The organism is Actinacidiphila sp. bgisy145 (genome assembly GCF_057708125.1).
Window position 1 is genome coordinate 57,383 of record NZ_JBYIRL010000033.1, and the last position, 52,536, is coordinate 109,918.

47 protein-coding genes (1 of these 47 running past the window's edge) are annotated in these 52,536 nt (G+C 72.6%); 18 read left to right on the plus strand and 29 right to left on the minus strand.

The window, feature by feature from the left end; all coding sequences use genetic code 11:
• Positions 1–201, plus strand: the 3' portion of a protein-coding gene (locus AC3ERT_RS26750) for a DUF3140 domain-containing protein (protein WP_435177241.1). It extends 141 nt beyond the left edge of the window; 201 of the gene's 342 nt are visible here — the last part of the coding sequence; its start codon lies beyond the left edge, outside the window; the stop codon is at positions 199–201.
• 156 nt (positions 202–357) lie between these two features.
• On the opposite strand, the gene glnA is transcribed toward AC3ERT_RS26750, so the two are convergent.
• Complete coding sequence (gene glnA, locus AC3ERT_RS26755) at positions 358–1,767, minus strand: type I glutamate--ammonia ligase (protein WP_335984118.1); 1,410 nt, start codon at positions 1,765–1,767, stop codon at positions 358–360.
• Between the two features lie 253 nt (positions 1,768–2,020).
• Between glnA and AC3ERT_RS26760 the strand changes: the two genes are divergently transcribed.
• Positions 2,021–2,488: an RDD family protein gene (locus tag AC3ERT_RS26760; RefSeq protein WP_435177243.1), complete on the plus strand. Its 468-nt coding sequence runs from the start codon at positions 2,021–2,023 to the stop codon at positions 2,486–2,488.
• Positions 2,489–2,607: 119 nt separating this feature from the next.
• Here AC3ERT_RS26760 and AC3ERT_RS26765 read toward each other — a convergent pair whose 3' ends face one another.
• From AC3ERT_RS26765 to lipB, 4 genes are all read right to left on the minus strand, one after another.
• Positions 2,608–3,288 carry a DUF4191 domain-containing protein gene (locus tag AC3ERT_RS26765; RefSeq protein WP_335984122.1) on the minus strand — a complete coding sequence of 227 codons (681 nt, stop codon included), beginning with the start codon at positions 3,286–3,288 and terminating at the stop codon, positions 2,608–2,610.
• Between the two features lie 33 nt (positions 3,289–3,321).
• Positions 3,322–3,483, minus strand: a complete 162-nt coding sequence (locus AC3ERT_RS26770) for a hypothetical protein (RefSeq protein WP_435138026.1) — start codon at positions 3,481–3,483, stop codon at positions 3,322–3,324.
• A gap of 403 nt (positions 3,484–3,886) precedes the next feature.
• Complete coding sequence (lipA, locus tag AC3ERT_RS26775; protein WP_435138023.1) at positions 3,887–4,870, minus strand: lipoyl synthase; 984 nt, start codon at positions 4,868–4,870, stop codon at positions 3,887–3,889.
• A 114-nt stretch (positions 4,871–4,984) separates the two neighbouring features.
• Positions 4,985–5,761 (minus strand): lipoyl(octanoyl) transferase LipB, encoded by a 777-nt coding sequence (gene lipB, locus AC3ERT_RS26780; RefSeq protein WP_335984125.1) that lies wholly within the window; start codon positions 5,759–5,761, stop codon positions 4,985–4,987.
• Positions 5,762–6,062: 301 nt separating this feature from the next.
• Here lipB and AC3ERT_RS26785 point away from each other — a divergent pair, with 301 nt between their 5' ends.
• Positions 6,063–7,697, plus strand: coding sequence for an NsdA family TPR-like regulatory protein (locus tag AC3ERT_RS26785; RefSeq protein WP_335984126.1), 1,635 nt, complete (start codon positions 6,063–6,065; stop codon positions 7,695–7,697).
• Between the two features lie 348 nt (positions 7,698–8,045).
• On the opposite strand, the gene AC3ERT_RS26790 is transcribed toward AC3ERT_RS26785, so the two are convergent.
• The 17 genes from AC3ERT_RS26790 to AC3ERT_RS26870 all read right to left on the minus strand — a co-directional run bounded on the left by AC3ERT_RS26790 (position 8,046) and on the right by AC3ERT_RS26870 (position 28,642).
• Entirely contained in the window at positions 8,046–9,320 is a 1,275-nt protein-coding gene (locus AC3ERT_RS26790; RefSeq protein ID WP_435177245.1) for an FAD-dependent oxidoreductase, read from the minus strand.
• A gap of 313 nt (positions 9,321–9,633) precedes the next feature.
• Positions 9,634–10,539 (minus strand): TIGR01777 family oxidoreductase, encoded by a 906-nt coding sequence (locus AC3ERT_RS26795; RefSeq protein WP_435177247.1) that lies wholly within the window; start codon positions 10,537–10,539, stop codon positions 9,634–9,636.
• Between the two features lie 31 nt (positions 10,540–10,570).
• The gene (locus AC3ERT_RS26800) at positions 10,571–11,083 is read right to left on the minus strand and encodes a DUF4240 domain-containing protein (RefSeq protein ID WP_435177273.1); all 513 of its coding nucleotides are present in this window, start codon (positions 11,081–11,083) and stop codon (positions 10,571–10,573) included.
• Between the two features lie 147 nt (positions 11,084–11,230).
• Positions 11,231–12,232, minus strand: a complete 1,002-nt coding sequence (locus AC3ERT_RS26805; protein ID WP_435137576.1) for a GNAT family N-acetyltransferase — start codon at positions 12,230–12,232, stop codon at positions 11,231–11,233.
• A gap of 236 nt (positions 12,233–12,468) precedes the next feature.
• Positions 12,469–15,153, minus strand: a complete 2,685-nt coding sequence (gene aceE, locus AC3ERT_RS26810) for a pyruvate dehydrogenase (acetyl-transferring), homodimeric type (RefSeq protein ID WP_435137573.1) — start codon at positions 15,151–15,153, stop codon at positions 12,469–12,471.
• Between the two features lie 278 nt (positions 15,154–15,431).
• The gene (locus tag AC3ERT_RS26815) at positions 15,432–16,070 is read right to left on the minus strand and encodes a GntR family transcriptional regulator (protein WP_435177249.1); all 639 of its coding nucleotides are present in this window, start codon (positions 16,068–16,070) and stop codon (positions 15,432–15,434) included.
• A gap of 185 nt (positions 16,071–16,255) precedes the next feature.
• Entirely contained in the window at positions 16,256–18,034 is a 1,779-nt protein-coding gene (gene sucB, locus AC3ERT_RS26820; RefSeq protein ID WP_435177251.1) for a 2-oxoglutarate dehydrogenase, E2 component, dihydrolipoamide succinyltransferase, read from the minus strand.
• A 50-nt stretch (positions 18,035–18,084) separates the two neighbouring features.
• On the minus strand, positions 18,085–19,473 hold the full coding sequence (gene lpdA / locus AC3ERT_RS26825; protein ID WP_335984135.1) for a dihydrolipoyl dehydrogenase: 1,389 nt from the start codon (positions 19,471–19,473) through the stop codon (positions 18,085–18,087).
• Between the two features lie 275 nt (positions 19,474–19,748).
• Positions 19,749–21,254, minus strand: a complete 1,506-nt coding sequence (locus AC3ERT_RS26830; RefSeq protein ID WP_335984136.1) for a leucyl aminopeptidase — start codon at positions 21,252–21,254, stop codon at positions 19,749–19,751.
• Positions 21,255–21,400: 146 nt separating this feature from the next.
• A complete protein-coding gene (locus AC3ERT_RS26835) occupies positions 21,401–22,174 on the minus strand; it encodes an adenosylcobinamide-GDP ribazoletransferase (RefSeq protein ID WP_435177253.1) in 774 nt (257 codons plus the stop codon).
• Between the two features lie 83 nt (positions 22,175–22,257).
• A complete protein-coding gene (locus tag AC3ERT_RS26840) occupies positions 22,258–22,515 on the minus strand; it encodes a hypothetical protein (RefSeq protein WP_435177255.1) in 258 nt (85 codons plus the stop codon).
• 120 nt (positions 22,516–22,635) lie between these two features.
• A complete protein-coding gene (locus AC3ERT_RS26845; RefSeq protein WP_435177257.1) occupies positions 22,636–23,532 on the minus strand; it encodes a hypothetical protein in 897 nt (298 codons plus the stop codon).
• Between the two features lie 101 nt (positions 23,533–23,633).
• Positions 23,634–25,124 carry an arabinofuranosidase catalytic domain-containing protein gene (locus AC3ERT_RS26850; protein ID WP_435137561.1) on the minus strand — a complete coding sequence of 497 codons (1,491 nt, stop codon included), beginning with the start codon at positions 25,122–25,124 and terminating at the stop codon, positions 23,634–23,636.
• A gap of 217 nt (positions 25,125–25,341) precedes the next feature.
• Positions 25,342–26,058, minus strand: coding sequence for a response regulator transcription factor (locus AC3ERT_RS26855; protein ID WP_435137558.1), 717 nt, complete (start codon positions 26,056–26,058; stop codon positions 25,342–25,344).
• A gap of 10 nt (positions 26,059–26,068) precedes the next feature.
• The gene (locus AC3ERT_RS26860; protein WP_435177259.1) at positions 26,069–27,472 is read right to left on the minus strand and encodes a sensor histidine kinase; all 1,404 of its coding nucleotides are present in this window, start codon (positions 27,470–27,472) and stop codon (positions 26,069–26,071) included.
• Between the two features lie 63 nt (positions 27,473–27,535).
• Positions 27,536–27,814, minus strand: a complete 279-nt coding sequence (pspAA, locus tag AC3ERT_RS26865; protein WP_435137552.1) for a PspA-associated protein PspAA — start codon at positions 27,812–27,814, stop codon at positions 27,536–27,538.
• Between the two features lie 33 nt (positions 27,815–27,847).
• Positions 27,848–28,642 (minus strand): PspA/IM30 family protein, encoded by a 795-nt coding sequence (locus AC3ERT_RS26870; RefSeq protein WP_435137549.1) that lies wholly within the window; start codon positions 28,640–28,642, stop codon positions 27,848–27,850.
• 195 nt (positions 28,643–28,837) lie between these two features.
• Here AC3ERT_RS26870 and AC3ERT_RS26875 point away from each other — a divergent pair, with 195 nt between their 5' ends.
• The 3 genes from AC3ERT_RS26875 (at position 28,838) to AC3ERT_RS26885 (ending at position 31,566) form a co-directional block, all read left to right on the plus strand.
• Entirely contained in the window at positions 28,838–29,428 is a 591-nt protein-coding gene (locus AC3ERT_RS26875; RefSeq protein WP_335984144.1) for a DUF3043 domain-containing protein, read from the plus strand.
• Positions 29,429–29,550: 122 nt separating this feature from the next.
• On the plus strand, positions 29,551–30,324 hold the full coding sequence (locus tag AC3ERT_RS26880) for a methyltransferase domain-containing protein (RefSeq protein ID WP_335984149.1): 774 nt from the start codon (positions 29,551–29,553) through the stop codon (positions 30,322–30,324).
• Between the two features lie 132 nt (positions 30,325–30,456).
• Positions 30,457–31,566 carry a S1C family serine protease gene (locus AC3ERT_RS26885; protein WP_335984145.1) on the plus strand — a complete coding sequence of 370 codons (1,110 nt, stop codon included), beginning with the start codon at positions 30,457–30,459 and terminating at the stop codon, positions 31,564–31,566.
• A gap of 52 nt (positions 31,567–31,618) precedes the next feature.
• On the opposite strand, the gene AC3ERT_RS26890 is transcribed toward AC3ERT_RS26885, so the two are convergent.
• Complete coding sequence (locus AC3ERT_RS26890; RefSeq protein ID WP_335984146.1) at positions 31,619–31,867, minus strand: hypothetical protein; 249 nt, start codon at positions 31,865–31,867, stop codon at positions 31,619–31,621.
• A gap of 235 nt (positions 31,868–32,102) precedes the next feature.
• On the opposite strand from AC3ERT_RS26890, the gene AC3ERT_RS26895 reads away from it, so the two are divergent.
• Positions 32,103–33,329 (plus strand): bifunctional adenosylcobinamide kinase/adenosylcobinamide-phosphate guanylyltransferase, encoded by a 1,227-nt coding sequence (locus AC3ERT_RS26895; protein ID WP_435177261.1) that lies wholly within the window; start codon positions 32,103–32,105, stop codon positions 33,327–33,329.
• An 814-nt stretch (positions 33,330–34,143) separates the two neighbouring features.
• Positions 34,144–35,235: a nicotinate-nucleotide--dimethylbenzimidazole phosphoribosyltransferase gene (locus AC3ERT_RS26900; protein WP_435177263.1), complete on the plus strand. Its 1,092-nt coding sequence runs from the start codon at positions 34,144–34,146 to the stop codon at positions 35,233–35,235.
• Between the two features lie 30 nt (positions 35,236–35,265).
• Here AC3ERT_RS26900 and AC3ERT_RS26905 read toward each other — a convergent pair whose 3' ends face one another.
• Together AC3ERT_RS26905 and nadA are read right to left on the minus strand one after the other, a co-directional pair.
• Positions 35,266–36,138: a GNAT family N-acetyltransferase gene (locus AC3ERT_RS26905; protein ID WP_435137538.1), complete on the minus strand. Its 873-nt coding sequence runs from the start codon at positions 36,136–36,138 to the stop codon at positions 35,266–35,268.
• A 72-nt stretch (positions 36,139–36,210) separates the two neighbouring features.
• Complete coding sequence (gene nadA, locus AC3ERT_RS26910) at positions 36,211–37,404, minus strand: quinolinate synthase NadA (RefSeq protein WP_435137535.1); 1,194 nt, start codon at positions 37,402–37,404, stop codon at positions 36,211–36,213.
• Between the two features lie 249 nt (positions 37,405–37,653).
• Between nadA and AC3ERT_RS26915 the strand changes: the two genes are divergently transcribed.
• Positions 37,654–38,007: a HesB/IscA family protein gene (locus AC3ERT_RS26915; RefSeq protein ID WP_202233220.1), complete on the plus strand. Its 354-nt coding sequence runs from the start codon at positions 37,654–37,656 to the stop codon at positions 38,005–38,007.
• 137 nt (positions 38,008–38,144) lie between these two features.
• On the opposite strand, the gene AC3ERT_RS26920 is transcribed toward AC3ERT_RS26915, so the two are convergent.
• The gene (locus AC3ERT_RS26920; protein WP_435177265.1) at positions 38,145–39,716 is read right to left on the minus strand and encodes a hypothetical protein; all 1,572 of its coding nucleotides are present in this window, start codon (positions 39,714–39,716) and stop codon (positions 38,145–38,147) included.
• 115 nt (positions 39,717–39,831) lie between these two features.
• Positions 39,832–40,032 carry a hypothetical protein gene (locus tag AC3ERT_RS26925; protein ID WP_335974082.1) on the minus strand — a complete coding sequence of 67 codons (201 nt, stop codon included), beginning with the start codon at positions 40,030–40,032 and terminating at the stop codon, positions 39,832–39,834.
• A gap of 171 nt (positions 40,033–40,203) precedes the next feature.
• Here AC3ERT_RS26925 and AC3ERT_RS26930 point away from each other — a divergent pair, with 171 nt between their 5' ends.
• Positions 40,204–41,181: a carbohydrate kinase family protein gene (locus tag AC3ERT_RS26930; RefSeq protein ID WP_435137528.1), complete on the plus strand. Its 978-nt coding sequence runs from the start codon at positions 40,204–40,206 to the stop codon at positions 41,179–41,181.
• Positions 41,182–41,239: 58 nt separating this feature from the next.
• On the opposite strand, the gene AC3ERT_RS26935 is transcribed toward AC3ERT_RS26930, so the two are convergent.
• Complete coding sequence (locus AC3ERT_RS26935) at positions 41,240–42,727, minus strand: cysteine desulfurase/sulfurtransferase TusA family protein (protein WP_435177267.1); 1,488 nt, start codon at positions 42,725–42,727, stop codon at positions 41,240–41,242.
• 314 nt (positions 42,728–43,041) lie between these two features.
• On the opposite strand from AC3ERT_RS26935, the gene ctaC reads away from it, so the two are divergent.
• The 4 genes from ctaC to AC3ERT_RS26955 all read left to right on the plus strand — a co-directional run bounded on the left by ctaC (position 43,042) and on the right by AC3ERT_RS26955 (position 47,636).
• Positions 43,042–44,034, plus strand: a complete 993-nt coding sequence (gene ctaC / locus AC3ERT_RS26940) for an aa3-type cytochrome oxidase subunit II (protein ID WP_335974069.1) — start codon at positions 43,042–43,044, stop codon at positions 44,032–44,034.
• Positions 44,031–45,773, plus strand: coding sequence for an aa3-type cytochrome oxidase subunit I (ctaD, locus tag AC3ERT_RS26945; RefSeq protein ID WP_435137521.1), 1,743 nt, complete (start codon positions 44,031–44,033; stop codon positions 45,771–45,773). Before ctaC ends, ctaD begins: the two co-directional genes overlap by 4 nt.
• Complete coding sequence (locus AC3ERT_RS26950) at positions 45,770–46,168, plus strand: cytochrome c oxidase subunit 4 (RefSeq protein ID WP_335974061.1); 399 nt, start codon at positions 45,770–45,772, stop codon at positions 46,166–46,168. Before ctaD ends, AC3ERT_RS26950 begins: the two co-directional genes overlap by 4 nt.
• Before the next feature lie 133 nt (positions 46,169–46,301).
• Positions 46,302–47,636 carry a L,D-transpeptidase gene (locus AC3ERT_RS26955; RefSeq protein WP_335974058.1) on the plus strand — a complete coding sequence of 445 codons (1,335 nt, stop codon included), beginning with the start codon at positions 46,302–46,304 and terminating at the stop codon, positions 47,634–47,636.
• A gap of 45 nt (positions 47,637–47,681) precedes the next feature.
• Here the strand turns inward: AC3ERT_RS26955 and AC3ERT_RS26960 are convergent, their stop codons facing one another.
• Positions 47,682–48,101, minus strand: coding sequence for a hypothetical protein (locus tag AC3ERT_RS26960; RefSeq protein ID WP_335974054.1), 420 nt, complete (start codon positions 48,099–48,101; stop codon positions 47,682–47,684).
• Between the two features lie 177 nt (positions 48,102–48,278).
• Here AC3ERT_RS26960 and ctaE point away from each other — a divergent pair, with 177 nt between their 5' ends.
• The 4 genes from ctaE (at position 48,279) to qcrB (ending at position 52,516) form a co-directional block, all read left to right on the plus strand.
• Entirely contained in the window at positions 48,279–48,899 is a 621-nt protein-coding gene (gene ctaE / locus AC3ERT_RS26965; protein WP_328463083.1) for an aa3-type cytochrome oxidase subunit III, read from the plus strand.
• Between the two features lie 109 nt (positions 48,900–49,008).
• Complete coding sequence (qcrC, locus tag AC3ERT_RS26970; protein ID WP_335974046.1) at positions 49,009–49,818, plus strand: cytochrome bc1 complex diheme cytochrome c subunit; 810 nt, start codon at positions 49,009–49,011, stop codon at positions 49,816–49,818.
• Positions 49,815–50,879 carry a cytochrome bc1 complex Rieske iron-sulfur subunit gene (gene qcrA, locus AC3ERT_RS26975; protein WP_435133276.1) on the plus strand — a complete coding sequence of 355 codons (1,065 nt, stop codon included), beginning with the start codon at positions 49,815–49,817 and terminating at the stop codon, positions 50,877–50,879. Before qcrC ends, qcrA begins: the two co-directional genes overlap by 4 nt.
• On the plus strand, positions 50,876–52,516 hold the full coding sequence (gene qcrB, locus AC3ERT_RS26980; protein ID WP_335974039.1) for a cytochrome bc1 complex cytochrome b subunit: 1,641 nt from the start codon (positions 50,876–50,878) through the stop codon (positions 52,514–52,516). The genes qcrA and qcrB overlap by 4 nt, the downstream gene beginning before the upstream one ends.
• The last annotated feature ends 20 nt before the right edge of the window (positions 52,517–52,536 follow it).

Here is a 52,536-nt window from a genome sequence, read left to right on the forward strand (position 1 = left end):
AGCACCGGCCACGCGTCCGGCCGCCGGATCGTGGAGCTGCTGCGCTCGCGCCAAGGCGACCTCGACGCCGACGACGAGCGCCACATGCGCAAGGTGTCCGGCTACGTCCGCCGACACCTCGCGCAGCGCCCCTCCGGTGACGTCACCGCGACCACGTGGCGGTACTCGCTGATGAACTGGGGCCACGACCCGCAGAAGTGACTACTGCCGGCCGCAAGAGGCGCGGACGGCCGGCGCGGACCCTGGTGATCCCGTCGTCCTCGATGGGGGAGGCGATGCTGCAGCGGTCCGAGCCGCCACCCTCCCGCCCGACCCGCTGAGGAGCAGGTCAGGCAGGGGGGCGACGGGATTCGCCTCTTAGATGTCGAAGTACAGCTCGAACTCGTGGGGGTGCGGGCGGAGCTGGAGGGGGGCGATCTCGTTGGTGCGCTTGTAGTCGATCCAGGTCTCGATCAGGTCCTCGGTGAAGACGCCGCCCGCCTGGAGGTACTCGTTGTCGGCCTCGAGGGCCTCGAGGACAGCCGGCAGCGAGGTCGGGACCTGGGGGACGCTCGCGTGCTCCTCCGGAGCCAGCTCGTAGAGGTCCTTGTCGATCGGCTCGGCCGGCTCGATCTTGTTCTTGACGCCGTCCAGGCCCGCCAGCAGCAGCGCGGAGAACGCCAGGTACGGGTTGGAGGACGGGTCCGGGGCGCGGAACTCGACGCGCTTGGCCTTCGGGTTCGACCCGGTGATCGGGATACGCATCGCCGCGGAGCGGTTGCGCTGCGAGTAGACCAGGTTCACCGGGGCCTCGAAGCCGGGCACCAGGCGGTGGTAGGAGTTCACCGTCGGGTTGGTGAAGGCCAGCAGCGACGGGGCGTGCTTGAGGATGCCGCCGATGTAGTAGCGGGCGATGTCCGACAGGCCCGCGTAGCCCTGCTCGTCGTAGAAGAGCGGGGAGCCGCCGGTCCACAGCGACTGGTGGACGTGCATGCCGGAGCCGTTGTCACCGAAGATCGGCTTGGGCATGAAGGTCGCGGTCTTGTTGTTGCGCCAGGCCACGTTCTTGACGATGTACTTGAAGAGCATCAGGTCGTCGGCCGCGGCGAGCAGCGTGTTGAACTTGTAGTTGATCTCGGCCTGGCCCGCGGTGCCGACCTCGTGGTGCTGGCGCTCGACCTGGAGGCCGGCCGCCTCCAGCTCCAGGGAGATCTCGGCGCGCAGGTCGGCGAAGTGGTCGACCGGCGGGGCGGGGAAGTAGCCGCCCTTGTAGCGGACCTTGTAGCCGCGGTTGTCCTCGGTGGCGCCGGTGTTCCAGGCGGCCGCCTCGGAGTCGATGTGGTAGAACGACTCGTTCGCCGAGGTCTCGAAGCGCGCGCTGTCGAAGACGTAGAACTCGGCCTCGGGGCCGAAGTACGCGGTGTCGGCGATACCGGTGGAGGCGAGGTACGCCTCGGCCTTCTTCGCGACGTTCCGCGGGTCGCGGCTGTACTGCTCACCGGTGATCGGGTCGTGGATGAAGAAGTTGATGTTCAGCGTCTTGTCCCGCCGGAACGGGTCGACACGCGCGGTCGACAGGTCCGCCCGGAGCGCCATGTCGGACTCGTGGATCGCCTGGAACCCGCGGATCGAAGAGCCGTCGAAGGCCAGTTCCTCGGTCGGGTCGAACGTCGAGACCGGAACCGTGAAGTGCTGCATCACGCCGGGCAGGTCGCAGAACCGGACGTCGACGAACTTGACGTCCTCGTCCTTGATGAACTTGTTGACGTCGTCGGCGTTCTGGAACATCCAACTCCTCCTAGGCCCGGCCCCGCGGGTCGGGGTCGGCGATCGAGACGTGCGGCCAGTGCGGTGGCGCACACTGCCCTGACCATAGGGATCAGGGATTTCTCCAGCATGACCCATTTGTTTCGCAGAGGTTAACCGCGACGCCGTGGATTTGCCCCCGAACGCCCGTCGCCCAGGAGCCGCAAGGGCGGCCGGCGGGTGCCCGCGGTGCCCGCCCGGTGGGCGCCGGGCGCCCGGGGTTACCGTGGATGCCGTGGACAACAGGGAAGTAGTGGGATCGTGGCTCTCCGGGCCCCGCGCGGCCGCGGAGCAGATGGGCGTCGAGTTCGGCTACCGCGGTGAGCGGCTGGGCCTGCCCGAGGACGGACCGGGTTCCATCGCGTCCGTCGGCCGCCGGATCGCGGCGATCTTCATCGACTGGGTGCTGTGCGTGCTGATCGCATACGGCCTGATCGCGCACCGTGACGTGCACTCCGCGAACAACTGGGCGCTCGCCGTCTTCGGCGCGGTCAGCCTGATCGGGCTGTCGCTGGTCGGCGGCACCCCGGGGAAGATGATCACCCGGTTGCGGGTGGTCGGCCTTGACGGACGCCGGCTCAGCCCGCTGGCGGCGGTGATCCGTACGGTGCTGCTGCTGCTCGTGATCCCCGCGCTGGTCTGGGACCGCGACACCCGCGGGCTGCACGACAAGGCGGCCAAGGCGGTCCAGATCCGGATCTGACCCGCGTTCCGAGGGGCGCGGCGGACGCGGGAAGACATGGGAAGACGCGGGAAGACATGAGAAGGGGTGCCGGGAGATCTCCCGGCACCCCTTCTCACGCGTCTTGACCCGCAGACGGTTCAGCGGCCCCGCGGCATCCGCATCCCCTTGGGCATCGGCCCCTTCGGAATCGGCATGTTGCTCATCAGGTCCCCGAGCGCCCGCAGCCGGTCGTTCACCTCGGTGGTCTTCGGGCCGCTCAGCGACCGCGGCAGCCGCAGCAGCGTCGTACGGATCTTCTTCAGCGGCAGCTGGCCCTCGTCCTCGCCGACGATGTAGTCGTGCACCGGCACGTCGTAGACGACCCGGGCGACCTTCTTCTTCTCGGCGGCCAGCAGGCCCTTCACCCGGTTCGGGTTGCCCTCGCCGACCAGCACGATGCCGGCCCGGCCGACCGCCCGGTGGACGACGTCCTGGCTCTTGTTCATCGCCACCGCGGGGGTCACGGTCCAGCCCCGTACGTTCTGCAGCACGGCGGCGGCAGCGCCCGGCTTGCCGTCCAGCTGTCCGAAGGCGGCCCGCTCGGCGCGGCGGCCGAAGACCACCGCGGTCGCCAGCAGGGCCACCAGCAAGCCCAGGATGCCCGCGTAGATCGGGTGGTTGATCAAGAAGCCGAGGGCGAGGATGACACCGAAGGTGACGATTCCCACAGCCGCAAGGACAAGACCGATCTTAGAGTCGGCCTGCCTGGTCATCTTGTATGTCTGGACGATCTGTGCGAGCCGTCCAGAACTGCTCTCGGATGTTTCCTTCCTCGCCATGTGGCAAAGGATACGTGGCCTGTCGGTACGCCGTCACCGCGGTCCGAGGGCCTCGCCCCGCTCGCTGCCCGCGAGCGCCGCGATCTCGCGCTCGGCCTCCCGCCGGTCCTTGGCGCGCTGCCGGTCCGCCACGACTGCCGCCCAGGCGTTCCTGCGGGCGGTCTGCTGGCCGCCGCCGAGCAGGAAGCTCTCCACGGCACGCAACGCACCCGCCACCGGACCCGTACCCGGGCCTGTCCCCGGAGCCGCGACCGCCCCCGGGGCGGACCCCCGGCGGTGGCCGGGAACCGCCGGAACCGGCTGGAGCCGGAAGCGCGGCTGGAGCCGCAGACGGGGTGGCAGCCCGGTCAGGAGGCGGCCGGGAACGTGCACCTGCTCGGACGGCGACGACGGCGACGACGGCATTGCGTCCCCTCGGGAGGAAGGCGGAACGAGGAAGGCTGCGGGTGGAGCGGGACGTGCCGTGCGAGGCCCGGAAGCCCCTGCCGGGACCGGCGGAGCCGGGGCCCCGGCGCCCGGAAGGACCCGGCACGGCAACGGTGTGGCAGGACCAAGCCTCGCCACACCGTGTTACCAGCCGGTGACCATCCGGTCAATCTCACATGAAAGCGGCACCGTCGGCGGCCACGGCCGGCTCCAGGCCCGCCCGCCGGTCGATGGCCTGCTGGAAGAGGCGTCCGGCCCGGTACGACGAACGGACGAGCGGCCCGGACATCACACCCGCATAGCCGATCTCCTCGGCCTCCTCCTTCAGCTCCACGAACTCCGCCGGCTTCACCCAGCGCGCCACCGGGTGGTGCCGGGCGGAGGGCCGCAGGTACTGGGTGATGGTGATCAGCTCGCAGCCCGCGTCATGCAGGTCCTGGAGCGCCTGGCTGATCTCCTCGCGCTCCTCGCCCATGCCCAGGATCAGGTTGGACTTGGTGACCAGCCCCGCCTCGCGGGCGCGGGTGATCACCTCGAGGGAGCGCTCGTAGCGGAAGCCGGGGCGGATGCGCTTGAAGATCCGCGGCACCGTCTCCACGTTGTGCGCGAGCACCTCGGGGCGGGCGCCGAAGACCTCGGCGAGCTGGGCGGGCTCGGCGTTGAAGTCGGGGATGAGCAGCTCGACCTTCGTACGGCCGCCGGGGCGCTCGGCGGTCATCGCGTGGATGCGGCGGACCGTTTCCGCGTAGAGCCAGGCGCCGCCGTCCTCGAGGTCGTCGCGCGCGACACCGGTGATCGTGGCGTAGTTCAGGTCCATGGTGAGCACGGACTCGCCGACCCGGCGCGGCTCGTCCCGGTCCAGGGCCAGCGGCTTGCCGGTGTCGATCTGGCAGAAGTCGCAGCGCCGGGTGCACTGGTCGCCGCCGATGAGGAAGGTCGCCTCGCGGTCCTCCCAGCATTCGTAGATGTTGGGACAGCCCGCCTCCTGGCACACGGTGTGCAGGCCCTCGCTCTTCACGAGTTTCTGCATCTGTGTGTACTCGGGACCCATCTTCGCCCGGGTTTTGATCCACTCGGGCTTGCGCTCGATGGGGGTCTGGCTGTTGCGGACCTCAAGGCGCAGCATCTTGCGTCCGTCGGGTGCGACTGCGGACACGACCGGCTCCCTCTAAAGCTTCGATTCTACGGCGAACACCAGCGTACGCCCGTGCTTCCCATGGCCTGTCCTCCGTGCAACCCGCGGCATGGAGAAGGCATTCCCTGCTTCCGCCTACACCGCGCGGGGCAGCAGCACCGCGCTGCCGAGCACCGCGGCCAGGTGCTTCTCGACCACCGGCAGCACCTCCGCCACGGTGACGTCCCGGCCCAGCTCGGCGGAGAGCGAGGTGACGCCCGCGTCGCGGATGCCGCACGGCACGATCCGGTCGAACCAGGTGTTGTCCGGGTCGCAGTTGAGCGCGAAGCCGTGCATGGTCACGCCCTTGGCGACGCGGATGCCGATCGCCGCGAGCTTGCGGTCCTCACGGCGCTGTCCGGCGTTCGACGGGGCGTACTCCGGGCCGCTCAGCCGCGGGTCGAACTCCTCGTCGGCCAGCCGCGGGTCGAAGTCCAGGGTCAGGCCGCCGGGCTGCTGCGGCACCGGGTCGCCCAGCACCCACACGCCGCTGCGCCCCTCCACGCGGGAGGTCGCCACGCCGAAGTCGGCGGCCACCGCGATCAGCGCGTCCTCCAGCCGGCGGACGTGGGCGACCACGTCGACCGGGCGGGGCAGCTTCATGATCGGATAGCCCACGAGCTGGCCCGGGCCGTGCCAGGTGATCTTGCCGCCGCGGTCCACGTCGATCACCGGGGTGCCGTCGAGCGGGCGTTCGCTGTCCGCGGTGCGGCGGCCGGCGGTGTAGACCGGCGGGTGTTCGAGCAGCAGGCAGGTGTCGGGCACCTCGTCGAGGAACCGGGCCGCGTGCACACGGCGCTGCTCCTGCCACGCCGATTCGTACTCGACGGCTTCGGCGCCGAACCCCAGGTGGACGAAGCGCAGTTCGCTCACGGCTACTCCTACTCCTCTGCGGTGCGCGACGGAGGCGCGCTGCGGGCCGCGGCTGGTGGTGCGGCCGTACGCACCTCAGCAACTGTACGGCGGCGCGCGGGGCGGGCGTGCCGCGGGCTCCGCGCGGCTGTGGACAACGCTGCGGGGCGGCGGAATCCAGCCGCGCCGGGTGTGTCCGGAATGCCGCTACTCGTAGCCCGTTCGGGCGAATATCCGGCTCTTACGGTGAGCTTCCCAGCACTGACCGTTACATTCGCGCCGATCCTGTCTCACCGCCCAGAGGAAGTGGACCGTACTGCCGATGACGGACCGCCCCACGCAGCGAACGCCGAACCTTCCGACCAGCGAGGCGCCCCGCCAGGCGCGTACCGAACGTACCGAACGTACTGCGCGTACCGAACGGCACCACCGGGCCAACACCAAACTCGCGGAGATCATCGCGGAGGCAGGCTTCTCGCACGCGGGACTCGCCCGCCGGGTCAACCAGCTCGGCGTCGAGCACGGGCTCGACCTCCGCTACGACAAGACGTCCATCACCCGCTGGCTGCGCGGCCAGCAGCCGCGCGGCACCACCCCCGCGCTGATCGCCGAGGTCTTCACGCAGCGCCTCGGCCGCCGGCTGGCCGCCCCCGACCTCGGGCTGGACGCGTGCGCGCCGGTCTACGCGGGCCTGGAGTACGCGGCCACGCCCGAGGAGGCGGTGGACATCGTCAGCGGGCTGTGGCGCAAGGACACCGGGAACCAGGCCGAGCTGCGGAAGATCGCGTTCACCCCGGCGGGACTGGTGGTGCCCAGCCGGGACTGGCTGATCGGGCGGGCCGACGAGCGGGTGGGGCAGGGGGCGCCGCCGGGGGGCCTGGCGGCGCCCTCGGGTGCGCCGCCGCCCGCCGAACCGGGCGGCGGAGCACCGGCCCCGGGGGCGTGGCCGGGGCGGGGCGCGCGGGTGCCGGTGCAGGGGCGCGGGCCGGGGGACGGCGAGCCGTTCGTCGTGCTCGGCGGTACCGGGCCCGCGTCCGGGGGCGGCGCGGCCGGGCGGGTCGGCGCGGGCGACATCGCGGCCGTACGGGCCGTGGGCGACCTCTTCCGCTCCCTCGACCACGCGTACGGCGGCGGGCACGCCCGGCAGGCCCTGGTCCGCTACCTGGAGCACGAGGCCGAGCCGCTGCTGCGCGGCTCCTACGGCGAGGCGCTCGGCCGCCGGCTGTTCGCCTCCGTCGCCGACCTCACCCGGCTCGCCGGGTGGACCTCCTACGACATCGGGGCACACGGCCTCGCGCAGCGGTACTTCGTGCAGGCGCTGCGGCTGGCGCAGGCGGCGGGGGACCGGGCCTACGGCAGCTACGTCCTGGTGACGATGAGCCGCCAGGCCGTCTACCTCGGGCACGGGCGGGAGGCGGTGCAGCTCGCCCGGGTCGCGCAGCAGGGGGTCGGGTCCGCGGCGCCCGCGGTCGTCCACGCGCTGCTGCACGCGGCCGAGGCGCGCGGGCACGGGCTGCTCGGGGAGGCGCGGGCCTGTGCGGCGGCGCTGGCGCGGGCCGAGCGGTCGCTGGCCGCCGCCCGCGGCGGGGACGAGGTGCCCGGGTGGGTGCGCTTCTTCGACGAGGCGCAGCTCGCGGACGAGTTCGCGCACTGCCATCGGGACCTGCGGCAGTACCGGGCGGCGGTGCAGTACGCCGAGCGGTCGCTCCAGCTGAGGGCGGCGGCGTACGCGCGCAGCCGGTTGTTCTGCCGCACGGTGCTGGCGTGTGCGCGGCTCGGGCTCGGCGAGGTGGAGGCGGCGTGTGCGCACGGGGTGGAGGTGGTGCGGGGGGCGAGCGAGATGAGGTCGGTGCGGGCCGCCGAGTATGTGCGGGACTTCCGGCAACGGCTCGAGCCCTTCCGCGACACGGTCGCCGTACGTGCCTTTCACGACCGCATTGCCGCGTTGCCCCGCTGAACGCCTTGCCGGCGGGGCTTGGCGGGTGGGCGGTTCGCCGTTCCCGCGGGACGGGGGCGCGGATGCGGGTCGAGGGCGCGGACGCGGGTCGAGGGCGGGAACGGGGGTGGGGGGCCATGTGGGTGGCCGGGCCGAGGCGCGTCGTGGCTGGTCACGCAGTTCCCGCGCCCCTGGGGGGTGCCCCTTGCGGTGGTGGGTTTGTGTGCGGGTGGGGTGTGGCTGGTCGCGCAGTTCCCCGCGCCCCTGCCCACCTGCGGCGCTTCCCGCCACAGCCGGCAGCCCCGCCGCGAGGCGCAACACCCGGGGGCGCTAGGCCGCGTCGGCCAGGCGGGATTTGTCAGACACGGCCTAGGCCGCGCGGGGTGGGGTGTGGGCGGTGAGGTCGCGCAGGGCCGCGGAGGCGGCGCGGCGGCCGGAGAAGAGGGCGCCCTGGAGGGTGGAGGTGTCGCGGTGGTCGCCGCAGACGTAGAGGCCGGCGAGGAGGCGGACGGGCCGGCGCAGGTCGTGGGGCGGGGGCATGGCGGGGACGCAGTGCGCGGTGGTGCGCAGGGAGAGCAGGTCCCAGTGGTCGGTGGAGGTGCCGTAGAGGTCCGCGAGGTGGGCTCGGATGGTCTTGTCGTCGGAGCCGTCCGGCGGGGGGCCGAGGAGGACGGAGGTGACGAGGGTGCGCCCCCGCGGAGCACGGGTCGGGTCGACGGCGGTGGCCGCGTAGGTGTGGGAGACCGGCCCGAGGCGGTCGGCGTCGAGGACGAGGACGGGCTCGCGCAGGGGCGCCGTGGGTGCGGTGGGCGCGGCGTGGTGGACCACGGTGACGGGGTGGAAGCCGGGCACGCGCAGCCCCGGCAGGAGCGCGGCGGCCGCGTGGGCGTCGGTGGCGACGACCACGCCGCGGCAGGGGAGTTCGGCGCCGTCGGTGGTGTGCACGGCGTTGGCGGCGACGTGGGCGGCGCGCACCCCGAACCGTATGGTGCCCGGCGGGAGGGCGGCGGCGAGCCGTTCGGGCAGACGGGCGGCGCCGCCCACCGGCAGGCAGGACCGGCCCCGGGCGAAGCCGCGCAGCACGATGTCGGCCACCCGGCTGGACGTGCCGAGTTCGGCGTCGCACAGCAGCGCGGCGAGCAGCGGCCGCAGGAAGTGCTCGACGGTGCGGGGCGCGAAGCCGCGCCCGGAAAGCGCGAGGGCGGCGGTGCTCTCGGGGCGGGCGGTGATGCGGTGGGTGGGGGTGGCGGCGAGCCGGTCGAGCGCGGTGCCGAGCCGGGCCCGGTCGCGGGCCGAGCCGAAGGACGCGCGGGTGCCGCGGGGCCCGCCGACCCGGAAGGCGCGGCCGGCGGAGTGGACGAGCGCGCCGGGCGCGAGCGGGGCCAGCGGCAGCCCGCGCAACCCGCGGGTGCGGGACAGCTCGGGGTAGGCGGTGTTGAGCAGTTGGGGCCCGCGGTCGAGCCGGAAGCCGTCCACGCTGTCGGTGGCCATCCGCCCGCCGACGCGTTCGGTGGCCTCCAGGACGGTGACGCGCATCCCCCCTTCGGTCAGGTGGTGCGCGGCAGCCAGGCCGGCCGGTCCGGCGCCGATGACGATCACGTCCGTGGCCGCGGCCGTGCTGTGCGGGCGTGCTGGTGCGAGCACGATGCCCCTCCCGAGGTCGGGTCCGATCCCCGCTCGCGCCCGCGCGGGGGGCGGGGGCGGGCGGGTGCGGCAGGCGGCCCTGCTCCGCCGACGCACCGTCAACTGCCCGCTTCCGCCCGGCGGCCGGCCGTCGGCACCGGCCCGCGCGAAACGCTGCTAAAGGTCATGCCCTCATCAAAGGCAAAGGATGCGGGGCGGACCGGCCCGATCCGGCCCTTTCCGGCGAGCTTTCCGGCCGTACGGCCCCGCGGACACGCCGCCGCTGGCATACGGCCGCAGGGCCCCCCACCGGACGGCCGCGGTGCCGCGCTCCTCAGACCTGGTTGCGCGGGGGCAGCGCCGCCTTGATCGCCCCGTCGATGTCCGGGTGCGCGAACGGGAACCCGGCGTCCAGCAGCCGCTTGGGCCGCACCCGCTGACTGCCCGTCACGTCGCCGGCGAACTCCCCGAGCACCGCGCGCAGCGCGAACGACGGCACCGGCAGCACCGTCGGCCGGTGCAGTACCCGCCCCATCGCCGCGGTGATCTCGCTGTTGGTGCGCGGGTCCGGAGCGGTCAGGTTCACCGGCCCGGACAGCTCCTCGTGGTCGATGGCGAACCGCAGCGCGGCGATCTCGTCGGCGAGCGAGATGAAGCTCCAGTACTGCCGCCCGCTGCCCAGCCGCCCGCCCAGCCCGGCCCGGAAGAACGGGAACAGCGCGCCCCACGCCCCGCCCTGCGGCGAGACCACCAGGCCGGTGCGCGCGTGCACCGTGCGGATGCCGGCCGCGCGCGCCGGGTCGGCCGCCGCCTCCCACGCCTGGACCAGGTCGGCCAGGAAGCCGCTGCCCGCCGGGCTGTCCTCGTCCACGAAGCGGTCGCCGGTGTCGCCGTAGTAGCCGATCGCGCTGCCGGCCACCAGCACCCGCGGCTTCGGGTCGAGCGCGGCCATCGCCCGCGCGATCGTGGCGGTGCCGTCCACCCGGCTGTCGAGGAGCACCTTTTTGCGCCGGTCGCTCCAGTGCCGCGCCGCGACCGGCGCACCCGCCAGGTGGACGACCGCGTCGCAGCCCGCGAGCGCCCCTTCGTCCACGGTGCCCGCCCGCGGGTCCCAGCGGGCCTCTCCGGGGCCGGCCGGGGCGCGCCGGACCAGCGCGACCACCTCATGGCCGTCGGCCGTCAGAGAGGCGGACAGGGCGGAGCCGATCAGCCCGGAGGCGCCGGTGACTGCGATACGCATGGGGGCCATTGTGCCCGGTCGCCCCGGCGCGCTACCCGAAGCGCGCCCACAGCTGCGGGAAGCGCTCCGCCATCGCCGCGTCGTCGTCGAAGTCCGGGCGCACGCCCTCCGGGTCCTGGCGCGGCGGCAGCTCCAGATCCGGCAGCCGCACCCCGGTCAGCTGCTCGTACGCCTCGTCGGCGGCGTACCCCAGGTCCTCGGCGTCGCCGTCGGCCTCGGGGTCGAACTCCGGGACCAGGAACGCCAGGTCGTCCGGGGCGTGCAGGGCGCCCTCGAAGACGTGCCGGCCCTGGCCGATCAGCCAGCACCGGAAGAAGTCGAACGCGTCCTCGTCCACCCCGCCCAGCATGACGTCCGCGGCGCCCCACAGCTCCCACGACAGCGCCCGGTTGAACCGCGTCTCGAAGTGCCGCGCGAAGTCCAGCACGGCGTCCGGGTCGAGGCCGGCCAGCCGTTCCACCACCAGGTCGGCCTGCTCCTCCGGATCGTCTTCCGCCGCCTCACGCGCCCGGTCGACGATCTCCCAGAACTCCGTCTCGTCCATCACGCGTCCAGCTTCCCGTGCGGCGATACCCCGTGCAACGCGACCACGCTACTGCGCGGCGGCCGTATCGAGGGGCCCGGGCAGGTGCGCGACCGGCCCGCCGCCGGCGGGCGGCCCCACGAACGGGTGACGGGGCACCCGGGAAGGTCACGCCAGCCGCAGCTGGTAGGCCACGGTACGCCGCAGCGGCCGGAAGCCGAGCGCGGCGTTCACCGCCAGCATGTGCCGGTTGTCGTCCGCCGTGTTCGTGACGACCTCCGCCACCTCGGGGTGGCCGTCGACCAGGTGCCGCAGCATCGCGGACTTCAGCCACAGCCCCAGCCCGTGCCCGCGGTGTGCGGGCAGCACCGCGGTGTCGAGCTGCTTGGCGCGGGCCCCGCCGCCGGCGGCGGCCTCGGCGGGCAGCGTCAGCTTGGTGTACCCGGCCACGGACCCGTCGGCGACGCTGACCGCCGCGTGGTTGAGCAGCCGCTCACCGCGCCGGGCCGCCAACTCCGCGGTCCTGCGCACCCGCTCGGCGTCCCACTGGGTCCACGTCACGGCCAGGCCGCCGGTCGGCTGGTCCGCCAGCCCGGCCCGGGCCGCGGCGAAGGAGTCCGCGAGCGCGTCCGGCGGCGCGCCCTCCCAGGACGCCAGCCGGTAGCCGGGGTGCGGCACGTCCGGCAGCTTCACGATCCGCTCCGGTATCTCGGCCAGCAGCAGCCGCTGCCAGGTCAGCCGGAGCGCGGGCACGAAGTCCCGGGTGGACAGGAAGCTCTCGCCCGGGGTGCCGGCCAGTACCTCCGTCGACAGCCGGCGGCAGTTCTCCTCGGCCGCCGCGGCCACCACGGTGGTCAGCAGCCGCGACCCCATGCCCATCCTGCGGTGCGCGGGATGGACGGTCAGCTCCACCGACGCCAGGCGGCCGCTGTTCTCGGCGGTCGGCAGCCGCAGCTTCGCCGTCGCCACCCCCTCGCCGTTCGCGCCGTACGCCAGCCACAGCGCCAGCCGGCTGCCGGGCCCGACGGTGGTCAGCGCGGTGCGCACCTCGGCGAGGGTCGGCAGCGGTTCGCCCGGGCGGTCGTGGGCGAGCGCCGCGGACCGCACCCGGTGCCACGCGCGGACGTCGTCGTCGGTGGGGGAGGTCAGCCGCCGGTGTTTGGTAGGCATCCGGGGGAACCTAACCGGTCGGTGTAGGTGCCCGCAATCCCTTCCGAGGCGCGGATTCCCACGTCACGGCGGCCGCCGTACGAAAACGCGCCGTTCCCGGCGGGCGCGTTTCGCACCGGATGCGACCCATGCCCGGACATGCGCCGGCGGCGGGCCCCTCCGGTCAGGGACCCGCCGCCGTACCGCGTTCACCGGCCGGACCGGGAAGCACCCGGAACCGGACGGCACACCGTGCCTCAGAGCCCGTAGCGCTCCGCGGCCTCCTTCACCGTTTCCGGCTTGACCTCGCCGCGCCGGGCCAGCGCCGCCAGCGCCTGCACGGTCAGCGACTGCGGGTCCACGCCGAAGTGCCGACGGGCCGCCTCACGCGTGTCGGAGAGCCCGAACCCGTCGGTGCCCACCGACGTCCAGTCCTGCTCCACCCACGGCGCGATCTGGTCCGGCACCGCCCGCATCCAGTCGCTGACGGCGACCACGGGCCCCGGCGCGCCGGCCAGCGCCCGGGTCACGTACGGCACCCGGTCCTCGCCGCGCAGCCGCGCCGCGTCGCACGCCAGCGCCTCGCGCCGCAGCTCCGTCCAGGACGGCGCCGACCACACGTCCGCGGCCACCCCCCAGTCCTCGGCGAGCAGCCGCTGCGCTTCCAGCGCCCAGTGGATCGCGGTGCCCGACGCCAGCAGCTGCGTGCGCGGCGCGTCCGCGGCGGCGGGCGCCGCCTCCTGGTAGCGGTAGAGGCCCTTGATGATGCCCTCCTCCACGCCCTCGGGCATGGCGGGCTGCACCTTCGGCTCGTTGTACACCGTCAGGTAGTAGAAGACGTCCTGGTCCTCGCCCTCGACGGCCGGACCGTACATCCGCCGCAGGCCCTCGCGGACGATCACCGCGACCTCGAACGCGAACGCCGGGTCGTAGGAGATCGCCGCCGGGTTGGTGGAGGCGAGCAGGTGCGAGTGGCCGTCGGCGTGCTGGAGGCCCTCACCGGTCATCGTGGTGCGGCCCGCGGTGGCGCCGATCACGAAGCCGCGGCCGAGCTGGTCGGCGAGCGCCCAGAACTGGTCCGCGGTCCGCTGGAACCCGAACATCGAGTAGAAGATGTAGAACGGGATCATCGGCTCGCCGTGGGTGGCGTACGACGTGGCCGCGGCGGTGAAGTCGGCGAGCGAACCGGCTTCGGTGATCCCCTCGTTGAGGATCTGGCCGTCCTTCGCCTCCTTGTAGTACAGCAGCTGGTCGCGGTCGACCGGGTCGTACGTCTGGCCCTTGGGCGAGTACAGCCCGGCGGACGGGAAGAGCGACTCCATGCCGAAGGTGCGGGCCTCGTCGGGCACGACCGGCACCCATCGGCGCCCGGTCTCCTTCTCCCGCATCAGGTCCTTCACCAGCCGGACGAACGCCATGGTGGTGGCGATCTCCTGGCTGCCGGACCCCTTCTCCAGCGGCTTGTACGCCTTCTCCGGCGGCAGCGGCAGCGGTGCGGCCGCCACCTTGCGGGCCGGCGCGGGACCGCCCAGGGCCGCCCGGCGCTCGCGCAGGTACTGGATCTCGGGGGAGTTCTCGCCCGGGTGCCAGTACGGCACCACGTCCGCGTCCAGCGCGCTGTCCGGGATCGGCAGCTCCAGCAGGTCGCGCATGGCGCGGAACTGCGTGCCGGTGAGCTTCTTCATCTGGTGGTTGGCGTTGCGCGACTCGAAGCCGGCGCCGAGCGTGTAGCCCTTCACCGTCTGCGCGAGGATCACCGTGGGCGCGCCCTTGTGCTCCATCGCCGCGCGGTAGGCCGCGTACACCTTGCGCGGCTCGTGGCCGGCGCGCGAGGTCTGGAAGAGCTCCAGCAGCTTGGCGTCGGTGAGCTTCGCGCCGATGGTGCGCAGCGAGGCGTCCGCGCCGAAGAAGTGGTCGCGCAGGTAGGCCGCGTCGCGGGTGGCGTACGTCTGGAACTGCGCGTCCGGAGTCTCCCGCAGGCGCCGCAGCAGCGCGCCGTCGGTGTCCTGGGCCAGCACCTCGTCCCAGGCCGCGCCCCACAGCGCCTTCACCACGTGCCAGCCGGCGGCGCGGAACTGCGCCTCCAGCTCCTGCACGATCTTGAAGTTCGGGCGGACCGGGCCGTCCAGCCGCTGGAGGTTGCAGTTGATGACGTAGGTCAGGTTGTCCAGGCCCTCGCGGGCGGCGAGCGCCAGGGCGGCGGTCGACTCCGGCTCGTCCATCTCGCCGTCGCCGAGGAACGCCCACACGTGCGAGCCGGACGTGTCCTTGATGCCGCGGTGCTCCAGGTAGCGGTTGAACCGCGCCTGGTAGATCGCCGAGAGCGGGCCGAGGCCCATGGACACGGTCGGGAACTCCCACAGCCACGGCAGCCGCCGCGGGTGCGGGTAGGACGGCAGGCCGTCGCCGCCGGCCTCCTGGCGGAAGCGGTCCAGGTGCGCCTCGGTGAGGCGGCCGTCGAGGAACGCGCGGGCGTAGATGCCGGGGGAGGCGTGGCCCTGGATGTAGAGCTGGTCGCCGCTGCCGGCGCCCTCCTTGCCGTGGAAGAAGTGCTGGAACCCGGTCTCGTAGAGCCAGGCGGCCGAGGCGAAGGTGGCGATGTGGCCGCCGAGGCCGAGTTTGCTGCCGCGGGTGACCATCGCCGCTGCGTTCCAGCGGTTCCAGGCGGTGATCCGCGCCTCCAGCGCCTCGTCACCCGGGTAGGCGGGTTCGGCGGCGGTGGGGATGGTGTTGATGTACTCGGTCTCCAGCGGCGTCGGCAGGCTCAGGCCGCTCTCGCTACCGCTCTCCAGGGTGCGGCGCATCAGGTACGCCGCCCTGTGCGGGCCCGCGGCCTTGGCGACCGCGTCCAGGGACGCGCGCCATTCCGCGGTCTCCTCCGGGTCGATGTCGGGGATCTGGTCGAGCTGACTCGGCCGGGTACGGCCTACGGCGTCAGGCATGGGTGTGTGCCGCCTTCCAGACAACGGAGGGAGGGTGGTGGGAAGTGTGAGTCGGGCACGACAGGAAGCTCCCCGCCGATCGACGTTACGCCGCGATCGATGATCGATCAATGGGTTGCCGAGAAGTAACCACAGGTCGGCACGGGGTGCCAGCCTTCGGGGCACCCAGTGACACCTGGGCTTCGCCTGGGAAACAGCGGTCCACGCCCCGCCCGCCCCACCCTACCGAAGGGGCAGCCGGGCTCCGCTCCGCCCAACGGCAGGCGCCCGCCCCGCGGCTACACCTGCGGGGCGCAGCTCAGCACATGGGACTTGATCAGCTCGCCGATCCGCGGATCGCGGGCGGTGAACGCGTCCACCAGCTCCTGGTGCTCGTCGGCGTAGGCGCGCGGCGCGGGGCTCAGCCAGCGCATCGACAGCGTGGTCCACACCTCGATGCCCAGCGACTCCCACACGTGCAGCAGCACGCCGTTGTCGGCCGCGCGGACCAGCTCGTGGTGGAAGGCGACGGTGTGCCGGACCTGCGCCTCGTCGTCCAGCGCGGCGTCGGCCGCCCGCAGCGCGGCCACCTCGCGCTCCAGCGGGCCCGGGTCATCGGCCAGCGCGGCCGCCGCCAGCTCCGCCGCGACCTGCTCGAGACCGGCCCGCACCGGGTAGCTCTCCTTGACGTCTGCCGCCGTCAGACCGCGCACCCGCACGCCCTTGTTCGGCGCGGACTCGATCAGCCGCAGCGTCTCCAGCTCCCGCAGCGCCTCACGGACCGGCGTCTGGCTGACCTCCAGCTCGACCGCGATCCGCCGTTCCACGATCCGCTCGCCCGGCTTCCAGCGTCCGCTGACGATGCCGTCGAGGATGTGCTCGCGGATCTGCTCGCGCAGGCTGTGCACGACCAGATGAGGGGCGGCGACTTGGGCCATGGGGGCGCGCTCCTTCGCTGTTGCGTGCCTACGACGATACGACGGGGCGGCCGGGCTGCCGCCGGTCGGGACGGCCCGAACCCGTGAACGGGCCGGCGCGCCCCTGCCGCGCGGCGGCGCCCCCGCACCCGGTGGGACCGGTTGCGGGGGCGCCGTCAGCACTGCGGTTCAGGCGCGCAACGCGCTCACAGGCCGAGCTCGACCTCGAACTCGCCGGCCTCCAGGATCTCCTTGACCGCGGTCAGGTAGCGGGCCGCGTCGGCACCGTCCACCAGCCGGTGGTCGTAGGAGAGCGACAGGTACGTCATGTCCCGGACGCCGATGACCGTGCCCTCGGCGGTCTCCACGACCACCGGGCGCTTGACGGTCGCGCCGATGCCGAGGATCGCGGCCTGGTTCGGCGGCACGATGACCGTGTCGAACAGCGCACCGCGCGAACCGGTGTTGCTGATCGTGAAGGTCGCGCCCGCCAGGTCGTCCGGGGTGATCTTGCTGGCCCGGACGTTGGCCGCCAGCTCGGCGGTCTTCTTGGCGATGCCCGCGATGTTCAGGTCGCCGGCGCCCTTGATGACCGGGGTCATCAGGCCCTTCTCGGAGTCCACCGCGATCCCGATGTTCTCGGAGTCGAAGTAGGTGATCGTGCCCTCGTCCTCGTTGATACGGGCGTTGATCACCGGGTGGGCCTTGAGCGCCTGGGCGGCGGCCTTGACGAAGAACGGCATCGGGGAGAGCTTCACGCCCTCGCGCGCCGCGAAGGACTCCTTGGCCAGCCCGCGCAGCCGCATGACCCGGGTGACGTCCACCTCGACCACGCTGGTCAGCTGCGCCTGCGAGTGCAGGGCCTTCATCATGTTGTCGCCGATGACCTTGCGCATCCGGGTCATCTTGACCGTCTGGCCGCGCAGCGGCGACACCTCGACGGACTTCGCCGCCTTGGGCGCGGCGGCAGCGGGAGCGGCCGGCGTCGCGGCGGCCTTGGCGGCCTCCGCGGCGGCGAGCACGTCCTGCTTGCGGATACGGCCGCCGACGCCGGTGCCCCGCACCGAGCCGAGGTCCACGCCGCTCTCGGCGGCGAGCTTGCGGACCAGCGGGGTGACGTAGGCGCCGTCACCGGCCGGGGCCGCCGGAGCCGGAGCGGGCGTGGCCGGGGCGGGCTGGGCCACCGGAGCGGGGGCCGGAGCCGGAGCCGGAGCAGCGGGTGCCGGAGCGGCCGGGGCGGGCGCGGCCGGAGCCGGCGGGGCCGCCTGAGCGGGAGCCGGGGCGGCGGGCGCGGGAGCCGGGGCCGCCGGAGCCGGGGCGGGCGCGGCAGGCGCGGGGGCCGCGGCCGGAGCGGCACCGGCCGCACCGACGACCGCCAGCTTCGCGCCGACCTCGGCCGTCTCGTCCTCCTGGACCAGGATCTCCAGCAGGGTGCCGGAGACCGGCGACGGGATCTCGGTGTCGACCTTGTCCGTGGAGACCTCGAGCAGCGGCTCGTCGGCCTCGACGCTCTCGCCGACCGCCTTCAGCCAGCGGGTGACGGTGCCCTCGGTGACGGACTCGCCGAGCGCGGGCAGCACCACGTCGGTGCCGGACGCGCCGGAGGCGCCGGCGGCCGCCTGCGCGGTCGGGGCCGGGGCGGGGGCCGCGGCCTCGGTGGACGGCGTCGCGGCGGCCGGGGTCGGCGCGGGCGCCGGCTCCGGGGCGGGCTCGGCCGCGGGGGCCGCCGGGGCGGCGGGGGCGCCCGAGCCGTCGTCGATCACGGCCAGCTCGGCGCCGACCTCGACCGTCTCGTCCTCGGCGACCTTGATGGACGCCAGGACGCCCGACGCGGGCGAGGGGATCTCGGTGTCGACCTTGTCGGTCGAGACCTCGAGCAGGGGCTCGTCGGCCTCGACCCGCTCACCTTCGGCCTTCAGCCAGCGGGTGACGGTGCCCTCGGTCACGCTCTCGCCGAGCGCCGGCAGGGTTACGGAAACCGCCATGGTTGCGGTTGCTCCTAACGATCTGTGCGGATGGGTGGCGTGTTCGAGGGTCAGTCGTGCGAGTGCAGGGGCTTGCCGGCCAGCGCCAGGTGCGCCTCGCCGAGCGCCTCGCTCTGCGTCGGGTGGGCGTGGATGAGCTGCGCGACCTCGGCGGGCAGCGCCTCCCAGTTGTAGATGAGCTGCGCCTCGCCGACCTGCTCGCCCATCCGGTCGCCGACCATGTGCACGCCCACGACCGCGCCGTCGCGCACCTGGACCAGCTTGACCTCGCCCGAGGTCTTGAGGATCTTGCTCTTGCCGTTGCCGGCGAGGTTGTACTTGAGCGTGACGACCTTGTCCGCGCCGTACACCTCCTTGGCCTTCGCCTCGCTGAGGCCCATGGAGGCGACCTCGGGGTGGCAGTAGGTCACGCGCGGCACGCCGTCGTAGTCGATCGGCACCGGCTTGAGGCCGGCCACCCGCTCGGCGACGAGGATGCCCTCGGCGAAGCCGACGTGCGCGAGCTGGAGGGTGGGCACCAGGTCGCCCACCGCGGAGATGGTCGGCACGTTGGTGCGCATGTACTCGTCGACCAGGACGTAGCCGCGGTCCATCGCGACGCCCTGCTCCTCGTAGCCGAGGTTCTGCGAGACCGGGCCGCGGCCGATGGCGACGAGCAGCACCTCCGCCTCGAAGGTCTTGCCGTCGGCCAGGGTGACCTTGACGCCGTTGTCGGTGTACTCGGCGCCCTGGAAGAAGGTGCCCAGGTTGAACTTGATGCCGCGCTTGCGGAAGGCCCGCTCCAGCAGCTTCGAGCTGTTCTCGTCCTCGACCGGCACCAGGTGGGGCAGGCCCTCGACGATCGTCACGTCGGTGCCGAAGGACTTCCACGCCGAGGCGAACTCGACGCCGATCACGCCGCCGCCCAGGATGATCGCCGACTGCGGCACCCGGTCCAGGACCAGGGCGTGGTCGGAGGAGATGATCCGGTTGCCGTCGATGGTCAGGCCCGGCAGCGAGCGCGGTACGGACCCGGTCGCCAGCACGATGTGCCGGCCCTGGATGCGCTGGCCGTTCACGTCCACCGAGGTGGGGGAGGAGAGCCGGCCCTCACCCTCGATGTAGGTGACCTTGCGCGAGGCCACGAGGCCCTGCAGGCCCTTGTACAGGCCGGAGATCACGTCGTCCTTGTACTTGTGGACGGCCGCGATGTCGATGCCCTCGAAGGTCGCCCGCACACCGAACTGCTCGCTCTCGCGGGCCTGGTCGGCGATCTCGCCGGCGTGCAGGAGCGCCTTGGTGGGGATGCAGCCCTGGTGCAGACAGGTGCCCCCGAGCTTGTTCTTCTCGATCAGGGCGACGTCGAGTCCAAGCTGTGCGGCACGCAGGGCAGCCGCGTAACCGCCACTGCCACCGCCGAGGATCACTAGGTCGAAAACAGTGCTGGCGTCGTTCGCCACGTCACGTCCTCCATGCATGGGGTTCGCCGGAGCCGGTCCACCTAGACCGGACGGCGGCTTTGGTTCGGCCGCTTTGTCTCAAAGGGGGCCCTGTCGTGCCGACCCACATCTTCGCACTTGTTGGCGGCCGGTGAGGCATCGGGCCGGGCGGTGTGACGCAGCAGGCGCGTAGCACGTACGGCCCCGGGTGATTCACCCGGGGCCGCGTGTGAGCTAACTCACGGCGCTTTTCTCTGCCCACCTCTTTGCCGACCGGCGCGGTCAACGGGCGCCGGTCAGAGCAGCTCGCCCTCGGCGGCGGTACGGGCGAGGCCCACGAGGGTGCGGACGGCGCTGCCGGTGCCGCCCTTGGGGGTGTAGCCGAAGGGCGCGCCCTCGTGGAAGGCCGGGCCGGCGATGTCGAGGTGCGCCCAGGAGATGCCTTCGCCGACGAACTCGCGCAGGAAGAGCCCGGCGATCAACCCGCCGCCGGGCCGCACGCCCATGTTCGCGATGTCGGCCACCGGCGAGTCGAACGTCTTGCGCAGCTGCTGCGGCAGCGGCATCGGCCAGGAGTCCTCGCCCTCGGCGAGCGCCACGGCGTGCACCTTGGAGCGGAAGTCGTCGTCGTTGGACATGATCCCGAACCGGCCGTCGCCCAGCGCGAGCACCATCGCCCCGGTCAGCGTCGCCACGTCCACGATCGCGTCCGGCGACTCCTCGGAGGCGCGGGCCAGCGCGTCGGCCAGCACCAGGCGGCCCTCGGCGTCGGTGTTGAGCACCTCGACGGTCTTGCCGCTGTACATCTTCAGCACGTCGCCGGGGCGGGTCGCGTTGCCGCCGGGCATGTTCTCGGCCAGCGCCAGCCAGCCGGTCACATTGACCGCCAGCCCGAGCTTCGCGGTGGCCAGCACCGCGCCGAACACGGCGGCCGCGCCGCTCATGTCGCACTTCATCGTCTCGTTGTGCCCCGGCGGCTTCAGGGAGATGCCGCCCGAGTCGTAGGTGATGCCCTTGCCGACGAAGGCGAGCGAGACGGTCGCGTCGGGGTGCGTGTAGGCGACCTTGACCAGGCGGGGCGGGGTGGCCGAGCCGCGGCCGACGCCGATGAGGCCGCCGTAGCCGCCCTTGGCGAGCGCCTTCTCGTCCAGTACCTCGACCTTCAGGCCGTGCTCCTTGCCGGCCTGCTGGGCGAGGGCGGCGAACGCGGTCGGCGTGAGGTCGTTCGGCGGGGTGTTGATCAGGTCGCGGGCCCGGTTGACCTCTTCGGCGACCGCGACGGCGCGCGCGGCGGCGGCCTTGTGCTCCTTGTCGCGCGGCTTGGCGCCGGTCACGGTGACCTCGCCGAGCGCGCCCTTCGTGTCCCCGGACCGGTAGGTGGTGAAGGTGTACGCGCCCAGCAGCGCACCGGTGCCGACGGCTTCCACGTCGGCGGCGGAAGCGGCGGGCAGGGCGAAGACCGCCTTCCTGGCGCCGGCCAGGGTGCGGGCGGCGACGCCCGCGGCCTTGCGGAGGGCGTCCGCGTCGTACGGCTCGCCGTCTCCCGCGGGTTCGCCGAGGCCGACCGCGAGCACCACGGGAGCCTTCACGCCGTCGGGGGAGGGCACCTTGGTCGACTCGCCCTCGGCGCCGGACGCGCCCAGGGTCTCGAGGACGGCGGCCAGCTTGCCGCCGAACGCGTCGTCCACGGCGTCCGCTCCCGGCGCCAGGCGCGGGCCTTTCGGGCCCTTGGTCACGCCTACGACGACGGCATCCGCGCGCAGCGCTGCGGCGGAGGAGGCGCTTAGTGTCAGTGCAGTCACGGTGGGTGGGGTCCTAACGGTCGAAGGTGTGCGGGCCACCACGACGCCGGAGCAGCCCTCCGTCGAGCCTACGCTGCCGAGTTGCGGCTCAGCGGGCGGGCAGGCGGACGTGTCCGCATCCCGCTGCGGCGGGGCGGACCACGCGGTCAGCGCAGCGACAGGACGAGGAGGGCGCAGGTCGCGGCGGTCTCGCACAGGGCGCCGAACACGTCGCCGGTCACCCCGCCGAAGCGGGTGCGGCAGCGGCGCAGCAGCGACTCGGCGGCGGTGGCGGCGAGGGCCGCGGCGAGCAGGAAGCGGAGCCAGGTCAGGCCCGCAAAGCCCGCGCCGGCGAGTGCGGCGAGCCCGGCGCACCCCGCGGCGACGGTCCACGCGGTACGGGGGGACAGCACGCCGGCGACGGCCGCGCCGAGGCCGCCCGGGCGGGCCGCCGGTATCCCGCGGCGGGCCGCGAGCGTCATCGCGACGCGTCCCGCGACGGCGCCGGCCACCGCGGACACCGCGCCGTACACCCACCCGTGCCCGTAGCAGGCGGTCAAGGCGGCGACCTGGCCCAGCAGCACCAGGACCAGGGTCAGTACGCCGAACGGTCCGATGTCCGAGCGCTTCATGATGTCCAGTGCCTGCGCGGGGGGCTTGCCGCTGCCCAGCCCGTCGGCGGTGTCGGCGAGTCCGTCGAGGTGCAGGCCTCGGGTCAGCACGGCCGGGACGGCGACCGCGCCCACCGCCGACAGCAGCGCGCTCGCGCCGACCGCGTGCAGGCCCGCGCCGACCGCGCCCGCGACCGCGCCCACCGCCACCCCCACCAACGGCGCCGCCCGCATGCCGCCCCGCGCGGCCTCCCGGTCCCACCGCGTCACCCGTACGGGCACCACCGTCAACGTCCCGAACGCGAACCTCAACCCATCCCCACCAGCCACCCCAGGAGGCTACCCGCCCCCGCCCAGCCCAGCGCCCGCCTCCCCCCAAGGAAGACGGCCACCGCCGGGACCGCGCAGGGGGTTCACCCGTCCAAGGGTTCCTCGCCGAAGATCTCCTCGGCCGTCGTCGCGGTGAGCGCGCGGCGGAACCATTCGCGCAGCAGTTCGGGGTCCCGGCTTTCGGAGATGCGCGTGCGGGAGGCGTCGTCGAGGGTGATCCGGCGGGACTCGATGAGCAGGAACAGGTCCTCCGCGCGGCCCTTCGCGAGGCCCTTTGCCTCGCTCTCCGCGATGACCCTCTGGGCGGACTCGGAACGGAAGAAGGAGGTGTCGATGGCCATGAGGCCCTTCCGGAATTCTGCTGCCGGGCTTGCGCCCAGGCCGAGTTCGGTGCTCGCTCGAACGGTGGTGTGGCCGCCTCCCGCGGGGGAGACGGCCACTGTTGGGACTGCGGAGAGGTTTCAGCCGTTCGAGGGCTGCTCGGCGAAGATCTCCTCGGCCGTCGTCGCGGTGAGCGCGCGGCGGAACCATTCGCGCAGCAGTTCGGGGTCCCGGCTTTCGGAGATGCGCGTGCGGGAGGCGTCGTCGAGGGTGATCCGGCGGGACTCGATGAGCAGGAACAGGCCCTTCGCGAGGCCCTTCGCGAGGCCCTTTGCCTCGCTCTCCGCGATGACCCTCTGGGCGGACTCGGAACGGAAGAAGGAGGTGTCGATGGCCATGAGGTCCTTCCAAATCTGTGCTGCCGGGCCGGTGCCCAGGCCGAGTTCGGTGAGTTCGCGGAAGATCGTCGCGGTGTCGTCGTCGAGCGTCCGGAGCGCGGAGCTCAGTGCCTTCAACATGGTATCCGCGTCGCGGCTGTGACCGTGGGTGATGGCGGAGAAGACGGCGAGCGGGATGTCGCGGACGGCGTCGTCGGGGTCGGTGATGACGGGGACGTTGTGGGGGCCGAGCACGAGGGGGCGCACGGTCATGCTGCGCCACTGGGGTATCCCGTAGTGGAAGGGCCCCTCGGCCCAGCGGGCCGTCCGCTCGTCCTGGCAGGTGACCAGGAGGACCGCCGGCTTGCCGTACTTGGTGTGCAGGTAGCTGAGGTAGTACGCCCAAGTGGCGCACTTGCCGGCGTCCTTGCGTCGCTGGGACTCGATGGCGAGCAGATAGCTCTCGCCGTCGGCGCTGTCGATCTGGAGGAGGGTGTCGATACGGCGCTCGACCGGCATGAGCTCGGTGGCGTCGGGCGACAGCAGGGAGACCGCGACCGGCTCGGCCAAGGGGAGGCCGAGCCGGTCGAAGGTCCGGGCGAAGATGCCGGCGTCCTCTTGGAAGATCCGGTGCATCGCCTCATGTGACGAGGTGACCATGCGCACAGAACGTAGCGGGCCGTTCCTGTGCGGAAACGGTTATCCGGCGGTATTTCGCATGGTCTTTCGATTCGGGCAATTCGTCCGCTCAAAGGCTCCGGTCAGTGCAGTGCGAACTTCTGCGCCGCGGAGCCGTTGCAGTCCCAGATCTGGAGCCGTGTCCCGTTGGCGGTGGCGCCGCTGGGCGAGTCGAGGCAGCGGCCGGACTGCGGGTTGAGCAGCGACCCGTCGGACTGCTGCTGCCACACCTGGCCGCCGACACCGTTGCAGTCCCACAGCTCGACCTGGGTGCCGTTGGCCGTGCCGTTGCCGTTGATGTCGAGGCAGCGGCCGATCGTGCTGAGCGAGCCGTTGGTGTGGTGGGTCCAGAACTGGTCCTCGGCGTAGGACTGGCAGTTCCACAGCTGCACCGCGGAGTAGTCCGTCCCGGTGTCGTCGGCCGCGACGTCCACGCACTGGCCGCCCGGGCCGATGATGTTGCCCTGGTTGCCGTTGGGCACGTTCGTCTCACCGGAGTACCCGACGGACACCACGTTCGCCTGTACCGCGTTCTCGGCCGCGTCGGTCGGGTAGCCCGAGACCATCACGCCCTCGAAGAAGGTGCCCCTGTTGCGGTTGCTGTTGTCACCGCCGGTGCCCAGGATGATCCCGCCCTCCTGGTGCATCGGCATGTAGCCGCCTCTGGTCGGCAGCGACCCGTTCCACCATGTCGACAGGCCCCCGGACTGGGAGTTGCCGCCCTTCAGGGCGTATGTCGTCTGCCCGTTGTTCTTCAGCACCGCGGTGACGAAGGCGCTGCTGTTCCCGGCGTTGGCGGTGTTGGAGCCGTTGTCGCCCTGGAACATGCCGTTCTCCATGTCCGCCTCGACCCAGGGGCCCGAGCCGGTGCACGGCGAGAAGTAGCAGGTGGTGGCGATGGACACGGCGTCCATGTGGCCGTTGCCGGTGTCGGAGGCGGTGGCCTCGGCGTTGCCGTAGTCGAAGCAGCAGTCGGACCCGACGTGGGTGCCGCTGGCCACCATGTAGGCGCCCTCGGCCTGGCCGTTGACGGCGGTGCCGGACGCGGCGCCGTTGGAGCGGTAGCCGACACCCGGCGAGATCCAGATGCCGTAGACCTTGTGCCCGCCCGCGGTGACGGACAGCTCGCTCGCGTCCGCGCCGCGGTCGGCGCTGCCGGCGGTGCCGGCCGGACCCGGGTTGAGGTCGTTGTGCCGCGAGGTCTGGTCGTAGACCTTGCTGATGCTGCACGTGGTGTCCGCGCAGAAACTGTCCTGCGCGGCCGCGTTGGCGTAACCGCCCTGCGCGAGCAGGCCGATGTCGGTCTTGGCGCCGTCGGAGGAGCGTGTCACCTGGTACAGCGGGCCGTTGTACGAGGCGAACAGCGCGCGGGTGGTGCTGTGCGCGGCGACACAGGGGGTGCCGGCGGCGGCGTAGATGTCGCACGGCAGCGAGCCGGCGGCGTGCGCGGCCGTGCCCGGCAGGCCGATCAGCGCGCCGAGGACGAGTGCGAGGGCCGCGACGGCCGACATCAGGGCGGCGCGCAGCCGTGGGACGAGGCGGCGTCCCGCGGGCGCGGCGGAGACTCTTTGCATGGCTCGCTCCTGGAGGTGGGGGGTGGTGGAGCTTGCTTCAACAGGCCGCGCCGACCGCCGAGTTCACGTGCGTCCCGGCGGCGCTTGACGGCTCGCTCGGAAGGTACGCGCGCTGGTTGGTTCGGTCAATATTTGTTGCTTTCATTTTTTGGGAGCGCGATCAGCTGTCCGAATCTGTGGGTTTCCGTCGGCCGGACTGCTGGACCGCCGGTGCAACTCAGGGGCGTTGGGGGCGGACGAGCCCCGACTCGTAGGCGGCCACGACGAGTTGCGCGCGGTCGTGGGCGGCGAGCTTGGCCATCGTGTGGTTGATGTGCGTCTTGACGGTCAGCGGACTGACCCCGAGGCGGGCGGCGATCGCGTCGTTCGGCAGGCCGCCGGCGACCTCGACGAGCACCTCCCGCTCCCGCGAGGTGAGGGTGTCCATGCCCGGCACGGTGCGCGGCTCGTCGTCGGCGCCGTGCTGCTGGGCGACGAACCGCGAGATCAGGCTCTTCGTGGCGGCGGGGGACAGCAGCGCCTCGCCCTTGGCCACGGTACGGATCGCGCAGAGCAGTTCGTCCGGCTCCGCGCCCTTCCCGAGGAACCCGGAGGCCCCGGCCAGGATCGCCCGCACCACGTACTCGTCCGCCTCGAAGGTGGTCAGCACCAGTACCGCGGTACCGGCGAGCGAGGGGTCGGCGACGATCTCCCGGGTGGCCGCGATCCCGTCGGTGCCCGGCATCCGGATGTCCATCAGCACCACGTCCGGCCGCTCGGCCCGCGCCAGCAGCACCGCCTCGGCGCCGTCCGCCGCCTCGCCCACCACGGCCATGTCCGGCTCGGACTCCACCAGGACGCGCAACGCGCCCCGCAGCAGTGCCTGGTCGTCGGCGATCAGCACCTTCACCGTCTCGGGCGCGGGCGGTGCCGGGTGATCGGGAGGGAGCGCCATACCGGTCAGGTTACGGGGACGGCGCCGCGGACCCGTGCGGGGGCACCGCCAGCGGCAGCCGCACCGACACCCGGAAGCCGCCGCCGGGCCGGGCGCCGGTGCGGCAGACCCCGCCGAGCGCCGAGGCGCGTTCGTGCATGCCGAGCAGCCCGTGCCCGCCGCCGGAGCCGGCCCCGGAGTCGGCACCCGCACCCGCACCGGCACCCGCACCCGCCCCCGTACGGTCCTGGGCCGCGGCCGTACGCTCCCGCCCCGTACGGTCGCGCTCCGCCCGCTCCCGCCCCGCGCCGCCCTCCGGCTCCGGCAGCGGCCCGCCGAACAGCGGCGGCGCCCCGGCCGCGGCCTCCGGCGCGCCGTCGTCGTCGACCACGACCCGCAGCTCGCCGTCGGCCCGGCTGATCCGCACCACCGCGCCTGCCCGCGGGCCGGCGTGCTTCTGCACGTTCGTCAGCGACTCCTGGATCACCCGGTAGGCGGTCAGGTCCACCGACGCGGGCAGCGCGGCCGGCTCCTCGCCGTCCGGCCCGGGGCGCTCGTGGCCGTCGCACTCGACGGTGACGCGCAGCCCCGCCCGCCGGAAGCCGTCCAGCAACTGGTCGAGCACCGCCAGGCCCGGCGCGGGCTCCATCGGCGCCTCGGGCTCGCCGGACTGCCGCAGCAGCCCCACGGTGGTGCGCAGTTCGGCCAGTGCGGTCCGGCTGGCCTCCCGGACGTGGGCGAGGGCCTGCTTGGCCTGGTCCGGACGCGAGTCCATGACGTGCGCGGCCACCCCCGCCTGCACATTGACCAGCGCGATGTGGTGGGCGACGACATCGTGCAGCTCGCGGGCGATCCGCATCCGCTCCTCCGCGACCCGCCGCCGCGCCTCCTGCTCCCGGCTGCGCTCGGCCCGCTCGGCGCGCTCCTTGATCGCGGTGATGTACGCGCGGCGGCTGCGGACGGCGTCACCGGCCGCGGCGGCCATCCCGGTCCAGGCGAAGACCGCGAAGTTCGCCTGGCCGTACCAGGGGCCGTTGCCGAAGGACATCGCCAGCGCCGTCAGGCCGACGCACACCGCGAGCCCGGTCAGCCACGTGGTGTGGCGGTCGGTCCTGGCCGCGACCGTGTACAGCGCCATCGCCGCCGCGAGGATCACCGGGACCCGGCCGTCAGCCGGGCGCAGCGCGATGAACAGCGCGGACAGCGCGCAGGTGAAGACGAGCACCGACCACGGTGCGGTGCGGCGCAGGCACAGCGACGCGCACGCGGGCGCGGCGAGGCCGACGTCGACCGCGGTCAGCTGGTAGGTGTCCGAGCCGAGGACGCTGCTCAGCAGGATCAGCACGAACACGGCCGACGCGAGAGCGGCGTCGGCCGTGCTGTGGTGCGCCCGCAGCCACTGCCACGGTGCGAGGACTCCCGATGGGTACTGCACGGTTAGCAACGGTAACCCCGCCACCTGGGTGCCAGGCCGCCCCCGCCGGCCCGCCGTCCCTGGTCAGCCGGGGATGAGGCCGTCGTCGTCGAGCATGGCGCGGACCGTCTCCAGGGTGGCGTCGGGGGCGGGGAGGATGAGCTCGGAGGGGAGCAGGGCGTCGTCGGGAAGGGGCTCGCCGAAGCCGCGGACGCCGTCGAGGAGGGCGCCCAGGGTGCGGCGGAAAGCGGGCTCGTCGCCGGACTGGACGGCGGCGAGCAGTTCGTTGTCGAGCGTGTTGAGCTCGGTGAGGTGGGACTCGTCCACCCGCACCTGGCCCTCCCCCATGATCCGTACGATCATGACGGCCTCCTCCGTGACGGTGCGGTCCAGTGCCTACTGCTTGTCGAACCGGGGCCGGTCCTGGGGCTGGCCCTGGGCGCCCTGGCCGTTCTGGCCGCCCTCGATCGCCGGGGTGCTGCTGCTGCCGCCGGCCAGCTCGGCCTTCATCCGCTGGAGCTCCAGCTCGACATCGCTGCCGCCGGAGAGCCGGTCCAGCTCCGCCTGGAGGTCGTCCTTGCCCAGGCCGCTCGGGTCGTCCAGGGCGCCGGAGGCCATCAGCTCGTCGAGGGCGCCGGCCCGCGCGCGCAGCTGCTCGGTCTTGTCCTCGGCCCGCTGGATCGCCATGCCGACGTCGCCCATCTCCTCGGAGATGCCGGAGAAGGCCTCGCCGATCTGGGTCTGCGCCTGGGCGGCGGTGTAGGTGGCCTTGATGGTCTCCTTCTTCGTCCGGAAGGCGTCCACCTTGGCCTGGAGCCGCTGGGAGGCGAGCGTGAGCTTCTCCTCCTCGCCCTGGAGCTGCGTGTGCTGCGTCTCCAGGTCGGTGACCTGCTGCTGGAGCGCGGACCGGCGCGAGAGCGCCTCACGGGCCAGGTCCTCCCGGCCGAGCGCGAGCGCCTTGCGGCCCTGGTCCTCGTAGGTGGACGACTTCTTCTGCAACTCGTTGAGCTGCAACTCCAGCCGCTTGCGGGACGTGGCCACGTCGGCGACCCCGCGGCGCACCTTCTGCAGCAGTTCGAGCTGCTTCTGGTACGAGTAGTCGAGGGTCTCGCGCGGGTCCTCGGCCCGGTCCAGGGCCTTGTTGGCCTTCGCGCGGAAGATCATTCCCATCCGCTTCATGACACCGCTCATGGGCCTCGCGCGCCCCCTTCTCGGCAACTGCTCCAGCACGTCTACAGACACCAGCCTACGGGCCTCGGTTCCATTACCGCACTGTTCGGGACCGGATGTGCTCATCCCCAGGGACGATCACGGTTCGGCGACCTAGCGCCCAAGGAGTAGGTGAGGGGCTGGGGTGCGGCGCCGGGAGCACGTAACCTTGGAGTTGTGTTCCGACGTCGTTCCCAAGATGAGCAGTCCCAGAGCGCCAGCACCACGGCGCTGCTGGAGGACCAGCCGCGTGACCCCCAGGCCCCCAAGGGCCGGCCCACGCCCAAGCGCAGCGAGGCCCAGAGCCAGCGCCGCAAGGCGGTGACCACGCCCACCGACCGCAAATCCGCGGCCCGGCAGGCGCGCGACTCCCGCCGGGCGGACATGGCCAAGCAGCGCCAGGCGCTGGCCGGGGGCGACGAGCGGTACCTGCCGCCGCGCGACAAGGGCCCGGTGCGCAAGTTCGTCCGGGACTACGTCGACTCCCGCTACCGCGTCGCGGAGTTCTTCCTGCCGCTCGCGGTGGTCATCCTGGTGCTGAGCGTCGCCGGTTCGATGCAGGACCTGTCGCTGCTGCTGTGGCTGGTCGTGATCGTCGCGATCGTGATCGACTCGGTGGTGACCAGCGTGCTGCTGCGCCGCCAGCTGCGGCGCCGCTTCGAGGGCAAGAACACCAAGGGCGCGGTGGCCTACGGCCTGATGCGTACGCTCCAGATGCGGCGGCTGCGGCTGCCGAAGCCGCAGGTCAGCCGCGGCACCAAACTCTGACCGGGGGGCACGGGGGCCCGGCGGACTACGACGACTACGGCTACGGCGGCGCCGCGTCCGGCGCCGGTGTGCCAGGCGTCCGGCCCGGCGCCGGCGGCTTCGCGGGCGGCGCGGGCAGCTGGCTGGCCGGGCTCGGCGGACTGCGGAACACCGTCCGCCAGGAGCTGGTCGCCCGGCAGCTGGACGAGCAGCTGGCCGCGTGCTTCCCGCAGTCGCCCGGCGCGCACGCCCGGCGCCGGCTGCGGGTGCTGGACATCGGCCCCGGCCAGGGCACCCAGTCGCTGCGGCTGGCCCGGCTCGGCCACCTCGTGACCGGGCTGGAGTCCGATCCGTCGATGCTGGCCGCGCTGCGGCACACGGTGGCGGCCGAGCCCGCCGACGTCCGCGAGCGGTTCGTGGTGCTGCGCGGCGACGGCCGCGAGACCGGCCGGCACTTCGGCCCGGCCTGCTTCGACGTGGTGCTCTGCCACGGCGTGCTGATGTACGTCGCCGACCCCGAGCCACTGCTCGCCGCGCTCGCCCGGGTGCTCACCCCCGGCGGCATGCTGAGCCTGCTGGTGCGCAACGGCGACGCGCTCGCCATGCGCCCGGGCCTGTTCGGGGACTGGGGCGCCGCGCTGGGCGCCTTCGGCTCCGACGCCTACACCAACCGGCTGGGCCTGAGTACCCGCGCCGACCGCCGCGCGGCGCTGACCGCGGTGCTGGAGGGCATCGGGGTGCCGCTGCGCGCCTGGTACGGGGTGCGGGTCTTCACCGACACCGTGCCCGACCAGGCGGCGGGCCCGGCCGACCCGCAGGAGATGGAACTGCTGATCGCGGCGGAGGAGCGGGCCGGCCGCACCGACCCGTACCGCTCGGTGGCGGCGCTGCTGCACCTGTGCGGCGTCCGCGGCTGACCGGGTGCGGGGCCTGACCGGGTGCGGGGCCTGATCCGGCACGGGACCTGACCTGGCGGGTGCCACCGGTCGTACGACCCGATTGGCGGTCCGGGCCGCGCCGCGCGGTGCGGCGAAAGCGACAATTCCGACATGAGTCGATCGCGCAACGACCGCCCCCGCCGCCGCCTCCTGCTGCCCGCCACCGGTACCGCCGCGGCCTGCGCCGCCGTGCTGCTCGCCGCCGGGTGCGGCCCGTCCGGTACCGCGTCCGACTCCGGCGCCCAGGCACCCGCCGCCAAGGCCGCGGTGGACAGGGCCGGGTCGTCCGACAGCCTCCAGAGCGCCTATCAGAGCACCGTGAAGAACGTGCTGCCCTCGGTCGTGCAGATCACCACCAAGCAGGACCTCGGCTCCGGCGTCGTCTACGACAGCAAGGGCGACATCGTCACCAACGCGCACGTCATCGGGAACGCCACCTCCTTCGAGGTGTCCCTCGCCACCGGCGGCAGCCCGCTGGCCGCCAAGCTCGTGTCGTCCTACCCCGCGAGCGACCTCGCCGTCATCCGGCTCTCCTCGGTGCCCAGCGGCCTCAAGCCGGCCACCTTCGCGCCCGGCGGTACCGCGGCGGTCGGGGAGATCGTGCTCGCCATGGGCAACCCGCTGGGCCTGTCCAGCAGCGTCACCCAGGGCATCGTCTCCGCGACCGGCCGCACCGTCAGCGAGGGCGGCTCCGGCAGCTCCGGCGGCGGTACCGGCGCCACCATCCCCGACATGGTGCAGACCTCCGCGGCGATCAACCCCGGCAACAGCGGCGGCGCGCTGGTCAACCTCGACAACCAGGTGGTCGGCATCCCGACCCTCGCCGCCACCGACCCGCAGCTGGGCAGCGGCGCGGCGCCCGGCATCGGGTTCGCCATCCCCTCCTCGACGGTCAAGCGGATCGCCGACCAGATCATCAAGAACGGGAAGGTCACCGACTCCGGGCGGGCCGCGCTCGGCGTGACCGTCCGCGGGGTCGTCGGCCTGGACTCCCAGCCGGCCGGCGTCGCGATCGTCAGCGTGACGAACGGCGGCGCCGCGGCCAAGGCCGGGCTCAAGGCCGGCGACGTCATCACCAAGGTCGGGTCGACGTCGATCACCACGGTGCAGTCGCTCACCGAGGTGCTGGCCGGACTCAAGCCCGGCGACAAGGCCACGGTCACCTATGTGCGGGACACCGCCACCAAGAGCGTCCAGGTCACCCTCGGATCGCTGAGCTGACCTGCCGCCCGCGCCGGCCCTCCGCGCCCGCGCCCCTCAGGGCGTCAGGACGTCAGGACTCCTCCGGGTCGGGCGCGGGCGCCGGGTCGGGCTCGGCGTCGGCGGCCGCCAGGCTCATGGGGCCGTAGACGCGCGTGCCGTCCTCGAAGAGGGTGACCTGCTCGGTACCGCCGGCGGCGAGCTCCTTCCAGACCTCGCCGACCCACGACTCGGCGTCGCCCTGAGTGGTGAACTCCTCCGGCTCCACCGAAGGCTCCACCTCGGAGCCGTCAGCCGCCTCGAACCGCCACGTCCACGCCATGTGCTGCTCCTCGGTCCGGGAATGGGAGAACAGTGCCCAGGAAGCGTATAGGCACGATTCGCCGGGGCACCGATGATCCTTCCAGCGCGTCCCGGAGCCGTCGAGAGGGCGCCCCCAAGTCGGCAGGGCTCCCGGCTCCCGGCGCAGCCCCCGGCGCCATGTCCGGCGCGGCCCCCGGCAGCCGCTTGGACGGCCCCCGCGCGCCCGGGCCCGGCAGGCACGAGACGATCGTGCCGTGGAACTGACTCTGCTCGGCACCGGCGGACCCGACGGCCTGCCGGTGCCCGACTGCCCCTGCGCCGTCTGCGCCCTCGCCACAGGGGACGGGGCACGCGGCGCCACGTCGGTGCTCGTCGACGGTGCGGTGCTGCTCGACCTCCTGCCCGGCGTCGCGCTCGCCGCGGCCCGCGCCGGACGGACCCTGGGCGGGCTGCGCCTCGTCCTGCTGTCCCACCCGCACGACGGTCCGCCGGTCGAGATCCCCCCGGGCCTGCCCGCGCCCGCCCGGGTGCCCGACGGGCGGGAGCTGCCGGTGCTCACCGGGCACCGGGTGCGGGCTGTGGCGACCGACGCCCTCGGCACCGGGTACGAGGTCGAGTCGCCGGACGGGCTGCGCGCGCTCTACCTGCCGCCCGGGTGCGCCCCCGCGGGCCTGGCGGACAACGGCAACCACGGGGTGGAGGGCGCGGCCGCCGCGCCGTACGACCTGGTGCTGCTCGACGTCGTCGGGCGGCCCGACGCCCTCGCGCGGCTGCGTGCGGCCGGCGCGGTGGCCGGGACGACGGACGTCGTCGCGGTGCACCTCGGGCACGAGGCGCCGCCCGGGCCCGAACTGGACCGCCGCCTCGCCGCGCTCGGCGCCCGCGCGGTGCCCGACGGCACCACCCTCACCGTCGGGGACTACCGCCACGTGCCCGACCTGCCCCGGCGCACCCTCGTCCTCGGCGGTGCCCGCTCCGGCAAGTCCGCCGAGGCCGAACGCCGCCTCGCCGCCTTCCCCGACGTCCTCTACGTCGCCACCGGCGGCACCCGCGACGGCGACGCCGAGTGGGCCGAACGCGTCGCCGCCCACCGCGAGCGGCGGCCCGCCGCCTGGCGCACCGCCGAGACCTGCGACCTGCTGCCGCTGCTCGCGGACGGCTCCGGGCCGCCCCTGCTCATCGACTGCCTCTCCCTGTGGCTCACCCACGTCATGGACGAGGCCGGCGCCTGGGACGACCAGAACTGGCGCGAGCATGCGGGCGACTCCGTCGGGGCCCGTATCGACGCGTTGCGCGCCGCCTGGCGCGCCACCCGCCGCACCGTCGTCGCCGTCTCCAACGAAGTCGGCTCCGGCGTCGTCCCCCCGACCGCCTCCGGGCGCCGCTTCCGCGACGCCCTCGGCCGCCTCAACGCCGCCGTCGCCGCCGAGTCCGACCACGTCCTCCTCACCGTCGCCGGAATGTCGATGCCTCTGCGGTAACCCCATCCCCCGGGCTCCCCCGCCCCGTCCGCCCCGCGACCACCTCCCGGTGGGCGGGTCCCCCTCCGGGGCGGTGTGTTCGGTGGGTGCCGCGCCCGCCTGCCGGTGGGTGGGTTCCCCTTCCGGGGTGGTGTGTTCGGTGGGTGCCGGGCCTGCCTGCTGGTGGGTGGGTTCCCCCGGGTTGCCCCGTCCGCGGGGCTACGGGACCTTGCGGTTCGCGGTGGCTTGTCGCGCAGTTCCCCGCGCCCCTTCGGCTACTCGCCGCCGGGGCCGCGGACCGCCTCCCGGCCGCAGGCCGGTGGCCTGTTGCGCGCGCCGTTCCCCGCGCCCCTCCGGGGCGCACCCTTCTCCCGCGGGAAGCGCCGAGCAGACCCAGGGGCGCGGGGAACTGCGCGATCAGCCACGACGCACCGTCAAGATCCCGGCACCCACCGATCGCACCCCGCGGAGGGGTACCCACCCACCGGGAGGTGGTCCCGGGACCGGGGGACAGGGGACCGTGGAGGGTCCGCGGGGAGGGCCGAGCGAGCCCAGGGGCGCGGGGAACTGCGCGACCGGCCACGACGCACCGTCAAGATCCCGGTACCCACCGATCGCACCCCGCGGAGGGGTACCCGCCCACCGGGAGGTGGTCCCGCTATTCGCCGAGCGCACCGCGCCGGAGGGGCACCCACCTGCCGGGGTGGTCCGGGGGCCCAGCGAGCGCACCCCGCGGAGGGGACCCCACCCACCGGGAGGTGGTCCCGGGACCGGGGGACAGGGGACCGTGGAGGGTCCGCGCGGCCGAGCGCAGCGGACCGGTACTGTTCGGCGGGTGAGTGGGATTGAGTTGGACGACTTCGGGGCCCTGGTGGAGCGGCCGGACGCGGGCGTGCGTCGGGACTCGCAGGAACGTTGGAGCGGTCTGGTGCGACCGTCCGGCGGCCTGGGCCGGGTGGCCGAACTGGCCGACTGGCTCGCCGCGGTGCAGGGCACACCGGTGGCGCGGCCGATCGTCCGCCCCCGGGCACTGGTGTTCGCGGCCGACCACGGAGTGGCCGGGCTCGAGGTGTCGGCCCGCCCGGCGGGCAGCACCGTGGAGCTGGTCAGGGCCGCGCTGGAGGGCATCTCGCCCGCCGCGATCCTGGCCCGGCAGTACGGCGCGGAACTGCGCCTGATCGACATGGCGGTGGACTGCGACCCGGCGGAGCTGCCCGCCGCGGTCACCGCCCACCGGGTGCGGCGCGGCTCGGGCCGCCTCGACATCGAGGACGCGTTGACCCCGGAGGAGACGGAGAAGGCGTTCCGTACCGGGCTGGCGCTGGCCGACGAGGAGGCCGACTCCGGCACGGACCTGGTGCTCCTGGGGGACCTCAGCGTCGGCGGCACCACGGCCGCGGGCGTGCTGATCGCCGCGCTCTGCGGTACGGACGCCTCCGTCGTGACCGGGCGCGGGTCCGGCATCGACGACCTCGCGTGGATGCGCAAGTGCGCCGCGATCCGGGACGGGCTGCGCCGGGCGCGGCCGGTGCTGGGGGATCAGCTGGCGCTGCTCGGCGCGGTCGGCGGCGCCGACTTCGCCGCGATCACCGGGTTCCTGCTCCAGGCCGCGGTGCGGAAGCTGCCGGTCGTCCTGGACGGGGTGGTCGGCGCGGCCTGTGCGCTGGTCGCGCAGCGCGTCGCCTTCCGGGCACCCGACTGGTGGGTGGCCGGCGCCGCCACCGGTGAGGCCGGGCAGGCCAAGGCGCTGGACCGGGTGTCCCTGGAACCGCTCCTGGACCGCGCGGTGGCCGTCGGGGGAGCCGCCGGGTCCCTGATGGCCCTGCCCCTCCTCCAGGCCGCCGCGGCGCTCTCCGCCGGGCTCACCCCTGACGGACGGACCTCCGGCGAGCAGACCCCCGACGAACAGGCCCCGTCCGCCGGTTGAGGGACGGCGCGCCTCACCGGGGGGCGCCGGTCACGGCAACGTACGGGAGAAGACGGCCAGTTCGGGCGGACGAAGCCCCCGCAGGCACAGGAAGCCGTCGTTGGATATGGCCAGCCCCGCCGCGACGGCGACGTCGAGCGCCCACTGGCTCTCGGCGTTGACGTGGGTGACACGGGCCGAGCCGCCCGGGGGAGTGGCGACGAGCGCGGCGGTGAGCAGGCGGGTGGCCAGCCGCCGGGAGGTCGCCGCGAGCGCCTCCACATGCCCGGCGCGGGCGTAGCAGTAGCCGCTGCCCGCGAGGTCGTCCACGACGAACAGCGCGTTGTGCCGCAGCAGTTCCTCGTGGTCGGGCCCGTGCGCGCCGCCCCGGGTGCGCCGGTCCACGGAGTCCATCAGGTCGCGGTGGCGTGCCGAGCCCTGGTGGACGGCGCCGTCCAGCGGATCGAGCCCGGCGGTGTCCACCGGCCCGGACAGCCGCAGCGTCGGATGCAGGGTCAGCCCGGCCCGGCGCAGGGTGCGCGCGGCCACCGGGTCGCCCGGCGCGCACGCGATGCCGCGCAGGCACGCCCGCCCGTAGTGCAGGGCGCGGGCCAGCAGCGCCTTGCCGACCTCCTTGCCCTGCGCGCCGGGCACGACCGCGAGCAGCGACAGCGACCAGGTGCCCTCGCGCCGCGCGGACAGCACCGCGCCGACCGGCCCGGCGGTCTCGTCCTCGACGATCCAGCAGCCGCCGGGGTCGCTGCGGGCCAGGTGCCGGACGCGGCTGTGCTGCCGGGCGGTCCGCGCGGCCTCGTCCGTCGCCTGCCCGCCGTCCAGGGACCGCGGCACGCCGAACGCGGCCGCCGCGACCTCCCGTACGACCTCGGCGTCCTGCTCGTCGTCGCGTACGGGGCGAAGAATCACCGTTCCATCATGCGACGACGAGCGGGCGCCGGTACAACTTCCGTGCCGGACAGGCGCGTTACGCGGGGGCGGTTACGGCAGGGCGAGCATCTGCTCCAGTGCGGCCTTGGCGAAGTGCTCGGTCTCGGGGTCGACCTGGATGCGGTTGACCGGCTTGCCGTCGGCCAGCGACTCCAGCGTCCAGACCAGGTGCGGCAGGTCGATGCGGTTCATGGTGGAGCAGAAGCAGACGGTCTTGTCGAGGAAGACGATCTGCTTGTCGGGGTGGGCGGCGGCCAGCCGGCGCACGAGGTTGAGCTCGGTGCCCAGCGCCCACGCGGAGCCCGTGGGCGCCTCGTCGAGCATCTTGATGATGTGCTCGGTGGAGCCGACGTGGTCCGCGGCGGTGACGACCTCGTGCTTGCACTCGGGGTGCACCAGGACGTTGACCCCGGGTATACGGGCCCGCACGTCCTCCACCGACTCCAGCGAGAAGCGCCCGTGCACCGAGCAGTGCCCGCGCCACAGGATCATCTTCGCCGCGCGCAGCTGCTCGGCGGTCAGCCCGCCGCCGGGCTTGTGCGGGTTGTAGACCACGCAGTCGTCGAGGGACAGGCCCATGTCGCGGACCGCGGTGTTGCGGCCGAGGTGCTGGTCGGGCAGGAAGAGCACCTTCTCGCCCTGCTCGAACGCCCACTCCAGCGCGCGCCGCGCGTTGGACGAGGTGCAGATGGTGCCGCCGTGCCGGCCGGTGAAGGCCTTGATGTCCGCGGAGGAGTTCATGTATGCCACCGGGACGGTCGTGCCGGCGACACCGGCGTCGGCGAGCACGTCCCAGCACTCGGCGACCTGCTCGGCGGTGGCCATGTCGGCCATCGAGCAGCCGGCCGCGAGGTCGGGGAGGATCACCTGCTGGCGGTCCGAGGTGAGGATGTCCGCGGACTCGGCCATGAAGTGCACGCCGCAGAAGACGATGTACTCGGCGTCGGGCCGGGCGGCCGCGTCGCGGGCGAGCTTGAAGGAGTCGCCGGTGACGTCGGCGAACTCGATGACCTCGTCGCGCTGGTAGTGGTGGCCGAGGACGAAGACCCGCTCGCCCAGCCGCGCCTTGGCGGCCCGGGCACGTGCCACCAGGTCGGGGTCGGACGGCGCGGGCAGGTCGCCGGGGCAGTCGACGCCGCGCTCGCTGCGCGGGTCGGACTCCCGCCCGAGCAGCAGCAGGGCGAGCGGCGTGGGCCGGACGTCCAGCGGGTCGGTCCGGTCAGTCGGCGTTTGTGTGGTGGTCACGGGCCCGTAGCCCTTTCTTCGCAGCGCGCAGACCTTTTCGTCTACTTGACGCTATCTATCATAACCGGTTCGCGTCAGGTTGACGATGCCCGTTTCGTCAGTGTGACGCATACCGCTGGGCATTCAGCGGGCGTGTGCGACGATGGGGGGACGAGTGAGGAACAAGTCGCCGCGGACCCGGAATGAATCCGAAACGGCGTCGGTTAGTCATCGACAGCCAGCAGTCCGTACAACCCGGGAGTGAAGCACATGACGGTTCAGGACGAGACCACCACGACGGACGGCATCCTCCTGTCCGACGCTGCCGCCGCCAAGGTCAAGAGCCTGCTTGAGCAGGAGGGCCGCGAGGACCTCGCGCTGCGGGTCGCCGTCCAGCCCGGCGGCTGCTCGGGCCTGCGCTACCAGCTGTTCTTCGACGAGCGCGCCCTCGACGGCGACGTGGTGAAGGACTTCGACGGCGTCAAGGTCGTCACCGACCGGATGAGCGCCCCGTACCTGGGCGGCGCCTCCATCGACTTCGTGGACACCATCGAGAAGCAGGGCTTCACGATCGACAACCCGAACGCCACGGGCTCCTGCGCCTGCGGCGACTCCTTCCACTGAGTCGCCGGCCGGGCCCCGCGGGGCCCGGCTGAGGACCCCAGAAGCGGCGGCACCCCCCATGGGCGCCGCCGCTTCGTCCTGTCCGGCCGGCCGCGGCAGCCGCCCGGCCGGTCCTGGTGGCGGGTGCCGGCGAGAGGTCAGCGGCCGCTGAGCGACTGGCCGTTCGAGGCGTCCACCACCGTGCGGCTGCCCAGCGGCGCCGTCAGCGTCACCGTCTGGTGCAGGGACGTGACGAACATCGGGCACACCCCGCTCTTCGGCGTCGCGACCACCGACACCCGCACCTGGTCGCCGCTCTCGCTCGCCGACGCCTTGTACGTGTCGCAGCCGCCGCCCTCGTAGACCAGCGTGAGGGTGCGGCCGGAGACGGTGTACGACTGCACCGGCACGCGGTGCACGGTCCGGCCGGTCGAGCCGGTCGGGCCCGTCGGGGTGGGCAGGATCGGTCCGCCCGGGTTCACCGACGGCGTCGGGGACGTCGCCCCGGACGGCGGCGTGCTCGACGGGACGCCGCTGGTGATGTAGCGCGGGTCGACCGCGGTCTGCGCCACCACCGAGGTGCGCGTCGCCCCCTCCGGCGCGGTGGTGAAGAGCCAGGCCGGCACCAGCGTCTGGACGCCCGCCACGTACTGGAGCGCGAGGCCGAAGGTCGCACCGCGCACCTCCGTCCGCTGCTCGGTGCCGCCGCCCGGCAGGGTCCCGGTGGTCCCCGCGCTCCCTGAGGCCCCCGCGGTGCCGGAGCGGGTCACCGCGCCGCCGTTGACGGCGCCCGGGTGCATGATCGTGGTCGAGGAGTTCAGCTCCTTCAGCGCGGTCGCGGCGCTGACGACCGGGTACGTGTCGCCCTTCGCCAGGTCCGACAGCCGGCCGAAGCCGTTGCCGATCCGCCCGTCCGCGCCGATCTGGAGCGAGGTGGTCCAGCCGTGCGTCGGTGCGCCGCCGACCACCGGGTCCGCGGTCACCGTCCGGATCGCGCCGACCGCGGTGGAGGCGTCCACCTTCGCGCCGGACAGGCCGAGCCCCTTCAGCACCGGCGCGGCCACCGCCTTCGCCTTCGCCGCCGGCACCGGGGAGGCGTCCGAACCGCCGCCGCGGGTACCGGTCGTCGGCGTGCCGCCCGCGGAGTACGACCAGGTGCCCGGCGCGGCCTTGCTCACCACCAGCGACGGCGCGTCGGCGCCGGCCGCCGCCCCCGCCCGCCATGAACCGTTCTCCGACCGCACGCCGCCGGACAGCCCGAGCAGCCCGGCCAGGCGCGCCGCGTCCGCGCGCGCCACGCTGCCGGACGGGGCGTATACCGCGGCCTTCTGCGGGCCCTTCGGCAGGGTGCCGGTCAGGTGGTAGGGGCCCGAGCCGCCGTCGGAGGTGGAGGAGGCCACGCCCACCGGTCCGTCGATCCGCAGCGGGGTCGAGGCGGTGCTGCCGCCTCCGCCCGCCGCCGTCGCCCACCAGGCGCCGCCGCCCCCGGCCACCAGGACGGCCGCCACGACCGCCGCGACCGCCCACCGCGGTTTGCGGGCGGGCCGCTCACCGCGGTCCGGGTGATCCGCTGCTGCCATGTCCCCGGCGCCGACCGGGTGTGCTGCCTCGACCAGGTGTTCCGCCCGGTGTTCCGCCTCGGCCGGGTGCTGCGCCTCGGCCTTGTGCTCCGCGTCGCCCGGGCCCGGGGCGGTGCTTTCGGTGGCGCCGTCGTCGCGTTCCTTGCTCACTGGGTGCTCCTTCGGCTCTCTCGACCGTCAGGTGCACCTGTGACGTGGCGGGGCGCGAAGCGGTTCCACCGTTCGGGTGAGGGCCGGGTCAGCGGGGCCCGCCGCGCCCGCGCCGTCAGGCCCCGTACTCGCCCATCTCCCGTACGGCGGCGACCGACGTCGGCGGGACGTGGATGCCCGGCGGGCGCACCGGCTCGGGCCGCGGACCCGCCGGCGCCGCGGCCTTCCAGTGCGCCGCGGTGCGGTGGCAGTCGCCGAGCAGCTCGGCCATGCTCTCGGGGTTCTCCGTGTACGGAGTGGTACGGGGAGTGCTCATACTTCGACCCTAGGCACGTTCGCCCGCCGGACAAAGGTCTACCAACCGGTAGTTTCGGGAGGTGCCGAGCGGTTCGCCGCCGTCCCGGGGATATCGCCGTCCGAGCCGCCCGGGGCGGCGCCCCCTGTAGCGTTAGGGTCCCCAAACGCCGTCTTTCAGGGAGCCACTGTCGTGCGCATCGCCGTCACCGGATCAATTGCCACCGACCACCTGATGACCTTCCCCGGACGGTTCGCCGATCAGCTCGTCGCGGACCAGCTCCACACGGTGTCGCTGTCGTTCCTCGTCGACGCGCTGGACGTGCGGCGCGGCGGGGTCGCGGCCAACATCTGCTTCGGCATGGGCCAGCTGGGCACCAAGCCGATCCTGGTCGGCGCGGCGGGCACCGACTTCGCCGAGTACCGGTCCTGGCTCGAGCGGCACGGCGTGGACACCGACTCGGTGCGGATCTCCGAGGTGCTGCACACCGCGCGCTTCATCTGCACCACCGACTCCGAGCACAACCAGATCGGCTCCTTCTACACCGGTGCGATGAGCGAGGCGCGGCTGATCGAGCTCCAGCACGTCGCCGAGCGGATCGGCGGCCTGGACCTGGTCTCCATCGGCGCCGACGACCCCGAGGCGATGATCCGCCACACCCAGGAGTGCCGGACCCGGTCCATCCCCTTCGCCGCCGACTTCTCCCAGCAGATCGCCCGGATGAACGGCGACGACATCCGGGTGCTGGTCGAGGGCGCCGCCTACCTGTTCAACAACGAGTACGAAGCCGGGCTGATCGAGTCCAAGACCGGCTGGAGCGCCGCGGAGATCCTGGACCGGGTGGAGAACCGCGTCACCACCCTCGGCGCCAAGGGCGTGCGGATCGAGCGCAAGGGCCGGCCGGACATCGTGGTCGGCTGCGCGCAGGAAGAGGCGAAGGTCGACCCGACCGGCGTCGGCGACGGCTTCCGCGCCGGGTTCCTGTCCGGCCTGGCCTGGGGCGTCGGCCTGGAGCGCGCCGCCCAGATCGGCTGCATGCTCGCCACCCTGGTGATCGAGACCCTCGGCACCCAGGAGTACGAACTGCGCCGCGGCCACTTCATGGAGCGCTTCGCGAAGGCGTACGGCGACACCGCCGCCGACGAGGTGCGCGCGCACATCGGCGCCTGACCCCGTCCCCCGACTCCTCCGCGCGTAGCCGCGAGGGGAGCGGGCCGAAGCGCCCCGCTCAGCCGCGGCGCCGCACCAGGTAGGCGGTGCCGCGCTCGGCGGGGCGCTCGCCGACGTACTCCTGCGCGCGCATCTCGCACCAGGCGGGGATGTCCAGCCGCGCGGCCTCGTCGTCGGACAGCACCGTGACGAGGCCGCCGACCGGCACGTCGCCGATCACCCGGGCGAGTTCGATGACCGGGATCGGGCAGCGCTTGCCGAGCGAGTCCACGACCAGCCCCTCGTCCGCGGGGAGGGCGCCCGGCCCGCTGTCCCCGCCGCTGTCGCCGCCGGCTTCCACCGGGCCAACGCCCTTGCCGCCCACGGTGGTCGGCGCGTCCAGGTGGGCGCGCACCTCGGCCACCACCCCGGGCAGCGCGTCGAGGAAGCGGTCCACGTCGGCCTCGGCGGTGCCGGCGGGCAGCGACACCCGCACGTTCCCCTCCGACAGCACCCCCATGGCCTTGAGCACATGGCTGGGCGTCAGCGTGCTGGAGGTGCAGGAGGAGCCCGAGGAGACCGAGAAGCCCGCCCGGTCCAGACCGGTCAGCAGCGCCTCACCGTCGACGTACAGGCAGGAGAAGGTCACCAGGTGCGGCAGGCGCAGCCGGTCGTGGCCGACCACCTCCACGTCGGGCACCAGCCGCGGCACCCGGGCCCTGATCCGGTCCACCAGCGCCGACAGCCGGGCCGCCTCCGCCTCCGCCTGCGCGCGCACCGCCCGCAGCGACGCGGCCGCGGCCACGATCGCCGGGAGGTTCTGGAAGCCGGGCGACCGGCCCGACTCCCGCTCGTCCGCGGGCTCCTGGGGCGCGTAGCGGGTGCCCTTGCGGACCGCCAGCAGCCCCACGCCGGGCGGCCCGCCCCACTTGTGCGCGCTCGCCGCCAGCAGCGACCACGCACCCTCCACCGGGCCCCACGCCAGCGACTGCGCCGCGTCCACCAGCAGCGGCACCCCGGCCGCGCGGCACGCGTCGGCGACCTCCGCGACCGGCTGGAGGGTGCCCACCTCGTGGTTGGCCGACTGGAGCGCGGCCAGCGCCGTGCCACCGCCCGCCCCGGCCCCAGTCCCGGACCCGGCCCGAGTCCCAGACCCGGCCCCGCTGGTGAGCGCCGCCGCGAACCGCGCCGGGTCCACCCGCCCCGTCCGATCCACCCCGACCTGTACGGTCCCTTCCCCCGCGACGGCCTCCGCCGCGTGCAGCACCGCCGAGTGCTCCACCGCCGACACCACCACCCGGCGGCCGGCCCGGCGCCGCCCCGCGGCCGCCCCCGACACCGCCGAGTGGATCGCCCGGGTACCCGAAGGAGTGAACACCAGCTCGTCGGCGCGGCAGCCGACCGCCTCCGCGGCGGCCTCGCGCGCCGCGTCCAGCAGCAGCCGCGCCTGCCGCCCCTCGCGGTACAGCCGGGCCGGATCGGCCCATCCCTCGTCGAGCGCGGCGAGCAGCGCCTGCCGCGCCACCGGGTGCAGGGGAGCGGCGGACGCCGCGTCGAAGTAGGGCACCGCAGCACGCTACAACGCTGGTCCGCCGCAAAAGGGCGCGGTTCGGCGCGGCGTCAGAACGGCTGCGCCGGACGGCACTCCGGGCCCGCGCCCCGATCCGGACCGCACGTCATCCGCACGCGATCCACCCCTTATCCATCCCTTCGGGGAGCGCCCCGGCGCGTTGGCCCCCCTCCCCGCGAGACTCCAAATAGCGTCCAGTAGGGTTTGTGCCGCATAAACATCCACACCTACGCGCCCGCGCTCGGGCCGACCGACCAACAGACGGCCGGAACACCCGGGACGCGCGGGCGAGACTCTCGGGAAGGCGCTACGTGAGTCCCAACGGCTCCGACCTCCCCCACGGCCAGGACGGCGTGGGAGGTACCCCATTGTCGCGGCGCCCGGTGCGGCGATGGCTGCCGCGGGCGCTGGCCGCGGGCCTGGTCCTGGCAACCGCAACCGGTTGCTCCTACAAGGACTTCCCCCGCCTCGGTATGCCCACCCCGGCGACGGAACAGGCACCGCGAATCCTCTCCCTCTGGCAGGGCTCCTGGGCCGCCGCACTGGCGACCGGCGTACTGGTCTGGGGCCTGATCCTGTGGAGCGTGATCTTCCACCGGCGCAGCCGGACCAAGGTCGAGGTCCCTCCGCAGACGCGTTACAACATGCCGATCGAGGCTTTCTACACGATCGTCCCGATCCTGGTGATCGCGGTGCTGTTCTACTTCACCGCGCGGGACGAGTCGAAGCTGCTGGACACCTCGAAGAAGCCGCAGCACGTGATCAACGTGGTCGGGTTCCAGTGGAGCTGGGGCTTCAACTACCTGGAGAACGTGGACGGCAACGCCGCGACGCCGGCGAAGGTGCCCTCGGAGATCTCCGAGATCCCGCAGAACAAGCTCGACTGGCAGCCGGGCGAGGAAGGCGTCTACGACGTCGGCACCGCGGCCTCGAAGGACCCCGACACCGGGCTGCCGGGGCCGACCCTGTGGCTGCCCAAGGGCGAGACCGTCCGGTTCGTGCTGACCTCGCGTGACGTCATCCACGACTTCTGGGTCGTCCCCTTCCTGATGAAGATGGACGTCGTGCCAGGCCAGACCAACGACTTCCAGGTCACGCCGAGCCGCCTCGGTGACTTCAAGGGCAAGTGCGCCGAGCTCTGCGGTGTCGACCACTCCCGGATGCTGTTCAACGTCAAGGTGGTCACGCCGGCGCAGTACGAGCAGCACCTCAAGGACCTGGCGGCAAAGGGTCAGACCGGTTTCCTGCCGTCGGGCATTGCCACCACGGGCAACGCGAAGAACTCGGAGCCCAAGACCACATGAGCATTCTCAACGAACCTCAGGGAGCGGCGGAGGCCGACGACTCCTACGAGGACGAAATCCCGGCCCGGGTCAAGAAGCCCGGCTCGATGTCGGTGTCATGGCTCACCACCACCGACCACAAGACCATCGGCACCATGTACCTGGTGACGTCGTTCGCCTTCTTCCTGATCGGCGGCGTCCTGGCACTGCTGATGCGGGCCGAGCTGGCGCGTCCGGGCAACCAGATCCTGTCCAACGAGCAGTTCAACCAGGCGTTCACGATGCACGGCACCGTGATGCTGCTGATGTTCGCGACACCGCTGTTCGCGGGCTTCACCAACTGGATCATGCCGCTGCAGATCGGCGCGCCCGACGTGGCGTTCCCGCGGCTGAACATGTTCGCCTACTGGCTCTACCTCTTCGGCTCGCTCATCGCGGTGGGCGGCTTCGTCACCCCGCAGGGCGCGGCCGACTTCGGCTGGTTCGCGTACTCGCCGCTGTCCAACGCGGTGAACTCGCCCGGTGTCGGCGCCGACATGTGGATCATGGGTCTGGCGCTCTCCGGCTTCGGCACGATCCTCGGCGCGGTCAACTTCATCACCACGATCATCTGCATGCGCGCGCCCGGCATGACGATGTTCCGGATGCCGATCTTCTGCTGGAACGTGCTGCTGACCGCGGTGCTCGTGCTGCTCGCCTTCCCGGTGCTCGCGGCGGCGCTGCTCTGTCTCGAAGCGGACAGAAAGTTCGGTGCGCACGTCTTCGACGCGGCCAACGGCGGCGCCCTGTTGTGGCAGCACCTCTTCTGGTTCTTCGGCCACCCAGAGGTGTACATCATCGCGCTGCCGTTCTTCGGCATCATCTCCGAGGTCATCCCGGTCTTCAGCCGCAAGCCGATGTTCGGCTACATCGGCCTGGTCGCCGCGACGATCTCCATCGCGGGCCTTTCCGTGACGGTGTGGGCGCACCACATGTACGTCACCGGCGGTGTGCTGCTGCCGTTCTTCTCCTTCATGACCTTCCTGATCGCGGTACCGACCGGGGTGAAGTTCTTCAACTGGATCGGCACCATGTGGAAGGGCTCACTGAGTTTCGAGACCCCGATGCTGTGGTCCATCGGCTTCCTGATCACCTTCACCTTCGGTGGTCTGACCGGTGTGATCCTGGCGGCGCCGCCGCTGGACTTCCACGTCTCGGACTCGTATTTCGTGGTCGCGCACTTCCACTACGTCGTCTTCGGCACCGTGGTGTTCGCGATGTTCGCCGGCTTCCACTTCTGGTGGCCGAAGATGACCGGCAAGATGCTCGACGAGCGGCTGGGGAAGATCACTTTCTGGACGCTGTTCTTCGGCTTCCACGGCACCTTCCTCGTCCAGCACTGGCTGGGTGTCGAGGGCATGCCGCGCCGCTACGCGGACTACCTCGCGGCGGACGGCTTCACCACGCTGAACACCGTCTCCACGATCAGCTCCTTCCTGCTCGGCCTGTCGATCCTGCCGTTCCTCTACAACGTCTGGAAGACGGCGAAGTACGGCAAGAAGGTCGAGGTCGACGACCCGTGGGGCTACGGCCGTTCGCTGGAGTGGGCGACCTCCTGCCCGCCGCCGCGGCACAACTTCCTCACGCTGCCCCGGATTCGCTCCGAATCCCCGGCGTTCGACCTGCACCACCCGGAGATCGCCGCTCTGGACGCGCTCTCCCACGGCGCTGCACCGGCCCCGGCGCTGTCCGGTGCGGATGAGACGGAGGCCGGCAAGTGAAGGTCCAAGGCAAGATGTTCCTGGGCTTCGCCGTCTTCATCCTGGCGTCGGCGATCGTCTACGGCCTGTGGTCCAAGGAAGCGGCCGGCACCACGGCGCTGTTCATGGCCTTCGCGCTGTGCACCATGGTCGGCTTCTACCTGGCGTTCACCGCCCGGCGGGCCGACACCGGCGCCCAGGACCGGGAGGACGCCGACGTCGCGGACGACGCGGGCGAACTGGGCTTCTTCAGCCCGCACAGCTGGCAGCCGCTCGCGCTGGCCGTCGGCGGCAGCCTCGCCTTCCTCGGCATCATCTTCGGCTGGTGGCTGATCTTCTTCGCACTGCCGGTGATACTGATCGGCGTGTGGGGCTGGGTCTTCGAGTACTACCACGGTGAGGACCGCACCCAGTAAGGGCGCAGGCGGCCGCTGAGCGGCCGCCGACCCAGGGCGGGTCCCGGAGCACCTCCACGGTGCCGGGGCCCGCCCTCACCGTTTTGCAGGCGTCCACCGCGCGGATTCCGGTGGCCGTTCTTAGCGTGAACGCATGAACCACCTTCCCGAGCGCCCCCGCCCCCGCCGGCTGATAACCGTGCGCCGCGCGATCCTCGCGGCGCCCCTCGCGATAGGCCTCGCCGCCTGCAGCGGCGGCGGCAACCCGCTGGCATCCTCCCCCCACGACGCCGCGGCGAAGGTCACCTTCGGCACCGCCGACGGCGGCAAGGCCAACCCGGCCAAGCCCCTCAAGGTCTCCGTGAACGGCGGCTCGCAGATCACCGACGTGGTCGCGACCGACTCGACCGGACGCTATGTCAACGGCCAGCTCAGCGCCGACAGCAAGAGCTGGCACTCCACCACCCCGCTCGCCGCCGGCGCGCACTACACCGTCCGGGTGAGCACCGAGGACTCCGGCGGCCACCCCGGCCGCAAGACGCTGAAGTTCGACACCACCGGCGCCGCGGCCGGTTTCCATGTGACCTTCGGCCCGGACACCGGCACCTACGGCGTCGGAGAGCCCCTCACCGCCTCGCTGAGCGCCCCTGTCAAGGACCGGAAGTCCCGTGCGGTGGTGGAGTCCCACCTCCAGGTGGTCAGCAGCCCGAAGGCCGCCCAGGGCTCCTGGTACTGGGTCGACGACAAGACCCTGCACTACCGGCCCAGCACGTACTGGCCCGCGCACGCCACGATCACCGCGCGCAGCACCCTCGGCGGCGTACAGATCGCCAAGAAGGTCTACGGCGCCGCGGACAAGCCGCTCACCATCCACACCGGCGACCGCATCGAGGCGCTCACCGACGCCTCCAGCGACCAGATGACCTTCAAGGACGACGGCAAGGTGGTCCGGACCCTCCCGGTCACCACCGGCAAGCCCGGCTTCGACACCCGCAACGGCATCAAGGTGGTGCTGGACAAGGAGTCGTTCGTCCAGATGAAGAGCTCCACGGTCGGCATCGCCGCCGGCAGCTCGGACTCGTACGACCTGCCCGTCTACTGGGCCACCCGGGTGACATGGAGCGGCGAGTACGTGCACGCCGCGCCGTGGTCGGTCGGCTCCCAGGGGTACGCCAACGTCAGCCACGGCTGCACCGGCATGAGCACCGACGACGCGGAGTGGTTCTTCGACCACGTCCGGGTCGGCGACATCGTGCAGGTCGTCAACAGCCAGGGCCCGATGATGACCGCGTTCGACAACGGCATCGGCGACTGGAACCTCAGCTGGGCCCAGTGGCAGAAGGGCAGCGCCCTGAACGGCGGTTCGGCCGGCACCGGCGGCAGCACCAGCAGCAGCCCCGGGGACAGCGGCAGCACCGGCCAGGACCAGACCACCCCGGTCGACGTCCCGGCCGGCACCCCCGCCCGCCTGTCACCCCAGACGGCCTAGTCACCGCCCGCGCCTTGGGTGCGCACGCCGTCGTCCACCGCGCGCTCAGCGGTGGGCGACGGCCTTCTTCGTCGGCTCCAGGCGGCGGCGCAGCAGCACCGTCAGGGCGTCGGTGAGGGCCACCGGGTCCACCGGATGGGTGACCGCCGCGTCGGCGCGGCTCCAGGTGGCCAGCCAGGCGTCCTGCGGGCGCCCGATGAGCACCAGCGCCGGCGGGCAGCGGAAGACCTCGTCCTTCGCCTGGCGGCACACGCCCATCCCGCCCGCCGGGTTCGCCTCCCCGTCGAGCACCATCACGTCGACGCCGCCCCGCTCCAACTCGCTGAGCACAGCGGGCAGTGTCGCGCACTCCAGGTACTGCACCGGGGGGAGGTCGGCGGAGGGCCGGCGCCCGACGGCGAGCCGTACCTGCTCCCGGGTGTTGGCGTCGTCGCTGTAGACCAGCACGGTGGCGGTCGCCTGCATCGTGGCTCCTCCTCGTGAAGGATTTCTCAAGTGGCTCGGATGCTACTCCCGCCAGGTGGTTCCGGAGGAGGGGTCGCCCGATCGAAGGACGCCCAACTAGGCCGTGCGGGTCGCCGAGCGGGCTTGACACACCGAAGGGGGACCCCCGGAGTCAGCGCCGGATAAGGGACCGACATAATGTCGGACGTGGCGACAGCAACAGCAGTAGAAACCGGGCACGCGCACCCGTCGGTCAACCGGCCGAACCTCACCAGCGTCGGGACCATCATCTGGCTGAGTTCCGAGCTGATGTTCTTCGCGGCCCTCTTCGCGATGTACTTCACCCTTCGGTCGGTCACTGGTGAGACCTTCTGGAAGGCACACGCCGACGCGCTGAACGTGCCGTTCTCCGCGACGAACACGACGATCCTCGTGCTCTCCTCCTTCACGTGCCAGATGGGCGTCTTCGCCGCCGAGCGCGGCGACGTGAAGAAGCTGCGCTCCTGGTTCATCGTGACGTTCGTGATGGGCGCGATCTTCATCGGCGGGCAGATCTTCGAGTACACCAACCTGGTCAAGAAGGACGGGATCTCGCTCAGCTCCGACCCGTACGGCTCGGTGTTCTACCTGACGACCGGGTTCCACGGACTGCATGTGACGGGTGGTCTGATCGCGTTCCTGATGGTGCTGGGCCGTACCTACGCGGCCAAACGGTTCACCCATCAGCAGGCCACCGCAGCCATCGTCGTGTCCTACTACTGGCACTTCGTCGATGTCGTCTGGATCGGCCTGTTCGCCACGATCTACCTGATCAAGTAGCCGGTACCGCGCCGGCCGGCGCCCGCGCCGTACTCCGGACGGAGGACGCGCCCCGCCGACGGCACCGCCAGAAGCATCGACACAAGAGATCCTGACACCGGGGTAATCCGTGAAAAAGCTCTCCGTACGACGGCGCCATCCGATGGCGGCGCTTGTCGTCCTACTCTTCGCGCTCGCGGCCACCGGGGGGCTGTACGCCGCGCTCGCGCCGGCGCCCAAGGCGCAGGCTGACACCTCGCAGTCCTCCCTCGCCATCGAGCAGGGCAAGAAGCTCTACGACGTCGGCTGCGCCAGCTGCCACGGCAGCTCCGGCCAGGGCAGCACCAACGGGCCCAGCCTGGTGGGCGTCGGCTCGTCCGCGGTGGACTTCCAGGTCGGCACCGGCCGCATGCCCGCCAAGCAGCCCGGCGCGCAGGTCGAGAAGAAGAAGAACACCTACAGCCAGTCCGAGATCGACCAGCTCGCCGCGTACGTCGCCTCGCTCGGCCCCGGCCCGTCGACCCCGACGAAGGACCAGTACAGCCCGGCGTCCGCCGACGTCGCCAAGGGCGGCGAACTGTTCCGCACCAACTGCTCGCAGTGCCACAACTTCGTGGGCAAGGGCGGTGCGCTGACGCACGGCAAGTTCGCGCCGAGCCTGAAGAGCGTCTCGTCCAAGCACATCTACGAGGCGATGCAGACCGGCCCGCAGAACATGCCGTCCTTCCCGGACAGCACGATGCCGTCCGACGCGAAGGCGAACATCATCGCGTACCTGAAGGCCGTGGACAGCGCCGACAGCCCCAACCCGGGCGGCTTCACCCTGGGCTCCATCGGCCCGGTGTCCGAGGGCCTGTTCGCCTGGGTCTTCGGTCTCGGCACGCTGCTCGGCATCGCGGTCTGGCTCGCCGCCCGGACGACTAAGGCCAAGAAATCATGAGCGACGAGACTGGATCGCACAACACCGTGCCAGAGAACCTGCCGAGCGGGCAGGGCGGCCACCACGGCGGCAGCGTCGCCACGGCCGACCCGTTCGCCGACCCCGGGCTGCCGCCCCACGAGCACCGGCGCCAGGACATCGACGAGAAGGCGGCCCGGCACTCCGAGCGGGTGGTGGCCGGCCTGTTCCTGCTGTCGATGCTCGGCACCATCGCGTTCATCGCCTGCTTCGTGATCTTCCCGGTCGACAAGATCGTCTACATCTTCCCGTTCGGGCACGTCAGCGCGCTGAACTTCTCGCTCGGCCTCACGCTGGGCGTGGCGCTGTTCTGCATCGGCGCGGGCGCCGTGCACTGGGCCCGCACGCTGATGGCGGACGAGGAGGTCGTCGACGAGCGGCACCGCATCGACGCCGACGACGAGCTGCGGGAGAACGTCCGCCAGCAGTGGATCACCGGCGCGAAGGAGAGCGGCTTCGGCCGCCGCAAGCTGATCCGCAACACCATGATGGGCGCGCTCACCATGGTGCCGCTGGCCGGCGTGGTCATCCTGCGCGACCTCGGCCCGCTGCCGGAGAAGAAGCTCGACCACACCATGTGGGCCAAGGGCAAGCAGCTGATCAACGACAACACCAACCAGCCGCTGCGCCCCGAGGACGTCGTCGTCGGCTCGCTGACCTTCGCGACGCCGGACGGCCTCGAGGAGAGCCAGGACGACTACCAGGAGCAGCTCGCCAAGGCGGCCCTGATGATCATCCGGCTCAAGCCGGACGACATCAAGGACAAGCGCGAGCGCGAGTGGAGCCACGAGGGCATCGTCGCGTTCTCCAAGATCTGCACCCACGTCGGCTGCCCGATCAGCCTGTACGAGCAGCAGACGCACCACGTGCTGTGCCCGTGCCACCAGTCGACGTTCGACCTGTCCGACGGCGCGCGTGTGCTCTTCGGCCCCGCCGGCCACCCGCTGCCGCAGCTTCGGATCAGCGTCAACAGTGAGGGCAACCTCATCGCGCTCGGCGACTTCGAGGAGCCCGTCGGCCCGGCATTCTGGGAGCGTTCATGAGCACCATGACCGACGACGCGCCGACCCGCCGCGGTCGGCCGACGAACCCCGGTGAACGGGTCGCGGAGTGGACCGACGGCCGGCTCGGGCTCTACAAGCTGGCCAAGTCCAACCTGCGCAAGATCTTCCCGGACCACTGGTCCTTCATGCTCGGCGAGATCTGCCTGTACAGCTTCGTGATCCTCATCCTCACGGGTGTGTATCTGACGCTGTTCTTCCACCCGAGCATGAACGAGGTCGTCTACCACGGCCCGTACGCGCCGCTCGACGGTGTGCAGATGTCCGAGGCGTACGCCTCCACGATGCACATCAGCTTCGAGGTCCGCGGCGGTCTGCTGGTCCGGCAGATCCACCACTGGTCCGCGCTGATCTTCATCGCCGCGATGATCGTGCACATGATGCGTGTCTTCTTCACCGGCGCGTTCCGCAAGCCGCGCGAGCTGAACTGGCTCTTCGGCTGGACGCTGCTCTTCCTGGGCATGTTCACCGGGTTCACCGGCTACTCGCTCCCGGACGACCTGCTGTCCGGCACCGGTGTGCGGTTCATGGAGGGCGCGATCCTGTCGGTGCCGATCGTGGGCACCTACCTGTCGATGTTCCTGTTCGGCGGGGAGTTCCCCGGCCACGACTTCGTGGGCCGCTTCTACTCGGTGCACATCCTGCTGCTGCCGGGTCTGATGGCCGGTCTGCTGGTCGCGCACCTGATCCTGGTCTTCTTCCACAAGCACACCCAGTTCCCGGGTGCCGGCAAGACCGAGAAGAACGTCGTCGGCGCCCCGCTGATGCCGATCTACATGGCCAAGGCCGGCGGCTTCTTCTTCCTGGTCTTCGGTGTCATCGCCGCGATCGCCGCGGTGGCCACGATCAACCCGATCTGGACGATGGGCCCCTACCGGCCGGACCAGGTGTCCACCGGTGCCCAGCCCGACTGGTACATGGGCTTCTCCGAGGGCCTGATCCGTGTGATGCCCGGCTGGGAGATCAGGGCCTGGGGCCACACCCTGGTGCTCGGCGTCTTCATCCCGCTGCTGATCTTCCCGCTGGTGATGATGGCGATCGCCGTCTACCCGTTCATCGAGTCCTGGGTCACCGGTGACAAGAACGAGCACCACCTGCTCGACCGGCCGCGCAACCGCCCGGTGCGCACCGGGTTCGGTGTCGCCTGGCTGACAGAGTACTTCGTGCTGCTGATCGGTGGCGGCAACGACCTGTGGGCCACGCACTTCCACTTGTCGATCAACGCGATCACCTGGTTCGTCCGGGTCAGCTTCTTCGTGGCTCCGGTGATCACGTTCTGGATCACCAAGCGGATCTGCCTGGGGCTCCAGCGCCGGGACCGCGACAAGGTGCTGCACGGGCGGGAGAGCGGCATCATCAAGCGGCTGCCGCACGGCGAGTTCATCGAGGTGCACGAGCCGCTGTCCCAGCAGCAGCTGCACGTCCTCACCGCGCACGAGCAGCCGCGGCCGATCGACCTCGGCCCGGAGACCGACGAGAACGGGGTGGCCCGCAAGGTCAGCCCGATCGCGAAGGTCCAGGCGAAGCTGTCGCAGGGGTTCTACGGCGAGCACAGCCAGATCCCGAAGCCGACGGCGGAGGAGTACGAGGAGATCACGAGCGGGCACGGTCACCACTAGCCCGCACGTCGCGCACGCCA

What these genes read in the sequence shown, in the direction of transcription:
- glnA (WP_335984118.1), bottom strand. Translation starts at nt 1,767, where the DNA reads ATGTTCCAGAACGCCGACGACGTCAACAAGTTCATCAAGGACGAGGAC.
- AC3ERT_RS26765 (WP_335984122.1), bottom strand. Translation starts at nt 3,288, where the DNA reads ATGGCGAGGAAGGAAACATCCGAGAGCAGTTCTGGACGGCTCGCACAG.
- AC3ERT_RS26785 (WP_335984126.1), top strand. Translation starts at nt 6,063, where the DNA reads ATGACGGACCGCCCCACGCAGCGAACGCCGAACCTTCCGACCAGCGAG.
- AC3ERT_RS26795 (WP_435177247.1), bottom strand. Translation starts at nt 10,539, where the DNA reads ATGCGTATCGCAGTCACCGGCGCCTCCGGGCTGATCGGCTCCGCCCTG.
- AC3ERT_RS26800 (WP_435177273.1), bottom strand. Translation starts at nt 11,083, where the DNA reads ATGGACGAGACGGAGTTCTGGGAGATCGTCGACCGGGCGCGTGAGGCG.
- AC3ERT_RS26805 (WP_435137576.1), bottom strand. Translation starts at nt 12,232, where the DNA reads ATGCCTACCAAACACCGGCGGCTGACCTCCCCCACCGACGACGACGTC.
- aceE (WP_435137573.1), bottom strand. Translation starts at nt 15,153, where the DNA reads ATGCCTGACGCCGTAGGCCGTACCCGGCCGAGTCAGCTCGACCAGATC.
- AC3ERT_RS26815 (WP_435177249.1), bottom strand. Translation starts at nt 16,070, where the DNA reads ATGGCCCAAGTCGCCGCCCCTCATCTGGTCGTGCACAGCCTGCGCGAG.
- sucB (WP_435177251.1), bottom strand. Translation starts at nt 18,034, where the DNA reads ATGGCGGTTTCCGTAACCCTGCCGGCGCTCGGCGAGAGCGTGACCGAG.
- AC3ERT_RS26840 (WP_435177255.1), bottom strand. Translation starts at nt 22,515, where the DNA reads ATGGCCATCGACACCTCCTTCTTCCGTTCCGAGTCCGCCCAGAGGGTC.
- AC3ERT_RS26845 (WP_435177257.1), bottom strand. Translation starts at nt 23,532, where the DNA reads ATGGTCACCTCGTCACATGAGGCGATGCACCGGATCTTCCAAGAGGAC.
- AC3ERT_RS26850 (WP_435137561.1), bottom strand. Translation starts at nt 25,124, where the DNA reads ATGCAAAGAGTCTCCGCCGCGCCCGCGGGACGCCGCCTCGTCCCACGG.
- AC3ERT_RS26855 (WP_435137558.1), bottom strand. Translation starts at nt 26,058, where the DNA reads ATGGCGCTCCCTCCCGATCACCCGGCACCGCCCGCGCCCGAGACGGTG.
- pspAA (WP_435137552.1), bottom strand. Translation starts at nt 27,814, where the DNA reads ATGATCGTACGGATCATGGGGGAGGGCCAGGTGCGGGTGGACGAGTCC.
- AC3ERT_RS26870 (WP_435137549.1), bottom strand. Translation starts at nt 28,642, where the DNA reads ATGAGCGGTGTCATGAAGCGGATGGGAATGATCTTCCGCGCGAAGGCC.
- AC3ERT_RS26885 (WP_335984145.1), top strand. Translation starts at nt 30,457, where the DNA reads ATGAGTCGATCGCGCAACGACCGCCCCCGCCGCCGCCTCCTGCTGCCC.
- AC3ERT_RS26890 (WP_335984146.1), bottom strand. Translation starts at nt 31,867, where the DNA reads ATGGCGTGGACGTGGCGGTTCGAGGCGGCTGACGGCTCCGAGGTGGAG.
- AC3ERT_RS26915 (WP_202233220.1), top strand. Translation starts at nt 37,654, where the DNA reads ATGACGGTTCAGGACGAGACCACCACGACGGACGGCATCCTCCTGTCC.
- AC3ERT_RS26925 (WP_335974082.1), bottom strand. Translation starts at nt 40,032, where the DNA reads ATGAGCACTCCCCGTACCACTCCGTACACGGAGAACCCCGAGAGCATG.
- ctaD (WP_435137521.1), top strand. Translation starts at nt 44,031, where the DNA reads ATGAGCATTCTCAACGAACCTCAGGGAGCGGCGGAGGCCGACGACTCC.
- AC3ERT_RS26955 (WP_335974058.1), top strand. Translation starts at nt 46,302, where the DNA reads ATGAACCACCTTCCCGAGCGCCCCCGCCCCCGCCGGCTGATAACCGTG.
- AC3ERT_RS26960 (WP_335974054.1), bottom strand. Translation starts at nt 48,101, where the DNA reads ATGCAGGCGACCGCCACCGTGCTGGTCTACAGCGACGACGCCAACACC.
- ctaE (WP_328463083.1), top strand. Translation starts at nt 48,279, where the DNA reads ATGTCGGACGTGGCGACAGCAACAGCAGTAGAAACCGGGCACGCGCAC.
- qcrA (WP_435133276.1), top strand. Translation starts at nt 49,815, where the DNA reads ATGAGCGACGAGACTGGATCGCACAACACCGTGCCAGAGAACCTGCCG.
- qcrB (WP_335974039.1), top strand. Translation starts at nt 50,876, where the DNA reads ATGAGCACCATGACCGACGACGCGCCGACCCGCCGCGGTCGGCCGACG.